This is a genomic window from Paenibacillus sp. EZ-K15 (assembly GCF_002573715.1).
In the GTDB taxonomy this organism is placed as follows: Bacteria; Bacillota; Bacilli; order Paenibacillales; family Paenibacillaceae; genus Paenibacillus_AQ.
This window is the reverse complement of the sequence record NZ_PDHM01000026.1, coordinates 1-55,061: the sequence shown is the minus strand read 5'-3', so window position 1 is coordinate 55,061 and position 55,061 is coordinate 1. Positions and strand designations below refer to the sequence as shown.

Sequence of the window (55,061 nt, the reverse complement as noted above, 5' to 3'; positions counted from 1 at the left end):
GGACTGTTGAGCGGCCTGCTGCTGTCTGTATTGCTGTCACCAGGGTTGTCCTTGCTCGGACAAGCAGGGCAGCTGCTGCAGGTTGGCATTACGCTCCTTGGCGGTTACATCGGGTTTCGCATTGGACTAGAGAAGAAGGATGAACTGGCTTCTCTATGGATGTCGGGCAAGTGGAGTCAAGCTGCTGAGCCTGAGGGCCGGCGCATAGAGGAACATAAAATTTTGGATACGAGTGTCATCATTGACGGGAGAATTGCAGATATTTGCAAGACCGGATTTATCGAAGGAACGATTGTCATTCCTGAGTTTGTTCTGGAGGAGCTTCAGCATATTGCGGATTCCTCAGACCTTCTTAAGCGAAATCGCGGCCGGCGGGGTCTTGATATTTTGAACAAAATCCAGAAAGAGCTGGACGTCAAGGTACTCATTTATGAAGGGGACTTTGAGGAAATATCCGAAGTCGACAGCAAGCTGGTGAAACTGGCCAAAGTGCTTCAAGGCAAAGTGGTCACGAATGATTTCAACTTGAATAAGGTATGTGAGCTGCAGGGTGTGTCGGTACTGAACATTAATGATCTCGCCAACGCGGTGAAGCCGGTAGTTCTGCCAGGGGAGGAAATTCTGGTACAGATTATCAAGGACGGCAAGGAGCATGGTCAAGGCGTCGCTTATTTGGATGACGGCACGATGATCGTCGTGGAAGGCGGTCGCGAGTACATCGGCACGATGATGGAGGTTCTCGTTACCAGCGTACTGCAAACCTCGGCGGGCCGGATGATCTTCGCGAAACCAAAACTGTTGGAAAAAGCCCAGTAAAGGGGTATGATGGGGATATACATATCCGCTATTCGTCCGTTTGGGACGTGTTGGGTGAGACAGGAGTTTGGTGCTTGATGAGTAACTTCGGCGCTGTCATTGTAGCGGCGGGAAAAGGAACGAGGATGGGCACCCGGGAGAGCAAGCAGTACTTGGCTCTGAACGGAAAGCCCATTATCGTTCATACGCTTGAAGTATTCAGCCGGATACCATGGCTGCAGGAAATTGTGCTTGTGACTGGGATGGAGGATGTCCCTCGCTGCGAATCCTGGATTCAGGAATACAGTTTGAACAAGGTGTCCGCTGTAATCCCCGGGGGAAGCGAGAGGCAGCAGTCCGTATACCAAGGCATCAAGCAAATTTCTTCAGAGTGGGTAATGATACATGACGGCGTAAGGCCGTTTGTAACGCAAGAGGAAATTGAAGTCTGCCGCGATGCGGCAATCCGTGAGGGCGCCTCGGTACTTGGGGTTCCCGTGAAGGATACGATTAAACAGGTGAACGGTAAGGGGCTGATTACAGGTACCCCGGACCGTCAAAGTCTGTGGGCCGTCCAGACCCCACAGGCTTTTCGTCTTTCCGACCTGCTGTCTGCACATGAGGCTGCAGCGAAGGATGGGTTTACAGGCACTGACGATGCCATGCTGATGGAGCGAGCAGGGCATCCGGTAACCGTGGTGGAGGGGAAATACAGCAATATTAAGATCACCACACCGGAGGATCTGGAATATGCAGCTTTTTTACAGAAACGTAAGGGAGAGGACATGGGATGATTCGAGTAGGACAGGGGTTTGACGTACATCAGCTCGTAGAAGGAAGGCCGTGCATCATCGGAGGCGTCACGATTCCTTATGACAAGGGGCTTCTCGGGCACTCCGACGCCGACGTGCTGCTGCATGCCGTAACGGACGCGATTTTGGGAGCGCTTGGGCTTGGCGACATTGGTCGTCATTTTCCCGATAACGATCCTGCCTTTAAAGACGCCGACAGCCTGAAGCTTTTGGAGCAGGTATGGGTCATGGCGAAGGAACGCGGGTATAGACTTGGTAATATCGATTCTACAATTATTGCGCAGAAGCCGAAGATGGCGCCATATATTCCGCAAATGGCGGAAGTGATCGCCAAAGCGCTGGATGCCGAGGTGGATCAGGTTAACGTGAAGGCGACCACCACCGAGCAGCTCGGGTTTACTGGCAGGGGCGAAGGTATCGCCGCGCAATCGGTTGTCTGCCTCGTAAAAGGTATGCTATCATCTTGAAGTATGTGTTCAATAAGGGAGTTTTTTGAGCTAGGAATCTTGAAAGAATAGGGAAGCGGAGGGGTTACAATGACCGGAGAAGTCCGCGTGCGCTATGCACCGAGTCCAACGGGACATTTACATATCGGCAATGCCAGAACGGCATTATTCAATTATTTATTTGCCCGCAAGAACAACGGGAAATTCATTATCCGCATCGAGGATACGGATGTGAAACGCAACGTAGAAGGCGGAGAGCAAAGCCAGCTGAAATACTTGAAGTGGTTGGGCATGGACTGGGATGAGAGCGTGGATGTCGGAGGCGAGTACGGACCTTATCGCCAGACCGAGCGTCTTGATATTTATAAAGAATATTGGCAGGACCTTCTGGATCGCGGGCTTGCTTACCGCTGCTATTGCACGGAGGAAGAGCTGGAGCAGGAGCGGGAAGAGCAGATGGCTCGCGGCGAAACGCCGCGCTATTCCGGGAAGCATCGGGATTTGACGGAAGAGCAGCGTCAGGCACTTGAGGCTGAAGGCCGTGTGGCCAGCATCCGCTTCCGCGTTCCGGAAGATCGTATCTACACGTTCGATGACATGGTGAAGGGCACGATTTCGTTTAACAGCAAAGAGACCGGCGACTTCGTCATTGTTAAAAAAGACGGCATTCCTACCTACAATTTCGCTGTAGCTTTGGACGATCATTTGATGAAGATCAGCCATGTGCTCCGCGGGGAGGATCATATCTCCAATACGCCGCGTCAGCTGATGATCTATGAAGCCTTTGGCTGGGAGCCGCCTCAGTTCGGACATATGACCCTGATCGTGGGCGAGGATCACAAGAAGCTGAGCAAGCGTAATGAATCGATCATTCAGTTCATTGAGCAGTATGACCAGCTTGGCTATTTGCCTGAAGCGCTGTTCAACTTCATCTCGCTGCTTGGCTGGTCTCCGGAAGGGGAAGAGGAAGTGTTCTCCCAAGAGCAGCTGATCTCGATCTTTGATGAGCATCGACTATCCAAGAGCCCTGCGGTATTCGATACGAACAAGCTGGCTCATCTGAACAACACGTATATCAAGAATGCGGATCCGGATCGGATTGCCGATCTAGCCATTCCGCATTTGCAGAAAGCCAGCCGCTTGCCGTCCGAGCTTACGGCCGAGCAAGAGGAATGGGCACGCGCGCTCGTGGCGCTCTACCAGGAGCAGATGACTGCTGCTGCGGATATCGTGGATCTGTCGGAAGTGTTCTTCCGCACACATCTGGAGCTGGATGCCGAAGGGATTGAAGTGATGGGCGGCGAGCAGGTGCCTGCCGTATTGTCGGCATTCCTTGCGAAGATCGAGCAGTCGGATGAGTTTAACGCTCCGAAGATTGCGACACTGATCAAGGAAGTCCAGAAGGAGACCGGATTTAAGGGCAAACAGCTCTTTATGCCGATCCGCGTAGCCTTGACGGGACAAACCCATGGCCGGGACCTGAACCAGACGATTTGGCTGCTTGGCAGGGATCGCGTGCTTGACCGTTTGCGTTCTCAGATCAAAGGCGCATAATTCGGGCGGCTTCTTCGAATAAACGTTCCTTGTCAGCCCGTATATCATCAGTTATAATTACACCAAACTATAAGTGAAATATTCTTTGATCTAGCCGAGCATTATATTGGGACATTTACTCATACAGGGAAGTAGCGGAGAGGACGGAATCGTGCTGAAGAAGCAAAGCGTTCGCCTTTGTTTTCGGATTTCAACCTTAATTTGGGTAGTTCAGGAAATCCGAAAACAACAGCGATCGGAAGCATGATCCGTTAGCGCAGCGTCTCTAGTGAACAATGTGGACATTTATGGCCTAGATCAACAAATATAAACGTATAAAAGCTACGATCAGGAGAAGTACGCGTAAAACAGGCACGTTCCAGAGAGGACAATCGGCAGAAGACAAGGACCACTTGAATTTGCCGGCTGAGAGTTGTCCCGTCGCCTGCAGCGGAAATGCACCTGTGAGCTGCATGGTTGAAGCGAACACAATCGTTAGATCATGCCGGTCGTCTGCCGTTAATGACATGAAGAGAATCGGTAGAATCCGTCCCTGACGAAGGGAGGAGGCTTGTGCCGGTTCTAAGCAGAGTGGAACCGCGGTCTAGCGCCTCTGCAGCGATAAGCTGCAGGGGCGTTTTTTATTTACAGGAATAACGATGGATGGCAAGTTGCATGCGCGATTGGAAGAGGGGAAAGAGGGAGCGTTCATGTTTAAACAGATGAAATCGGATATTCGGACAGTGTTCGAGAATGACCCGGCTGCCCGGGGACTTTTTGAAGTGGTATTCACCTACTCGGGGCTTCACGCACTGTGGGCGCACCGGGTAGCTCATGCATTATTTAAGCGGCGATGGTATACGCTGGCACGGTTGATCTCCCAGTTCAGCCGGTTTATGACAGGGATTGAGATTCATCCGGGAGCCCGTATCGGGCATCGGCTGTTCATAGACCATGGGATGGGGGTTGTCATTGGAGAGACCTGTGAGATTGGGGATGACGTGGTGATCTACCAAGGGGTTACGCTTGGTGGAACCGGTAAGGAGAAAGGCAAGCGGCACCCGACCATCGGCAACAACGTGGTCATCGGATCGGGGGCGAAAGTGCTAGGTTCCTTTACGATTGGGGATAACTGTAACATTGGTTCCAATGCAGTCGTACTAAGACCAGTCCCCCAAAACAGCACCGTTGTCGGCAATCCGGGAAAAATCGTCAAACAGAACGGGGAGCGGGTGCGCGACCGGCTGGATCACACGAATCTGCCCGATCCGATTGTGGATATGCTGCGTTCAATGCAGAAGGAGATCGATCAGCTCCGGGCGGAGCTTCATGAGAGCAAACGAAACCAGCCTAAAGGCATGGTATCCGAGGTCGTTGTGTCTTCGGCCAAAGAAGAGTAAACCCGTAAGCCGTGAAGGAACAATAAGCGATGGAATGAAAGGATTGAGATGATACCCTATGGCACTTCAAATCTATAACACGTTAACCCGTATGAAAGAAACGTTTGTTGCTCAGGAACCTGGAAAGGTAAAGATCTACGTGTGCGGTCCTACCGTGTACGATTATATCCATATCGGGAATGCCCGTCCGATGATCTTTTTCGACGTGGTTCGAGCTTATTTTGAGAATCAGGGTAATGATGTGAACTATGTGGTGAACTTTACGGATGTAGATGACAAAATGATCCGGAAAGCAGAGCAAACCGGTACTACCGTTCCGGAGGTCGCGGATAAGTTTATTAACGCCTATTACGAGGATCTGGACGGTCTCGGTATACCAAGAGCGACATTAAATCCGCGGGTAACGGACAATATGGAGAGCATTATTGAATTTATCCAGGAGCTCATTGACCGCGACTTTGCTTATGAGAACGGGGGAGATGTTTTCTACCGGACCCGCAAATTTGACGATTACGGCAAGCTGTCCCAGCAAAATCTCGATGAGCTGCAATTTGGTATCCGAATTGAAGTGGATAAGCGGAAAGAAAACCCGGAGGACTTCGTGCTATGGAAAGCTGCGAAGCCCGGAGAGATCTACTGGAGCAGTCCTTGGGGCGACGGCCGGCCGGGCTGGCATATTGAGTGCTCCGCCATGGCCCGTCGTTATCTTGGGGATACGCTGGATATCCATGGCGGCGGTCAAGACCTGCAGTTTCCGCACCATGAATGCGAAGTGGCGCAGTCCGAGGCGCTGACAGGCAAACCGCTGGCGAACTATTGGATGCACAATGGTTATATCCGCATCAATAACGAGAAAATGTCGAAATCGCTAGGTAATGGTGTATTGGTTAAGGAACTTCGTGAACAATATACAAAAGAAGCTGTCCGCTATTTCATGTTGTCCACCCACTACCGCAACCCGCTGAATTATAGCGATGAGGTGATGGAGCAGGCACAGAACAGCGTGGAACGTCTGGCGAATGCGGCGGCTAATGTCGAGCATCGATTGAGTACCGCGATCGGCTCGAAGGACGATAACGTAAGCCAGGAAGTTGCGGATAAAATATCGGCCGTCCTTGTCGAATTTCACCAGAAAATGCAGGACGATTTCAACACGCCGGACGCCATCACCGCTATGTTCCAATGGGCCAGCGAGGCGAATCAGCTGCTGAAGGAAGCCTCGATTCCTGCGGCGGACCTGCATGAAGTGCTGCGTGCTTTCAACGAAATGAACGGCGTGCTGCGCATCGTAAATACAGGCACGGATGAATTGCTGGATGAGGAGATTGAAGCTCTGATTGCCGAACGTATCGAAGCCCGGAAGAATAAAAACTGGGCGCGAGCGGATGAAATCCGCGACAAGCTGGCGGACGAAGGCATCGTGCTTGAGGATACGGCGCAAGGTATGCGCTGGCGGCGTAAATGAGCGGGCCTGAGCATCATGATCCCGCAGTAGGCTGGTTCGATTTTCCGCCGTCGAAGCCGGCCCGGTTAATCCCGCCCATCGTGCTTGCCTATATCGGAGATGCTATTTATGAGGTGGCAGTGCGGCAGTTTTTGATATCAAGAGCTAATCTCCGACCCCATCACTTGCACCGGACAGCAACAGGATTTGTGTCGGCGAAGGCACAGAGCCGAATATTGGCTTATCTGGATCCGGAGCTGACGGAAGAAGAACGCGATGTTGTGCGTCAAGGACGCAATGCCAAATCAGGCAGCATCCCCAAAAATGCCGACGTGCTCGAATATCGGCATGCAACGGCATTTGAGACGCTCGTTGGGTATTTATATTATACGGGGGAGCAGGATCGTCTCCGTGAGCTCATTGGGAAGAGCATCGAGTATATTGAGGGGTCTGTTAAATAGACCGTCAGGCAATAGAGCATCAACATTGAAACGATACAGCCGGTGTTTCTCAAGGGGGACGCCGGCTGATATGCAGGAGGAGACCTACATGTTGCAAGAAGAGGAAGTAGTAGCTGGTAAGCACTCCGTAACGGAAGCGCTCAAATCAGGACGTACGATCAATAAAATATGGATTGCCGAAAATGCGCAAAAACATCTGACCCTGCCGATCATCGCGGAAGCGAAGAAACTGGGCATTGTCATTCAGCATGTGGACAAACGCAAGCTGGATCAGATGGTTCCAGGGGTACAGCATCAAGGCGTGGTTGCCCAAGCGGCACCGTATGCCTACGTGGAAGTGGAAGATTTGCTGAAGGTTGCGGAGGAAAAAGGCGAACCGCCTTTCTTGCTGCTGCTTGACGAGATCGAGGATCCGCACAATCTGGGCTCGATTCTCCGTACGGCAGACTGCACGGGTGCTCATGGCGTCATACTGCCTAAGCGCAGATCCGCACAAGTAACGGCAACGGTATCCAAAACATCTGCTGGCGCCGTAGAGTATGTGCCCGTAGCCAGAGTGACCAATCTGGGCCAAACCATCGATCAGCTGAAGGAAATGGGCGTGTGGGTTGTCGGAACCGTTGTTGATGCCGTTCAGGAATTGTATGACACTGAGGTTTTTGACGGGCCGGTTGCTATCGTTATCGGTAATGAGAGTAAAGGAATGGGGCGTCTGATCCGTGAAAAATGCGATGTGCTTGTGAAACTGCCGATGGCCGGAAAAATTAACTCGCTTAACGCCTCGGTTGCCGCAGGTGTCGTTATGTACGAAGTGATTCGCCGTCGCCGCCTTCAAGGTTAGCAATGATGGCCGATTGGCGGGATGTGCTGCTGGTCGACGGTTATAATATGATCGGCGGCTGGCCATATCTTGCGAAGCTCGCCAATAGCAGCATGCATGATGCGCGAGACCTGCTGCTGGAGAAATTAGCGGATTACCAGGCGTATTCCGGCCTCAGAGTCGTGGTGATTTTTGACGCATACCGGGTCCCTGGACTGGGGAAATCCTACACGCAAGGCAAGGTTCAGGTGTTTTTTACGAAGGAGAAAGAAACCGCCGATGAGTGCATTGAACGGCTAGTCGGAGAGTTCAGCCACCGCCGGCGAAAAATTTATGTGGCGACCAGCGATTTAATTGAGCAGCATGTGATTTTTGCTCGGGGAGCACTCAGGTTGTCCGCCCGGGAATTGCTAAACGAAGTGGAACAGAGCGAGCGCGAAGTGAAGCAGAAAATAACGAAAGAGCAGACCAAGAGCCGGAATACACTTGACGGGAAGCTGCCGCCAGATGTGAGACAGATGTTCGAGCGCTGGCGAAGGGAATAGAACTGTTTTACACAATAGGGACGAAAGGTCGGCTCATTTGGAGAATGAAAACGGTATATGAATCTACGAAAAAGTTTACATTAAATGTTATTATCGGTCTATTTTAGGTAGAACGTGGTTGACGGTCTAGTAGACATCATATATACTTGTCATATATTTCAAGCGAGTGACGGGCTACCGTGCGTTCCGGGCCGGAGGGATTCTATTGAGTGTGGACCTCAAGGAAGTCATGTTGTCAGGGTATGATGTGATAAGCGATGAAGACATTGTCGAGGCGGTCCGCGAGGGTGACAGCGGGGCGCTGGAGTATTTGATCAATAAATACCGGAATTTTGTACGTGCTAAAGCCCGTTCCTATTTTCTGATTGGCGCTGACCGGGAAGATATTGTCCAGGAAGGCATGATCGGGCTGTACAAGGCAATTCGTGATTTTAAAGGGGATAAGCTGTCTTCGTTCAAGGCCTTTGCCGAGCTCTGCATTACTAGACAGATCATTACGGCAATTAAGACCGCTACGAGACAGAAGCATATTCCGCTCAATTCGTATGTCTCATTGGACAAGCCGATTTATGATGAGGATTCGGACCGCACGCTGTTGGATGTCATTTGTGGCACTGCGGTAAGCGATCCGGAGGAACTGATTATTAATCAAGAGGAATTTGTCGGCCTGGAAGACAAGATGTCAGAAATTTTAAGCGATCTGGAACGGAAAGTCCTGATGCTCTATTTGGACGGTCGATCCTATCAAGAGATTGCGGTAGATTTAAGGCGTCATGTAAAATCGATTGACAATGCACTCCAGCGGGTAAAGCGAAAGCTTGAACGTTATCTGGAAGTCAGGGATAATTAATAGCAAGTGTCGGATAAGAAGCAGAAGGCTCAATCAGAGCCTTTTTTTAATTGCCTGATCGTTTTTTTAAATCAGGATGGCCGGCGAATGATCTCCGTATACTTTGTGGCCATTATTTTTAGTTGGCAGACAGGATAGGACGATAATCAAGGATGTCCATTTTCGCAAAACGCAAAATGTGTAATATTTGGTGTTTCATCTGTTGGAAGATTGAACATACTGGATATAGACTAAATGCTATGCAGGATGGACAAAGACTGTGAAACGCCACAGTTTTTTACAGCGAGGTGTTTACAATATTCCGGGGACGAATTCCCTGGTTTAGCTGGCAATGGCATTTATTGCAGCCCACAATCAGAGAGAAAAAGGCTTGAAATGGCGCTACCCTTGTGATAAAGTGTTTTAGGTAGGCCTAAATTCGCGTGTTTTATGAATGGATCGTTGTTACAGTTTTTGGAACAACGGTTTTATTCATCTCGCAGAAATAACCGGGTTTCGATGAGAACAAGGTTGTTTCTACTAGGATCAATATCGATTCTTCTGACAAAGAAGGACGTCTTCGGGAGGTGCACATCATGCGGGTAATTATCACTTTGGCTTGTACAAGCTGCAAACAAAGAAACTACACAACCACCAAAAACAAGCGAAATCACCCCGACCGCATGGAGATGAAGAAATTTTGCAAGTTCTGTAACGAGCAAACTCCTCATCGCGAAACCAGATAGTTTTCTTTTGGAGGTGTAGTCGGCGTGAAACGTGGTTTCAAGTCTCTGTTTTCCTTTTTCTCTGAAAGCTGGGCGGAACTTAAAAAAGTTCGCTGGCCCAATCGTAAAGAACTGACGAACTATACTTTAATTGTTCTCGGCACCATAGTGTTTGTCACGATTTATTTTTGGGTTGTAGACATCGGTATTTCCGCTGTGATCGAAGCGATAATTTAGAAGGGTCCCAGGTGGCTTGATATGGAAAAAAGATGGTACGTAGTTCATACCTACTCTGGGTATGAGAATAAAGTCAAAGCCAATTTGGAAAAACGTGTCGAGTCCATGGGCATGGAGGACAAAATATTCCGCGTTCTTGTTCCAATGGAAGAAGAAATCGTAAACAAAGACGGTAAGAAAAAAACCGTCATGCGTAAAGTTTACCCGGGATATGTCTTGGTCGAAATGATTCAGACCGATGATTCTTGGTATGTTGTCCGCAATACACCAGGAGTGACCGGTTTTGTTGGTTCGACAGGGTCCGGTTCTAAACCGACGCCTTTGCTTCCAGAAGAAGTAGAACAGATTCTGAAGCATATGGGCATGGAAGAGCCGAAACCGAAGATCGAATTCGACATCAAGGAATCCGTTCGTATCAAGGTTGGTCCTTTTGCGAATTTTGTGGGCTCCGTGGAAGAGATTTTGGCTGAAAAGAGCAAGTTGAAAGTTCACGTCAACATGTTTGGACGGGAAACCCCGCTGGAGTTGGATTATACTCAAGTGGAGAAGATTTAATTCTTCAGGTTTCTTGTGGGAGGGCGTGTCAAAGCGTCCGCTACCACTATTGATGCAAGGAGGTGTCAACCATGGCTAAGAAAGTTATCAAGATTGTGAAACTGCAGATTCCTGCAGGTAAAGCGAATCCGGCTCCTCCAGTAGGTCCTGCATTGGGTCAAGCAGGTGTCAACATCATGGCATTCTGTAAAGAATTCAACGCACGTACTGCTGATCAAGCTGGTCTGATCATTCCGGTTGAAATTTCGGTGTTTGAAGATCGTTCCTTTACATTCATCACTAAAACTCCACCGGCTGCTGTTCTGCTTCGTGTGGCTGCTAAGATCGAAAAAGGATCCGGCGAGCCTAACAAGAAGAAAGTGGCTACTGTTAAGCGTGACGCTGTTCGTCAAATCGCTGAAACAAAAATGCCTGACCTGAACGCTGCATCTGTTGAAGCTGCAATGAAGATGGTAGAAGGTACTGCCCGTAGTATGGGTATCACAATCGAAGACTAATTGTCTCTCGATTGAAACCGGACGAGGTTCGGATTATGTGGGAGGAAATTCCGCTAACACCACAAAGGAGGAAAACAAACATGGCTAAACACGGTAAGAAATACGTTGAAGCTGCGAAGCTGATTGACAGCGAAGCAACTTATGAGCCTTTGGAAGCTGTAGAGCTTGTGAAGAAGGCTGCAACTGCCAAATTCGACGAAACTGTTGAAGCGGCTGTACGTTTGGGTGTAGACCCACGTAAACAAGACCAGGCTGTTCGTGGTGTTGTTGTCTTGCCTCACGGCACAGGTAAAACACAACGCGTTCTGGTATTTGCAAAAGGTGAAAAAGCGAAAGAGGCAGAAGCAGCTGGCGCTGATTTTGTTGGCGATCAAGACATGATCAACAAAATTCAACAAGGCTGGTTCGAGTTTGATGTCTGCGTAGCTACACCTGATATGATGAGTGAAGTCGGTAAACTTGGCCGTCTGCTCGGTGGTAAAGGCCTGATGCCTAACCCTAAAGCTGGTACGGTTACATTCGATGTTGCTAAGGCTGTTCAAGAAATCAAAGCCGGTAAAATCGAGTACCGTCTGGACAAAGCAGGTCAAATTCACGCGCCGATCGGTAAAGTGTCTTTCGATGCAGCTCAATTGAATGAGAACCTCAAAGCTCTCATCGATGCATTGAATCGTGCGAAACCAGCTGCTGCTAAAGGTGTTTACCTGAAAGGTATCGCTGTTTCCTCGACTATGGGACCAAGCGCTCGCGTGAACACAACCGTTTACAGATAATATTACCATTGACTTTGGTCAATGAAGTTTGATATTATGTAACAGTTGTGAGTCTTCGAGACTGACCCTTAAAGTTGAATATGCTTACCGTAGACAGTAGGTGCCCTAAGCAGGCTTAATTTCCTACCGAGGTGTTATGATAGAACGTCAACAATTTGTCCGGTTACACCGGCCAAATGATGATTCATCAGGCCTTCGTGATTCTACGGAGGCTTTTTTAGTGCCCGTAGGAAGAGCGGAGAGCTTGATGCTCTTACGCTACTAATACAACCAGGAGGTGTAATCATTGGCAAACGCAAAAGTGATTCAAGCGAAACAAGAAGCGGTTGATGTCGTTGCTGCTAAGCTGCGCGAAAGCGTATCGACAGTAGTTGCTGACTATCGCGGACTGAACGTTGCGCAAGTAACTGAACTTCGTAAACAGCTTCGTGAAGCTGGCGTCGAGTTCCAAGTACTGAAAAACACACTGCTTCGCCGTGCAACTGCGGCAGCAGAGCTGACTGATCTGGACGAAGTCCTGACTGGTCCAACAGCTGTTGCATTTGGTACCAATGACGCTGTCGCTCCAGCAAAAATCCTTAACGATTTTGCTAAGAAAAACGACGCGTTGAAATTGAAAGGCGGCGTAGTAGAAGGCCGTGTAATCGGAGAGAGCGAAATCAAAGCTCTGGCAGAACTTCCGTCCCGCGAAGGTCTCCTCTCCATGCTCCTCAGCGTGCTTCAAGCTCCAGTGCGCAACTTCGCGCTTGCAGTTAAGGCTGTTGCTGAGAAGGAAGAACAAGGCGCGTAAGCTTTGTCTTGCTGAAGCTGTGTAACAACAACTATAAAATCTTAATAATAAATGGAGGTTCAACCCAATGAGCAAAGAGCAAATCTTGGAAGCAATTAAAGGTATGTCCGTTCTGGAACTGAACGATCTTGTAAAAGCAATCGAAGAAGAATTTGGTGTAACTGCTGCAGCTCCAGTAGCTGTTGTAGGTGGCGCTGGTGCAGCTGAAGCTGCTGAGCAATCCGAATTTGACGTAATCCTGACTAGCGCAGGCGCGTCCAAAATCAACGTAATCAAAGTGGTTCGCGAAATCACAGGTCTTGGCTTGAAAGAAGCAAAAGAACTGGTTGACAACGCTCCAAAACCATTGAAAGAAAAAGTAGCTAAAGAAGAAGCAGAAGCTGTTAAAGCTAAATTGGAAGAAGCAGGCGCATCCGTAGAAGTTAAGTAATTAGCTTCTTGAGATTCATGTCAGCAAGAATCAAACCCCTTGAATATTTGTTCAAGGGGTTTGTTATTGTGGCGGGGAGATCACAAGGTACTGATTCTCCGCAACTAAGGTTATACTGGAATAAGAGCGCTTAAGAGTGAAATATCATAGGCGGGTAGACTTTGATTCAAGACGGAGGAAATGATGCCGAATCAACATTATTACTCGAATCAGCCGGAAATTGCTCATGACCGTAAGGAGTTAAAGACGGAGCTTCGGGGGCAGACTTTCAACTTTATCAGTGACGCGGGCGTATTCTCTAAGAGTGGCGTGGATTATGGCAGCAAGGTATTAATAGAGGCTATGGACTTTAACCAGCATGCCCAAGTGTTGGATGTAGGCTGTGGATATGGTCCGATCGGTCTGTCGGCGGCAAGAATGGCTGCGCAAGGACATGTGACGATGATCGACATCAATAGCCGCGCTGTCGAATTAGCCAAGGAGAATGCGAAACGTAATGGTATATCCAATGTGACCATCTTGGAGAGCGATTTGTTTGCCGCGGTGCAGGATCAGCAATTTGACGTGGTTCTAACCAATCCGCCGATTCGTGCCGGGAAAGAGACGGTACATGCTATATTTGAAGAATCGTGGAAGCATTTGCGTGAGAATGGGCAACTGTGGGTTGTGATTCAGAAGAAGCAAGGCGCACCTTCAGCGAAAGCGAAACTGGAGAGTTTATTTCATCAGGTTGAGGAAGTAACGAAGGATAAAGGATACCGGATATTCAGAGCGACTAAATCTTCTTAAAATAGTTCGACTAGGCTGTTGACTTGGGTATGCTGGTATGGTATTATTATAAAATGTCAGTATTAGGATGGTCTCTTTGTCTTTAGTTGGCTGAAATGTCAAGACTTAATGTGTGGAAAGATGCATAAAGTCGATCATATTGACGTATAATATGTACATTTTGGGCAAATCTACAGGATATGAGATGATTATCATAACCATGGATAAGCTGCTCTTTTTTCGAAAAGGTATTCGATAAGGGCTTTTCTCTATTTATGGGAGTGTCCTCTGTATGTTCCATTATAGTGTTACAAACAGAGGTTCGCAATGAAATTTTTAAAGTGAGTAGACATGAGGGGTGAGTTTAAGTTGGCAGGACATCTTGTTCAATATGGTCGACGCACTCGGCGGAGTTATGCTCGTATTAACGAGGTACTCGAAGTTCCGAACCTGATTGAAATCCAACAAAAATCTTATGAATGGTTTTTGGAGGAAGGACTCCGCGAAATGTTCCAGGACATCTCGCCGATTCAGGATTTCACAGGTAATTTGGTACTAGAGTTCATTGACTACAGCCTTGGAGAACCGAAATACACCGTCGATGACGCGAAAGAACGCGACGTTACTTATGCGGCGCCGCTCCGCGTGAAAGTCCGGCTCATTAACAAGGAGACCGGAGAGGTCAAGGAGCAGGAAGTGTTCATGGGAGACTTCCCGTTAATGACGGAAACCGGAACATTCATTATCAATGGTGCCGAACGGGTTATTGTCAGCCAGTTGGTTCGCTCTCCCAGCGTCTATTTCAGCACAAAAGTGGATAAAAACGGTAAAACGACGTACACTGCAACAGTTATCCCTAACCGCGGCGCTTGGCTTGAACTGGAGATGGACGCGAAGGACATTATCTATGTCCGGATCGACCGTACCCGTAAAATCCCTGTAACGGTACTTTTACGTGCACTTGGTTTTGGGACAGATGCCGAGATTTTGGATCTTCTGGGCAATGATGAATATATTCAGAATACGCTGGATAAAGACAACACCGACTCCACGGAAAAAGCGCTCATTGAAATCTATGAACGTCTTCGTCCGGGCGAGCCGCCAACACTAGAGAATGCGAAGAGCCTTCTCGTTGCCCGTTTCTTCGATCCGAAGCGTTATGATTTGGCTAACGTTGGTCGTTACAAGATCAACAAGAAGCTTCATATCAAGAACCGTCTCTTTAATCAACGTTTGGCAGAGAGTTTGATAGACATCGATACGGGTGAGATCATTGCAGAAGCTGGTCAAACCGTAGACCGCCGTCTTTTGGACGAGATCATGCCTTACCTTGAGAAGAGCGTAGGCTTTAAGAATTATCATGTCACCGGCGGTGTGATGGACAGCGAGGATATCCCGCTGCAAACGATCGATGTATTCTCTCCAACTGAGGATGCAAAAGTCGTGAAGGTCATCGCGAACGCAAACATTGATAAATCCGTGAAGCACATTACGCAGGCGGATATCATTTCTTCCATCAGCTACTTCATCAACTTGCTGCATGGAATCGGCAATACGGATGATATCGACCACCTGGGTAACCGTCGTCTGCGTTCTGTAGGCGAATTGCTTCAAAATCAGTTCCGTATCGGTTTGTCCCGGATGGAACGTGTCGTTCGTGAAAGAATGTCGATTCAGGATGCGAACGTGATTACGCCGCAGGCGCTCATCAACATACGTCCGGTTATCGCATCGATTAAAGAGTTCTTCGGCAGCTCCCAGCTGTCCCAGTTCATGGATCAGACCAACCCGCTTGCGGAACTGACGCATAAACGTCGTCTGTCTGCTCTTGGACCCGGTGGTTTGACTCGTGAGCGTGCGGGCTTTGAAGTGCGGGACGTTCACCACAGTCACTATGGCCGTATGTGTCCGATCGAGACGCCGGAGGGACCGAACATCGGTCTGATCAACTCCTTGTCGACGTTTGCGCGCATCAACGAATATGGCTTCATTGAAGCTCCGTATCGTTGGGTGGATCCGAAGACCGGTAAAGTAACGGACCAAATCGATTACCTGACTGCAGACGAAGAGGATAACTATATCGTTGCCCAGGCGAACGCCGAGCTTAATGAAGATGGTACCTTCACTGACGAAATGGTTATCGTCCGTTATAACAAGCAATCCGATAACATCCTTCCTATGCCAAGCGACCGTGTAGACTACATGGACGTTTCGCCGAAGCAGGTAGTGTCGGTAGCGACGGCGCTCATTCCGTTCCTTGAGAACGATGACTCCAACCGCGCGCTGATGGGATCCAACATGCAGCGGCAGGCTGTTCCACTTCTTATTCCTAAAGCTCCGCTGGTCGGAACCGGAATGGAACACAAGTCTGCGAAAGACTCCGGTGTATGTATTGTGTCCAAACATGACGGGATTATTGAACGTTCATCCGCTAATGAAATCTGGGTCCGCCGTGTGGAAAATGTCGACGGACAAGAAGTCAAAGGCGATCTTATTAAACATAAATTACACAAATTTATGCGTTCGAACCAAGGGACATGCATCAATCAGCGTCCAATCGTTAAACGCGGCGATGTCATCAAAAAAGGTGATATTCTCGCAGACGGTCCATCCACGGAGATGGGCGAATTGGCACTGGGCCGCAACGTTGTTGTGGCGTTCATGACTTGGGAAGGTTACAACTACGAGGATGCGATTCTTCTCTCCGAGAAACTGGTCAAAGAGGACGTGTACACTTCGATTCATATCGAGGAGTACGAATCCGAAGCTCGTGACACGAAGCTCGGACCGGAAGAAATTACGCGTGATATTCCTAACGTAGGGGAAGAAGCGCTGAAGAACCTTGACGAGCGCGGAATTATCCGCATCGGTGCCGAAATCAGCGCTGGAGACATCCTCGTGGGTAAGGTAACACCTAAGGGTGTAACCGAACTGACGGCGGAAGAGCGTCTCCTGCATGCGATCTTTGGTGAGAAGGCTCGCGAAGTGCGCGATACCTCGCTGCGCGTTCCTCACGGTAGTGACGGGATCATCGTGGACGTGAAGGTATTTACACGTGAGAACGGTGACGAATTGCCGCCGGGCGTTAACCAACTGGTTCGTGTTTACATCGCACAGAAACGTAAAATCTCCGAAGGTGACAAAATGGCCGGACGTCACGGTAACAAAGGTGTCGTTGCCCGTATTTTGCCTGAAGAAGATATGCCGTTCCTGCCAGATGGCACGCCGGTTCAAGTTGTGTTGAACCCTCTAGGGGTTCCATCACGGATGAACATCGGTCAGGTGCTCGAGGTTCACTTGGGTATGGCTGCCCTCCAGCTCGGCATTCACGTGGCTTCACCGGTATTTGACGGAGCCAGCGAGTATGATGTGTTTGATACGATGGAAGAAGCAGGCATGCAGCGCAATGGTAAGACCGTATTGTACGACGGACGGACGGGTGAACGTTTTGAACGTGAAGTTACCGTCGGCGTCATGCATATGATCAAACTCGCGCACATGGTTGATGATAAAATTCACGCCCGTTCTACGGGACCATATTCACTCGTTACGCAGCAGCCGCTGGGTGGTAAAGCTCAGTTCGGTGGACAGCGCTTCGGTGAGATGGAAGTGTGGGCACTTGAAGCTTACGGTGCTGCCTATACGCTGCAAGAAATTCTTACCGTCAAGTCGGATGACGTGGTCGGCCGGGTGAAAACCTACGAATCCATCGTCAAGGGCGAGAACGTTCCGGAACCGGGTGTTCCTGAATCGTTCAAGGTATTGATTAAAGAGCTTCAGTCTCTCGGTATGGACGTCAAAATCCTGAGCGAGAATGAAGAGGAAATCGAGATGAAAGAACTCGATGACGAAGACGATGCTCAAGGTGATAAACTGAGCCTTAACTTGGAAGGCACTGAAGTCGGAGTGGAATAACGGTCAATCATTCACCCCCGTCGGCTTATAGGTCGGCGGTGGTGTTATGGTCGTATAGCACATAAATAGGACTAGGTTGAGGAGGGTTGCTCCTTGTTGGACGTTAACAATTTTGAGTACATGAAAATCGGTCTTGCTTCACCGGAAAAAATTCGCTCTTGGTCTCGCGGAGAGGTGAAGAAGCCGGAAACGATTAACTACCGTACATTGAAGCCGGAGAAAGAAGGCCTGTTCTGTGAGCGGATTTTCGGTCCGCAGAAGGACTGGGAATGTCATTGCGGTAAGTATAAGCGTGTCCGTTATAAAGGAGTAGTCTGCGATCGCTGTGGCGTTGAAGTAACACGCGCTAAAGTCCGTCGTGAACGGATGGGCCATATCGAGCTTGCGGCTCCTGTATCGCATATTTGGTATTTCAAAGGGATTCCAAGCCGTATGGGTCTGGCTCTGGATATGTCCCCAAGATCTCTTGAGGAGATCATTTACTTCGCATCTTATGTTGTAACCGATCCAGGAGATACACCGCTGGAGAAGAAGCAGCTGTTGTCCGAGAAGGAATACCGCAGCTACCGTGAAAAGTACGGCTACGGATTCCAAGCAGGCATGGGTGCTGAAGCGGTTAAGAAGCTTCTTCAAGACATCGATGTTGACAAAGAGCTTGAGTTCCTTAAAGAAGAACTGCGCACTGCACAGGGTCAACGCCGCAACCGGGCCATCAAACGCTTGGAAGTGATTGAGGCGTTCCGTAACTCCGGCAACAATCCGGAGTGGATGATCATGGATGTGCTGCCAGTCATTCCACCGGAGCTTCGTCCGATGGTTCAACTTGATGGTGGACGCTTTGCGACCTCCGACTTGAACGATCTGTACCGTCGCGTTATTAACCGGAACAACCGTCTGAAAAGACTGCTGGATCTCGGTGCGCCGGATATTATCGTACAGAACGAGAAGCGCATGCTGCAGGAAGCTGTCGATGCACTGATCGATAACGGCCGTCGCGGTCGTCCGGTCACAGGTCCTGGTAACCGTCCGCTTAAATCCCTCAGCCACATGCTGAAAGGTAAGCAAGGACGTTTCCGTCAGAACTTGCTCGGTAAACGGGTTGACTATTCCGGTCGTTCCGTTATCGTTGTAGGTCCTTACCTGAAAATGTACCAATGCGGTCTGCCTAAGAAAATGGCGCTTGAGCTCTTCAAGCCGTTCGTTATGAAAGAATTGGTCAACAAAGGCCTTGCACATAATATCAAGAGTGCGAAGCGCAAAGTAGAACGTGTAAGTCCAGAAGTATGGGATGTGCTCGAAGAGGTTATTAAAGAGCATCCGGTTCTTCTGAACCGTGCACCGACGCTCCACAGACTCGGTATCCAAGCATTTGAACCGATTCTGGTTGAGGGCCACGCGATCCGTCTTCATCCGCTCGTATGTACAGCATATAACGCTGACTTTGACGGTGACCAAATGGCGGTTCACGTTCCTTTGTCTGCTGAAGCTCAAGCTGAAGCTCGTCTTTTGATGCTGGCATCGGGTAACATTCTGAACCCGAAAGACGGTAAGCCGGTTGTTACGCCTTCTCAGGATATGGTACTGGGTTCCTTCTATCTCACGATGGATAACAAGGAAGAGAAAGGTACCGGCATGATTCTGGGCAGCGTGAACGAAGCGGTTTCCGCTTATCAGCGTGAAGCAGCTGGTCTGCATGCACGCGTAGCGATTCCGGTTAAAGCCCTGGGCAAAACATGCTTTACGGAAAAACAGCAGAATGCGATGTTGGTTACGACGATCGGCCGGATTATCTTTAACGAGATTTTCCCTGCCAGCTTCCCTTATATCAATGAAGCGACTCGTACGAACCTGCTGCAAGGTACGCCTGAGAAGTATTTCGTATATGAGAAGGGTGCAGATATTCAAAAAGTGATTCAAGAACTGCCAATCAGCGGTGCTGTTGGTAAGGAATATCTGGGTTCCATTATTGCACGATGCTTCGAAACGTATCATACAACCGAAACCTCTGTGATTTTGGATAAAATCAAGCAGATCGGTTTCACATACTCTACTCGTGCAGGCGTAACCGTTGCGGTATCCGACGTTATCGTACCTGACGAGAAGAATGAAATTCTGAAAGAGTCCGACGAGAAGGTTAAAGTGGTAACGAACCAATATCGCCGCGGCTTGATTACGAATGAAGAACGTTATGACCGTGTTATCGATATCTGGTCCAAGACCAAAGACGATATTACGGAAGTACTCATGAAATCGATGGACCGCTTTAACTCCATCATGCTCATGGTGGATTCCAAAGCGCGGGGTAACAAATCGCAGATCACTCAGCTCGGTGGTATGCGGGGTCTGATGGCGAACCCGTCGGGTCGTATCATCGAACTCCCAATCAAATCGAACTTCCGTGAAGGACTGACGGTACTCGAGTACTTCCTGTCCACGCACGGTGCGCGTAAAGGTCTTGCCGATACAGCGCTTCGTACCGCTGACTCCGGTTACTTGACTCGTCGACTTGTTGACGTGGCCCAGGATGTTATCGTTCGCGAAGATGAGTGCAGCACGGATAAAGGCTTTACCGTTAGCCGTATTCAGGACGGTAAAGAAGTTATCGAGGATCTCTATGACCGTATCGAAGGACGTTATGCATTTGAAACCGTTCGTCATCCGGAAACGAAAGAGATCATCGTGAATCGTAACGAATTGATTGACTCCGACAAAGCTGAGGAAATTGTAGCAGCTGGTGTTGAGAAGCTTCAAATTCGTTCCATCTTGAGCTGCCGTGCACGTTATGGCGTCTGCAAAAAATGTTACGGCCGTAACCTGGCTACTGGTAAGCATGTTGAGATTGGTGAAGCGGTTGGTATTATCGCAGCTCAATCCATCGGCGAACCGGGAACACAGCTCACGATGCGTACGTTCCACACAGGCGGCGTTGCCGGTGATGATATTACACAAGGTCTTCCGCGTATCCAGGAGCTCTTTGAAGCCCGTAATCCTAAAGGTCAAGCGACCATTAGTGAGATTGATGGTGTGGTTAAAGAAATCCGCGAAACGAAGGACCGTCGTGAAATCGAAATTCAAGGTGAAGCTGAAACAAAAGTTTACGCAGTTACCTACGGCTCCCGTCTGCGCGTAAGCGAAGGCAAGCACATTGAAGCCGGGGATGAACTGACCGATGGTTCCATTGATCCGAAGGAAATGCTTCGCATCAAAGGTATCCGTGGTGTGCAGAACTACATCCTTCAGGAAGTACAACGCGTATACCGTAACCAGGGCGTAGAAATTAACGATAAGCACGTTGAAGTTATGATCAGACAGATGCTGCGTAAATTCCGTATCGTTGATGCGGGAGATACAAATCTGCTGCCAGGCTCCTTCGTGGATATGCATGAATACGAGACAGCCAATAAAGACGCTATTCTTTCCGGGAAAGAACCAGCGGTTGCCAAACCGGTTCTCCTCGGGATTACAAAAGCATCTCTCGAAACCGATTCGTTCTTGTCAGCAGCCTCCTTCCAGGAGACAACTCGCGTGTTGACTGACGCTGCCATTAAAGGTAAAGTCGATCAGCTGCTTGGTCTGAAAGAGAATGTTATCATTGGTAAACTGATCCCTGCTGGAACGGGTATGAACCGTTATCGCAGCGTGAAGTTCGCGGGACAAAACGATGTGAATGACGAAAGTCAGGAACTCGAAACAGCATCTATAGATTAAGAGACAGTCAGGTGACGGGGAGATTTTCGCGTCGTAAGACGCTGAATTTCTCCGTCCCAATGTTTCTTTTTCCTGATTTAATAGCTTGACATCGCTTAGGGCAGATGCTAATATAGCAAAGGTGCGTGAATAGTTTCTTTGTTCCCTGTTCTTTTGGAGGAATGACTTGTGTCTAATGATAAAGGATTACAGGATGCACACATCAAGATTGGCACCAAACAAACGATGAAGGCCGTTGAATCCGGTTTGGCTGCAGAGGTTTATGTGGCTGAAGATTGCGACCAACGTTTGATTTCAAAAGTCGTATCCGAGTGTGATAAGAATGGCGTGCATATCAACTATGTACCCACGATGATAGAGCTTGGAGAAGCATGCGGTATTGAAGTTGGTGCAGCTATGGTAGCTGTCTTGAAATCATGATTTGAGAAATCGTTTTTGTTGGAGAAGGCGTTACTTCTCTCGGCAAAAACTTTTCATTTGTCCTTTTATGAACCGCCTGGGTCTGTGGACTTAAACGGGGTTGTAATTAGGATGATAAATACGGGAAGGGGGTGGCTAGCATGCCAACAATTAACCAACTGGTTCGCAAGGGCCGTCAAGCTAAAGTTTACAAATCGAAATCTCCAGCTCTTCAAAAAGGTTTTAACGCTTTGAAACGTGAGGAGACCGACTTGAGCGCTCCGCAAAAACGCGGTGTATGCACTCGTGTAGGCACAATGACGCCGAAAAAACCGAACTCCGCACTTCGTAAATATGCTCGTGTTCGCTTGACGAACCGCATTGAGGTGACGGCTTACATTCCGGGTATCGGACATAACTTGCAAGAGCACAGTGTTGTATTGGTTCGCGGTGGACGGGTAAAAGACCTTCCGGGTGTACGTTACCATATCGTTCGCGGCGCACTTGATACCGCTGGTGTAAACAACCGGATGCAAGCTCGTTCCAAATACGGCACGAAGCGTCCTAAAGCAAAAAGCTAATTGATGCTCATGTTTTCGTAACATGACTCATGACTGAAGAAAGGGGGATATCCATGCCACGCAAAGGTCCAGTAACTAAAAGAGACGTGCTGCCAGATCCAGTGTATAACAGCAAGCTGGTAACTCGTCTGATCAACCGCATCATGTTGGATGGTAAAAGAGGTGTTGCTCAAAGCATCCTTTACAATTCGTTCAACATCATCAAGGAACGTACTGGTAATGATCCGATGGAAGTGTTTGAAGCAGCTATCAAGAACATCATGCCAGTATTGGAAGTTAAAGCTCGTCGTGTCGGCGGTGCTAACTACCAGGTTCCAATCGAAGTTAAACCAGAGAGACGTACATCCCTTGGATTACGTTGGCTCGTAAACTACTCCCGCAACCGCGGCGAGAAAACCATGGAAGAGCGTTTGGCGGCTGAGATCATCGATGCTTCCAACAACACAGGCGCTTCCGTTAAGAAACGCGAAGATACACACAAAATGGCTGAAGCGAACAAAGCGTTTGCTCACTACCGTTGGTAGGATTCGGCAACTAATTTTACACTTTAATTTTGAAGGGAGACTATTCGCATGGCGACAAGAGAGTTCTCCTTGAAAAATACACGTAATATCGGGATCATGGCGCATATTGATGCTGGTAAAACGACCACAACAGAGCGGATTTTGTTCTACACAGGCCGTACTCATAAAATCGGTGAAACCCATGAGGGTTCCGCTACTATGGACTGGATGGAGCAAGAGCAGGAGCGCGGAATTACCATTACTTCCGCCGCGACTACCGCTTCTTGGAAGGGTCACCGCGTTAATATTATCGACACCCCGGGGCACGTTGACTTCACAGTAGAAGTTGAACGTTCCCTTCGTGTATTGGATGGGGCAGTAGGTGTATTCAGTGCGAAAGAGGGCGTAGAACCTCAGTCGGAGACGGTTTGGAGACAAGCAGACCGTTACGGTGTACCGCGGATCGCATACGTAAACAAAATGGATATTATCGGTGCCGACTACTTGAACGTAGTTAAAGATATGAGAGAGCGTCTGCAAGCGAACGCGGTAGCGATTCAGCTTCCGATCGGTGCAGAGAATGATTTCATTGGCATCATCGATGTTATCGAGGAAAAAGCCTTTATGTATAAGGATGACCTTGGTCAAAACATCGAAGAAACCGAAATTCCAGCAGAATTCAAGGATCAAGTGGAAGAGCTTCGCAACGAGCTTGTTGAGAAGGTAGCAGAACTTGACGAAGACTTGACAATGAAATATCTTGAAGGTGAAGAAATCACCATAGCTGAGTTGAAAGCTGCTCTGCGTAAAGGTGTTGTCGAAGTTAAGATCTTCCCAGTTATCTGTGGATCTTCTTACCGTAACAAAGGCGTTCAGTTGATGCTTGATGCCGTAATCGATTATTTGCCGGCTCCAACTGATGTTCCAGACATCAAGGGTACCCATGAAGATGGAACTGAAGCTATCCGGCATTCTTCCGATGAAGAGCCGTTCTCGGCTTTGGCATTCAAAATCGCTACGGACCCTTATGTTGGTAAGCTGACTTTCTTCCGCGTATATTCGGGTGTACTGCAATCCGGCTCTTACGTACTGAATGCAACTAAAGGCAAACGTGAGCGCATTGGTCGTATCCTTCAAATGCATGCGAACAGCCGTCAAGAAATTTCCGAAGTATTCGCCGGAGATATCGCAGCTGCCGTAGGTTTGAAAGATACGGGTACAGGTGATACACTATGTGATGAGAAAGACCCGGTTATCTTGGAGTCCATGAACTTCCCTGATCCGGTTATCGAAATCGCAGTTGAGCCTAAAACAAAAGCTGACCAAGATAAATTGGGTGTAGCTCTCGGTAAGTTGACTGAAGAGGATCCAACTCTTCGTGCACATACTGATGAAGAAACCGGCCAAACGATCTTGGCAGGTATGGGTGAGCTTCACTTGGACATCATCATCGACCGTATGCGTCGTGAGTTCAAAGTAGAAACCAACGTGGGTAAACCACAGGTAGCTTACCGCGAAACATTCCGTCAACCAGCTCGCGTTGAAGGTAAATTCGTTCGTCAGTCCGGTGGTCGTGGTCAATACGGTCACGTATGGGTTGAGTTCGAACCTCTGGAAGCAGGTAGCGGTAATCAATTCGAGAGCAAGGTTGTCGGTGGTTCCGTACCAAGAGAATACATTGGTCCAGCACAACAAGGTATTGAAGAGCAAATGAAGAACGGTGTACTCGCCGGCTTCCCGCTTGTTGACGTTAAAGCAACAATCGTCGACGGTTCATACCATGATGTTGACTCCAATGAAATGGCGTTTAAAATCGCCGGTTCCATGGCTTTGAAAGCAGCTAAAGACAAGTGTAAGCCTGTCCTGCTCGAGCCTATTATGAAAGTTGAAGTTACCGTGCCTGAGGAATACATGGGCGACGTAATGGGTATGCTGAACTCCCGCCGTGGACGTATCGAAGGTATGGACTCCCGTGGTGGTACTCAAATTATCCGTGCGAAAGTACCTCTTTCCGAAATGTTCGGTTACTCCACTACCCTTCGCTCCGGTACACAAGGACGCGGTGTGTTCTCCATGGAACTCTCCCACTACGAAGAAGTTCCTAAGAATATCTCCGATGAAATTGTGTCCAAGATCAAAGGCGGAGAGTAATAACGTTTTACCTGCTGGATAGGAGGCGGGACCAACATCCCGTTCACTCCGCTTCCGGCCCAACATATATATCCCCTTAAGGAGGAATTGTTCAAATGGCAAAGGCTAAATACGAACGTACGAAACCCCATGTTAACATCGGCACTATCGGTCACGTTGACCATGGTAAAACAACTTTGACAGCTGCAATCACATCTGTATTGTCCAAAACTTACGGTGGTGCTGCAATGTCTTTCGATCAAATCGACAAAGCTCCAGAAGAGCGCGAACGCGGTATCACAATCTCTACTTCCCACGTAGAGTATGAAACTGACGCTCGTCACTATGCGCACGTTGACTGCCCAGGTCACGCTGACTATGTTAAAAACATGATCACTGGTGCAGCTCAAATGGACGGAGCAATCCTGGTTGTATCCGCAGCTGACGGCCCAATGCCGCAAACTCGCGAGCACATCCTGTTGTCCCGCCAAGTAGGCGTTCCTTACATCGTTGTATTCTTGAACAAATGCGACATGGTTGAAGACGAAGAGCTCTTGGAATTGGTCGAGATGGAAGTTCGCGATCTGCTGAACGAGTATGACTTCCCAGGCGACGACACTCCGATCACTCGTGGTTCCGCTCGTGAAGCTCTGCAAAACCCAGATGGCGAATGGGCACAAAAAATCGTTGAAATGTTCAAAACAATCGACGAGTACATCCCATTGCCTGAGCGCGACACTGACAAGCCTTTCTTGATGCCTGTCGAGGACGTATTCTCCATCACTGGTCGTGGTACCGTTGCTACAGGTCGTGTAGAGCGTGGTACGATCAAAGTTGGTGACGAGATCGAAATCGTTGGTATCGCTGAAGAAACTAAGAAATCCGTTGTTACGGGCGTTGAGATGTTCCGTAAATTGCTGGATTCCGCACAAGCTGGTGACAACATCGGTGCATTGCTTCGTGGTGTTGAGCGTACTCAAATTGAGCGCGGTCAAGTACTTGCTAAGCCTGCTTCCGTTAAACCACACACAGAGTTCACAGCTCAAGTATACGTACTGAGCAAAGAAGAAGGCGGACGTCATAAGCCTTTCTTCACTGGCTACCGTCCACAGTTCTACTTCCGTACTACGGACGTAACTGGTGTGATCAACTTGCCAGAGGGTTCTGAAATGGTTATGCCTGGTGATAACATCACTGTAACGGTTAACCTGATCAACCCAATCGCGATTGAAGAAGGAACTAAATTCTCCATTCGTGAAGGCGGCCGTACCGTAGGTGCTGGTTCCGTTGCTTCCATCATTAAATAATTAAGGCTTACGAATAGCCTTGAATATAGAAACAGTGTATTGTAACGAGCAACAATGTGATGTCCTGATAAAAGAGTCTGATCCTTTTGGATCAGGCTCTTTTACTTTAGGGATCAGCCCCAATAATCTAATTACATTCTCTGATGGATATCAGTTATTTAATTCGAAACTTTCTATTATATATAATAGAAAGATCGTTACATTATGATATGCAAAAACCGATGAAATCTATTAGCCAAGTTCTGCAACTTTCGGTTAAAGATGCAAATACATATTAATTATGAATTAGTGCTTGCAATACGCCTATCTTTTATATATAATAGTGAATGTTGTTCTGCGACGTTGCGATGATGTGAGAGGTTACCGACACACCCGGCCCCTTTGCCATGAGGTGGGTGGTTGGAAAATTTTCGCGGAGTATGTCCGATACCAAATTGGGCGATAGAAGGAGGGAATAAAATGGCAAAGCAAAAAATTCGTATTCGCTTGAAAGCATACGACCACAGAGTTCTTGATCAATCCGCTGAGAAAATTGTTGAGACAGCAAAACGTTCGGGTGCTGGTGTATCCGGTCCGATCCCGCTTCCAACTGAGAAACAAATAATTACCATTCTCCGTGCGGTGCACAAGTATAAGGATTCTCGGGAACAGTTCGAAATGCGTACACATAAACGCTTGATCGACATCGTGAACCCGACTCCACAAACTGTGGATGCCTTGATGCGCTTGGACCTGCCGTCCGGTGTAGATATCGAAATCAAACTGTAAGCATTGCATAATGAATTAGAGAAGAGAAAAGAGGTGTCAACATGAAAGGTATCTTAGGTAGAAAGCTCGGAATGACTCAAGTGTTTACCCCTGAGGGTGTTGTAATTCCTGTAACGGTTATCGAAGCAGGTCCTTGTGTTGTTCTTCAAAAGAAAGATCTGGAAAACGACGGATACGAAGCGATTCAAGTCGGTTTCTCTGATAAGAAAGAGAACAGATCTAACAAACCAGAAGCAGGCCATGCGAAAAAAGCAAACACTGCGCCTAAGCGCTACGTTCGCGAAATTCGCGGTGTTGACCTCGCGAGTGTCGAGGTTGGACAAGAGCTGAAGGCTGATGTCTTCGCAGAAGGCGAATTTGTTGACGTAACGGGTATCTCCAAAGGTAAAGGTTTCCAAGGTGTAATCAAACGTTGGGGCCAAAGCCGCGGACCAATGTCTCACGGTTCCCGTTATCACCGTAGACCAGGTTCCATGGGTTCGATCCAGGCAAACCGTGTTCCTAAAGGAAAACGCCTGCCAGGTCACATGGGCAATGAGACAGTTACGATTCAAAAGCTCGAGGTTGTCAAAGTCGACACAGAGCGTAACGTAATCCTTGTTAAAGGCTCCATTCCTGGACCTAAAAAAGGTTTCGTTCAAATCAAAGAAACGGTGAAGAAATAATCGCCTAAAGAAAGGAGGAACAAAGAATGCCTAAAGTAGCACTTTATAATGTCAGCGGTAGCCAAGTTGGCGAAGTAGAATTGAATGAAGCTGTGTTTGGCATCGAGCCGAACGTACACGTATTGCACAGTGCAGTATTGTTGCAGCGCGCTTCCCTTCGTCGTGGTACCCACAAAGTAAAAGGACGTTCTGAAGTACGCGGCGGCGGACGTAAGCCTTGGAAACAAAAAGGTACTGGCCGTGCTCGTCAAGGTTCGATCCGTTCTCCACAATGGAAAGGCGGCGGTGTGGTATTTGGACCAACTCCGCGCAGCTACACGTTTAAACTTCCTAAGAAAGTTCGTCGTTTGGCTATCAAATCCGCATTGTCTTCCAAAGTGATTGACAACGCAATTATCGTATTGGATCAATTGACGCTGAATACGCCGAAAACGAAAGAGTTTGCTAACATCCTTAGCAACCTGAAAGTAGGCCGTAAAGCTCTGATCGTTGCTCCAAGCTATGATGATAATGTAGCCCTTTCCGCACGTAATATTCCTGGTGTGAAATTCGTAGCGGCTGACGGCATTAATGTTCTTGACGTAATGTCGTACGATCAACTGATCATAACGAAGGAAGCAGTTCAGAAGGTAGAGGAGGTGCTCGCGTAATGAAAGACCCACGCGATATAATCAAGCGCCCGGTGATCACGGAACGTACGGCTGACTACATGGCAGAGCTGAAATATGCTTTTGAAGTGGATATCCGCGCTAACAAGACCGAGATCAAGCAAGCTGTCGAATCTATTTTTAAAGTTAAAGTGTCGAATGTGAATACGATGCGTGTCCCTGCTAAACCAAAGCGTTATGGCCGTTATTCCGGTTACACAACCGAATGGAAAAAGGCGATCGTGACTTTGGCTCCAGACAGCAAACCGCTCGAGTTCTTTGAATCGGTTGAATAAGAATTTCTTAAGTAAGGAGGGAAAATTCAGTGCCTATTAAAAAGTATAAACCGACATCCCCGGCTCGACGCAACATGTCCGTGTCGACTTTCGAAGAAATCACCACGAATCAGCCGGAGAAATCGTTGCTGGCTCCGCTGAGCAAAACAGCTGGCCGTAACAACCAAGGTAAAATTACGGTTCGTCACCATGGCGGCGGACACAAGCGTAAATACCGTATCATCGACTTCAAACGGAATAAAGACGGCATTCCAGGTCGCGTTGCTACAATCGAATACGACCCGAACCGTACTTCCAACATCGCTCTGATTCACTATGTAGATGGTGAAAAGCGTTATATCATCGCTCCTAAAGGTCTGAAAGTTGGAGACCAAGTAGTATCTGGAGTAGGTGCTGACATCAAGATTGGTAACTCACTTCCACTGGAGAACATTCCGGTAGGTACCGTTATCCACAACATCGAATTGAAACCAGGTAAAGGCGGACAATTGGTTCGTGCTGCTGGTACAGAAGCTCAACTTCTCGGTAAAGAAGATAAGTACGTAACTGTTCGTCTTTCTTCCGGTGAAGTTCGCCGCATCCTAAAAGTTTGCCGTGCAACCATCGGTTCTGTGGGTAACCAAGACCATGAGTTGATCAAAATCGGTAAAGCTGGTCGTAGCCGCTGGCTTGGACAACGTCCTGAAGTACGTGGTGTGGTAATGAACCCTAACGATCACCCTCACGGTGGTGGTGAAGGCCGCGCTCCAATCGGACGTAAATCGCCTATGTCTCCATGGGGTAAACCAACCCTTGGTTACAAAACACGTAAAAAAGGTAAAGCTTCTGACAAATATATCGTTCGCCGCCGCACGAAGTAATGCGCGATTGTGCATAGCTTCGTGACAGGCTCGAAGGTAACGAGACAATTTGGTGAAGGGAGGATTTCAATATGAGCCGTAGTTTGAAAAAAGGACCTTTTATTGACGGATATCTGCTCAAAAAAGTGGAGGACATGAACAGCGCAAGCAAAAAGGCTGTGATCAAAACCTGGTCCCGCCGCTCCACTATTTTCCCGCAATTTATCGGTCACACGTTCGGAGTATACGATGGTCGTAAACATGTACCTGTATATGTAACAGAGGACATGGTAGGACACAAGTTGGGTGAGTTCGCTCCAACTCGTACTTACAAAGGTCATGAAGATGATAAGAAAACAAGAAGATAATTAATGAAGCTCTTTGTTTGAGAGGAGGTTAAACATATGGAAGCAAAAGCACATGCTAGATCGATTCGTATTGCTCCTCGTAAAGCTCAACTCGTTGTTGACTTGATCCGTGGTAAGCAAGTGGGCGAAGCGATCGCAATTCTTCGTCACACTCCGAAAGCTGCATCTCCGGTTGTTGAGAAGCTTTTGAACTCGGCTATCGCAAACGCTGAGCATAACTACTCTTTGGATGTAACTAAATTGGTTGTGACGCAAGCTTATGTCAACCAGGGACCGACTATGAAACGTTTCCGCCCGCGTGCGATGGGACGTGCAAGCCGGATCAATAAACGCACCAGCCACATTACTTTGGTGGTAGCTGAAAAATAAGGAGGGAAAACGTGTGGGCCAAAAGGTAAATCCAGTAGGACTCCGTATCGGTATTATCCGTGATTGGGAATCCAAATGGTATGCAGGCAAAGACTTCGGTGATCTTTTGCTGGAAGACGTGAAAATCCGTGAATACCTGAAAAATAAATTGAAAGACTCCGCTGTATCTCGTATCGAAATCGAGAGAGCGGCTAATCGTGTGAACGTGACGATCCACACTGCGAAGCCTGGTATGGTTATCGGTAAAGGTGGGTCCGAAGTAGAAGTACTGCGCGGACAAGTGACTAAAATTGCCGGCGGTAAAAAAGTTCACATCAACATTTCTGAAATTAAAAACCCTGAACTGGACGCTATTCTTGTTGCTGAAAGCATTGCACAACAGTTGGAACGTCGTGTGTCTTTCCGTCGTGCACTGAAACAAGCAATTCAAAGAACTATGCGCTCTGGAGCAAAAGGGATTAAAACATCGGTCAGCGGACGTCTTGGCGGAGCCGAGATTGCTCGTACGGAAGGCTACAGTGAAGGAACTGTTCCACTTCATACGCTTCGTGCAGACATCGACTATGGTACAGCAGAAGCGCATACGACTTACGGCCGTATCGGCGTGAAAGTATGGATCTATCGTGGAGAGGTTCTTCCTACGGCTAAGAAACAAGCTGCTCAGGAAGGAGGCAACTAATCATGTTGGTACCAAAACGTGTAAAACACCGCAAACAACAGCGCGGCCATATGAGAGGTCAAGCTAAAGGCGGTACTGAACTGAACTTCGGCGAATTCGGTCTGCAAGCTACAGAACCAGGCTGGATCACGAACCGTCAGATCGAAGCTGCTCGTATCGCAATGACTCGTTACATTCGTCGTGGCGGTAAAGTATGGATCAAGATTTTCCCGGATAAGCCGATTACTCAAAAGCCTCTCGAAGTGCGGATGGGTAGCGGTAAAGGTAACGTAGAGAAATGGGTTGCCGTTGTAAAACCAGGCAAGATCATGTTTGAACTTGGAGGCGTGTCCGAGGAAATCGCCCGCGAAGCGATGCGTCTCGCCGCTCACAAGCTGCCTGTTAAAACGAAGTTTGTGAAACGAGAAGAAGTGGGTGGTGAAGCAAATGAAAGCTAATGAACTGCGCAACTTAACCACTGCAGAAATCGAGCAAAAAATCGCCGGATTTAAAGAGGAACTCTTTAACCTCCGTTTTCAATTGGCCACAGGCCAGCTTGACAACCCTACTCGGATCCGTGACGTTCGCAAAGAAATAGCTCGTGCTAAAACCGTTATCCGTCAAAGAGAACTTGGGATTAGTTAATGATACGGAACTCACTGTTCTGAATTCAGGAAGGAGGCTAACAAATGAGCGAAGAACGCAATGCTCGTAAAGTGCAAGTAGGTAAAGTTGTCAGCGATAAAATGGATAAAACCATTGTTGTAGCTGTTGAAACTTATAAGAAGCATGACTTGTATCACAAACGCATTAAATACACGAAAAAATTTAAAGCGCATGATGAGAACAATCAAGCTCAAATCGGAGATACCGTTAAAATCATGGAAACTCGTCCTCTCTCCAAAGACAAGCGCTGGAGATTGGTAGAAGTGGTTGAAAAAGCGGTTATCATCTAAGATATGATCAGTTTTTGATGGAAGGAGGAAATTTAAATGATTCAACCATTTACACGTTTAGCTGTTGCTGACAACTCCGGTGCGAAGGAACTGATGTGTATCCGCGTATTGGGTGGTACTGGTCGTCGTACAGCTCAAATCGGTGATTTGATCGTATGTTCCGTCAAACAAGCAACACCAGGCGGCGTTGTCAAAAAGGGTGATGTAGTAAGAGCGGTAGTCGTTCGTACGAAACGTTCTGTACGTCGTAAAGACGGATCCTACATCTCATTTGACGAGAATGCAGCTGTTGTTGTTAAAGACGACAGAAGCCCACGCGGAACTCGTATTTTCGGACCAGTTGCTCGCGAACTTCGCGAAAGAGACTACATGAAAATCGTTTCCTTGGCTCCGGAAGTAATCTAAATAACACCCCAAAAAGTGACGTAACTTTTCGGGAACCCGATAAATAGTTGAACTGGCTAGTCATAGGAGGTGTAACGAATGCCTAAAGTGAAAAAAGTTCTGGAATCCCATAGCAACAAACTGCACGTGAAAAAGGATGATACTGTTATCGTCATCAGCGGCAAAGACAAAGGCAAAAAAGGCCGTGTCATCGCAGCGTACCCTCGTGAAAATCGTGTTTTGGTTGAAGGTGTGAACATGATCAAGAAGCACCAGAAGCCAAACCAAATGAACCCACAAGGCGGTATCATCGAGAAGGAAGCTCCGATCCATGTATCGAACGTTATGCACGTTGATCCGAAGAGCGGAAAAGTAACCCGTATCGGTTACAAAGTACTGGACAACGGTAAAAAAGTTCGCGTAGCAAAAAGATCCGGAGAAGTTATCGATAAATAAGACGGTTTAGAAAGGAGGTCCTTGAATCATGGCAGCAAGAATGAAAGAACGTTTTTTGAACGAAGTAACTCCTGCTCTGATGCAGAAGTTTAGCTATAAGACAGTAATGCAAGTACCAAAAATCGAGAAGGTTGTCGTCAACATGGGTGTAGGTGACGCTGTAGCTAACTCGAAGGTGCTTGATTCCGCTGTGAACGACATGCAGCTGATTGCTGGTCAAAAACCGGTTATCACCCGTGCGAAGAAATCCATCGCGGGATTCAAACTGCGTGAGAACATGCCTATCGGTGTGAAGGTAACACTGCGCGGTGAGCGTATGTACTACTTCCTCGACAAGCTGTTCAACGTTACGCTTCCACGTGTACGTGACTTTCAAGGCGTGTCCACCAAAGCATTTGACGGACGCGGTAACTATACGCTCGGTCTGAAAGAGCAACTCATTTTCCCTGAAATTGAGTATGACAAAGTGGATAAAGTTCGCGGTATGGACATCGTTATCGTAACGACTGCTAAAACCGACGAAGAATCCCGTGAACTGCTTGCTCAACTGGGCATGCCTTTCGCGAAATAAGACGGTTGTCCTTTTCTCCGAAACTATTTAGGAGGTGTCAGGCTAAGTGGCAAAAACTTCGATGAAAGTTAAACAACAACGTACACCGAAATATAAAGTACGGGCATATACCCGTTGTGAACGTTGTGGTCGCCCACATTCGGTACTGCAGAAGTTTAAAATTTGCAGAATTTGTTTCCGTGAATTAGCTTATAAAGGCCAGATTCCTGGCGTGAAAAAAGCAAGCTGGTAAGAAGTTTATAAACGGGAAGGAGGTTTATCCTACATGACTATGTCCGATCCAATTGCAGATATGCTAACTCGTATTCGTAACGCGAACACGGTTCGCCACGAAACAGTAGAAATGCCTGCTTCGACGATTAAAAAACAAATCGCTGACATTTTGAAGCGTGAAGGCTTCATCCGTGATGCAGAGTTTGTGGAAGACAATAAACAAGGGATCATTCGTGTATTCCTGAAATATGGTTCCAACAACGAACGTGTAATCACAGGTCTGAAAAGAATCAGCAAACCAGGTCTTCGCGTTTACACGAAGAGCAACGAAGTACCTCGCGTACTTGGTGGTTTGGGTATTGCGATCATCTCCACGTCTAAGGGAGTTATGACCGACAAAGAAGCTCGTCAATCCAAAGCTGGCGGAGAAGTTCTCTGCTACGTATGGTAATCAACGTCACAAGATAGGAGGTGTAATGAATGTCCCGTATTGGTCGTAAACCAATTGCTATTCCTAACGGTGTGGAAGTCACACTGGATAACACTGTAATCACTGTAAAAGGACCTAAAGGTACCTTGACTCGTGAACTGCATAAAGACATGCAAATTACAGTAGAAAACAACGAGATCAATGTTGTTCGTCCTTCCGACAACAAAACACATCGCTCTCTTCACGGCACGACCCGCAGCGTTGTCTCAAATATGGTCAACGGTGTAACTGAAGGATTCTCGAAAAACCTTGAGTTGGTAGGTGTCGGGTACCGTGCAAGCAAAACCGGAGATAAAATCGTTCTGAACGTGGGTTACTCCCACCCAGTTGAAATTACACCGGAAGCTGGTATCGAATTTGAAGTACCAACAAACACAAAAATCACCGTTCGCGGTATCGATAAAGAGCGCGTAGGTGCATACGCAGCTAAGATCCGTTCCGTACGTGAGCCTGAGCCATACAAAGGTAAAGGTATTAAATACGAAGGTGAACGCATTATCCGTAAGGAAGGTAAAGCTGGTAAGAAGAAATAAGTTAGCTAACCGGGGTCTCACCTGGTGGATAACTTACTTCTTCTCCCATACTTACCCGATGCGTCTAAAAGCGAAGCTCTTAAGGCAAAACTGAAGGGAGGAAATGGAAACATGATCACGAAACAAGACAAGAACAAAGCTCGTCTGAAAAGACACCTGCGTGTCCGTAAGAAAATCCAAGGCACAGCAGAACGTCCACGTCTGAACGTGTTCCGTTCTTCGAAACACATCTATGCTCAATTGATCGACGATGTGGCTGGCGTGACTTTGGCATCAGCTTCTACGTTGGATAAAGAATTGGCTACTGATATCAAGAACGGCGGAAGCGTTGAATCCGCTCGTAAAGTCGGCGAACTCGTTGCAAAACGTGCTGCAGACAAAGGTTACAAAGTGATCGTATTCGATCGCGGTGGATACTTGTATCATGGACGTATTCAAGCACTTGCAGAGGCAGCTCGCGAGGCAGGCCTTGAATTCTAAGATATTTTCAAAAGGAGGTAAACGACTTGCGTGTAGATCCTAACACTTTAGAACTGACTGAAAGAGTAGTAAACATTAACCGCGTTGCTAAAGTTGTAAAAGGCGGACGTCGCTTTAGCTTTAGCGCACTGGTAGTTGTCGGTGATGGCAAAGGTTGGGTAGGAGCAGGTATCGGTAAAGCAGGCGAAGTACCGGATGCAATCCGCAAAGGTATTGAAGATGCTAAGAAAAACCTGATTCACATTCCACTTGTTGGAACAACTATTCCTCACCTCGTAACAGGTCACTTCGGAGCAGGCCGAGTATTGTTGAAGCCGGCATCTGAAGGTACTGGAGTTATCGCTGGCGGACCGGTTCGTGCAGTACTTGAACTGGCTGGCGTAGGCGACATTTTGACAAAATCTCTAGGTTCTTCGAACTCCATGAACATGGTCAATGCGACTTTGGAGGGATTGTCCCGCCTGAAGCGTGTTGAAGATGTTGCCAAGCTTCGCGGCAAATCCGTCGAAGAGCTGTTGGGTTAAGGAGGGAATCTCATGGCTAAACTTGAAATCACCCTCGTACGCAGCGTGATTGGTCGTCCAGAGGATCAGCGTGCAACCGTGAAAACACTCGGACTTCGTAAACTCAACCATTCCGTGGTTCAAAGCGACAATGCTGCAATTCGCGGAATGATCAAGAAAGTAAATCACCTGGTTTCTGTTAAAGAAATCGAAGGTTAATCCCGGGCAACGTATTCCCGGACATATTAAGGAGGTGCAACGAACGATGAAGTTACATGAGCTGAGCCCAGCACCTGGATCCCGCAAAGAACGCAAGCGCGTTGGACGCGGTACTAGTAGTGGTACGGGTAAAACATCGGGTCGCGGTCACAAAGGACAAAACTCTCGTTCCGGCGGTGGTGTACGTCCAGGCTTCGAAGGTGGACAGAACCCATTGTACCGTCGTCTTCCGAAGCGCGGTTTCGTAAACCCAACTCGGAAAGAGTACGCGATTGTGAACATCGAAGAACTTAACAGCTTTGCAGCAGGTACTGAAGTGACTCCAGAAGTTTTGGTTGAGAGCGGTATTGTTAACAATACAAAGAGCGGAATCAAAATTCTTGGCAACGGTGAAGTTACCGTTTCTTTGACTGTAAAAGCTAATAAGTTTTCTCAATCTGCGGTAGAGAAGATCGAGGCTGCCGGCGGTAAAACCGAGGTGATCTAATGTTTAAGACCCTGAAAAATATATGGCGTGTGGATGACCTTCGCAAGCGTATTTTGTTCACCTTATTCGTTCTGATCATCTTCCGTATTGGATCATTTGTTCCGGTTCCCGGCGTTAACAAAGATGTTTTTACCCAGACGAATCAGGCAGGCAATGAGTTGTTCGGTCTTCTTAACACGTTCTCGGGGGGCGCACTATCGCAGTTTTCGATCTTCGCCCTTTCGATATTTCCATATATTACTTCGTCCATTATCGTGCAGTTGTTGTCGATGGACGTCATTCCAAAGTTTGCGGAATGGAACAAACAAGGGGAACACGGGAAGAAGCAGTTGGCTCAAATTACTCGTTATGGTACGGTAATATTGGGATTGATTCAGGCGTTCGGTATGTCTGTCGGGTTTAACCGCCTGTATGGCATGGATATGGTGCCTGGAGCAACCACTATCGACTTTGTCGTGATCGCAATTGTGCTTACCGCAGGTACATCATTCTTGATGTGGCTCGGCGAACAGATTACGGAACGCGGAATCGGTAACGGTATTTCGATCATTATCTTTGGTGGTATCGCTGCTGGTATCCCAATGCACATTCGGACAACGATTGAATCGAATTTCATTCAGGATGGTCAAGTGTTTATGAACATTCTGAAGGGTGTTATCATCCTTTTGATTTTGATTCTGATCATTACCGGTGTTGTATTCATTCAGCAAGGTATCCGTAAAATTCCGGTTCAATACGCGAAGCGTGTTGTAGGAAACAAAATGTACGGCGGACAGAATACACACATTCCACTCAAGATTAACGGTGCAGGCGTTATCCCGGTAATCTTTGCGATGTCATTGCTGCAATTCCCGGTTATCCTGGCCAGCTTCTGGGCACACATGAATTGGGCGAAGTGGATTACGGCGAACCTGGCTTATGACAGCCCGCTTGGAATGGTACTGTATGTACTCATGATCATTGGTTTCACGTTCTTCTACACCTTCGTGCAGATGAATCCGAACCAAATGGCTGATAATATGAAGAAGAACGGCGGCTATGTTCCAGGCATTCGTCCTGGTAAAGCTACCGAGAAGTATCTGACTCGGGTTATGACCCGTCTGACCATGACAGGAGCGTTGTTCCTGGCCGTGATCTCTGTGCTTCCGGTGTTCTTTGGATCACTTGCAGGTCTTCCGCGTACGGTTCAGATCGGTGGTACTTCACTCTTGATCGTCGTCGGTGTTGCACTGGATACGATGAAGCAGATCGAAAGCCAATTGATCAAACGTCACTACAAAGGTTTTATCAATAAATAGGCGATAGGTTCCGGCGAGTGGTCTGTATCGCTTCCCGGCGCCTATTGTGTTGTTCTTGCTAGTCAATCAAGGGGAGGGAGTGACGTAAGGTGAACATCTTATTCATGGGTCCTCCTGGGGCAGGAAAAGGGACGCAAGCAGAAAACATCGTGAATGAATTCGGTATTCCTCACATTTCAACGGGCGATGCATTTCGTCTCGCGATCAAACAAGGAACTCCCATCGGGATTAAAGCGAAGGAATTCATGGATCAAGGTCTGCTGGTACCGGATGACGTAACGATTGGTATTGTGGAAGAGCGTCTGCAGCAGTCCGATTGCGAAAAAGGTTTTTTATTGGACGGTTTTCCAAGAACCCTTTCGCAAGCGGAAGCGCTGGATGACATTCTCGCCCGCTTGAATACTGGTCTCGATCACGTCATCAACCTGAAAGTTGATCGGGAAAAGCTTCTGGCTCGCCTTACTGGTCGCCGGATTTGCAAAAACTGTGGTTCGACTTATCATGTGATCTTTAATCCTCCTAAACAGGAAGGCATTTGTGATAAATGCGGCGGCGAATTGTACCAGCGCTCTGATGATAACGAAGAGAGCGTCGGCATTCGTTTAGACGAATATATCAACAAAACAGCACCACTCCTCACGTTTTATGAGAACAAAGGTCTTTTGCGTCAAATCGATGGTGATCAGGAAATCGACGCGGTTTCATCACAAATTGCGTCTATACTGAGAGGTTAAGTATAATGATCATTTGTAAATCCGAAACGGAACTGAGCTTGATGAGAGAAGCAGGAAGGATCGTGGCAGAATGCCACAAACTCCTTGCCGCTCATGTAGAACCGGGCATTACGACCGGGGAACTTGACCTTATGGCCGACAAGTTCATTCGAAGCCAAGGCGCTGTGCCATCTTTTAAAGGCTACAACGGATTTCCTTCCAGCATTTGCGCATCAGTCAACGAAGAATTGGTGCATGGATTTCCAGGCAAACGCAAATTAATCGAGGGTGATATCGTTACGTTTGATATCGGTGCACAGTACCAGGGTTACCATGGTGACTCGGCATGGACCTACGCTGTAGGAGAGATTTCCGAAGAGGCCCAGCGTCTGCTGGACGTAACGGAAGGATCGCTCTATGCTGGACTTGCGCTAATCAAACCCGATGTCCGCTTGTTTACAATCTCTCATGCCATACAGCGTCATATCGAGGATGCAGGTTTCTCTGTCGTCCGGGAGTACGTTGGTCATGGTGTGGGTACCGAACTGCATGAGGATCCGCAAATTCCGAACTATGGCATCCCTGACCGTGGACCAAGACTCAAACCGGGCATGGTGCTCGCGATCGAGCCGATGGTCAACTCGGGTAAGCGGAATGTCAAGACGCTGGAAGACAACTGGACGGTTGTAACGGTAGACGGCTCACTATGTGCTCACTTCGAGCATACGGTAGCAGTCACGCCGGATGGCATGGAAATTTTGACGAAGCTGCCGGAATAGGGTGATGAAATTGAATAATGAATTCACGATTCAACCCGGTCAGATTGTTAAGATACTGAAAGGCAGAGATGCCGGACAGTATGCCGTTATCGTTTCGATTGAGGACAGCAGGTTCGTGTGGATTGCGGATGGGGACAAACGCAAGTTTGACGGGGCCAAGAAGAAGAATGTTCTTCATCTTGAACCTCAATCCTACATTAGCAGTGAAGTGGTAAACAGTTTGCAAGAAAGCGGTCGGGTTACAAACGGTAAACTGCGTTTTGCACTGGACCGGTTTGTATCCGATAAATCCAAGGCAGATCAGAAAGGAGACTAACTGTGGCTAAAGAAGATGTCATTGAAGTCGAAGGAACGGTCATTGAGCCGTTGCCGAATGCTACCTTTAAAGTCGAGCTGGAGAATGGTCATCAGATTCTCGCTCATGTTTCCGGAAAGTTGCGGATGCACTTTATCCGTATCCTTACAGGAGACAAAGTGGTTGTACAACTCTCGCCGTATGATTTAACCAAAGGTCGTATCACGTACCGTAAATAGATTTAAGGTTCCCCTGGGGAATCAAGGAAAGCTGCGAAGCGGTTTTACTGACGTAAAACTCAGCAGCGGTAACAAACTACTTTAGTTTCGAAGCTGGTTTTACAACGTAAAACTTGGAGGAGGTAATTAGCATGAAGGTAAGACCTTCTGTAAAGCCTATTTGCGAAAAATGCAAAGTCATTCGCCGCAAAGGGAACGTAATGGTTATCTGTGAAAATCCGAAACACAAACAAAAACAAGGTTAAAGAAGGGGGTGTAGCGTAAAATGGCTCGTATAGCTGGTGTGGATTTACCACGTGACAAACGCGTTGAGATCGCCTTGACTTACATTTTCGGAATCGGTAAAACGACTTCCCAGAAAGTGTTGAAAGAAACTGGAATCAATGCAGACACTCGTGTCCGTGATTTGACAGAAGATGAAGTCAGCAAATTGCGCGAAACGATCGACGGTATGGTTAAGGTAGAAGGTGACCTGCGTCGTGAAATTTCCTTAAATATTAAACGTCTCACGGAGATCGGCTGCTACCGCGGTATTCGTCACCGTCGTGGATTGCCTGTTCGTGGTCAACGTACTAAAACGAATGCTCGTACACGTAAAGGTCCTCGTCGTACCGTAGCGAACAAGAAGAAATAAGAAAGGGGGATAATAGACAATGGCTAAACCAAAAAAAGTCGTACGTACTAAACGTCGTGACCGCAAAAATATTGAAAGTGGCGTGGCTCATATCCGCTCCACATTCAACAATACAATCGTAACGATTACGGATCCTCACGGAAACGCGATTTCTTGGGCAAGCTCCGGCGGCCTTGGATTTAAAGGTTCCCGTAAGTCGACCCCGTTCGCTGCGCAAATGGCTGCTGAATCAGCTGCCAAAGCGGCTATGGAACACGGTATGAAAGCGGTGGAAGTAATGGTTAAAGGTCCTGGTGCTGGTCGTGAAGCAGCAATTCGTTCTCTGCAAGCAGCAGGTCTCGAAGTAAACCTGATCAAAGACGTTACACCAATTCCACATAACGGATGCCGCCCACCAAAACGTCGTCGCGTATAATGAAGTCATCCTGTTAATGTGGTATAAATCCGTTGCAATCTGCTAATAATGGTTGTTTAGGCATACTACTACATGGATTACTGGATAAGATGACAGTTTCATATAGGAGCGACGTTTGAAGGAGGGGTACTTGCGTGATTGAAATCGAAAAGCCGAAAATTGAGACCGTTGATGTCAATGAAGATGGAACCTATGGGAAATTCGTAGTTGAGCCTCTGGAGAGAGGGTATGGCACGACGCTGGGGAACTCGCTTCGCCGCATCTTGTTATCCTCACTACCGGGCGCAGCAGTCACATCGATTCAAATCGATGGCGTACTGCATGAATTTTCCACGATTCCGGGTGTCATGGAAGACGTGACCGAGGTCATCCTGAACCTGAAAGCTTTGTCTCTGAAAATTCATTCCGATGAAGAGAAAGTGTTCGAGATTGATGCGGAGGGTGAAGGGGTTGTTACTGCTGGTGACATCCGTGCGGATAGTGATGTGGAGATTCTGAATCCAGATCTTCATATTGCAACGCTCGGCCCTGGTGCAAGACTTCATATGCGTATTTTTGCCAGTCGCGGTCGTGGCTATGTCCAGGCGGATCGGAACAAACGCGATGACCAGCCTATCGGCGTCATTCCCGTCGATTCGATCTATACTCCGATTAGCCGTGTTAACTACGGCGTGGAAAATACGCGTGTTGGTCAAGTAACCAACTACGATAAACTGACGCTTGAAATTTGGACGGATGGCAGCATCCGCCCGGAAGAAGCTGTTAGTCTCGGCGCGAAAATCTTGACTGAGCATCTGTTCCTCTTCGTAGGTCTGACCGACGAAGCGAAGGATGCAGAGATCATGGTTGAGAAAGAAGAAGACAAGAAAGAAAAAGTACTTGAAATGACGATCGAAGAGCTGGATCTTTCCGTTCGTTCCTACAACTGCTTGAAACGTGCCGGCATTAATACGGTACAAGAGCTGACCACGAAAACCGAAGAGGATATGATGAAAGTTCGGAACCTCGGACGCAAATCCTTGGAGGAAGTTCAAGAGAAGCTTGAAGAGTTGGGCCTGGGACTTCGTACGGAAGAATAGCATAGATTCGGCTTAGCTTAGCAAAGGAGGGAAAAACACATGGCATACCAAAAGTTGGGCCGCGATTCCAGTGCGCGTAAAGCGTTGTTCCGTGACCTGGTAACCGACCTTTTCTTATATGAGCGCATTCAAACGACTGAAGCCAAAGCGAAAGAAGTTCGTTCGATCGCTGAGAAGTTGATCACAAAAGCAAAAAAAGGTGATCTTCACGCTCGTCGTCAAGTAGCTGCATTCGTGCGTCGTGAAACAGTAGACGGTGAACAAGATGCAATCCAAAAATTGTTCTCCGAAATCGCTCCTCGTTACTCCGAGCGTCCAGGCGGATACACTCGTATCCTGAAACTGGGTCCTCGTCGTGGTGACGCAGCTCCAATGGTTTACTTGGAACTGGTAGATCGCGCGTAAATTAGCTTTGTTCCATTGAAGTGACTGTAGTTATGTATGCCCGGCTCTGTAGATGTTTATTCTTGGAGCCATGAACGGGAAGTGGTGCGAGATAAAGTCGATCATCTGGTTCGACTCGTCTCGACTACTCCATGGGCAATAATAACGGGGACCTTCTAGTCATGTGGCTGACTCGAAGGGTTCGGCTTAACATGATGAAAAGGAGCTCCTATGGGGCTCTTTTTTGATAGATATAGAATTATAAGTTATCAGTAAAATCCCCGATAGAGGTTTTCTTAAGATATCAGAAAGTATAAACTTCGAAGCTTGTGACTTCCTGATATCGCAAGAAAAACTGCCGCTAAATGCGGTCTGTCATCTGTGAAAGTACGTCGATAGAAGTTTTTTTATAATGTGTACAGGCTTTCGTTGGCGCAGTGTTTTTCGATGAAAGCACTCAGGAGGTCAGCAATGCGTAATCTTCTGATGAAGGTCAGTTACGACGGTACCGATTATAACGGCTTTCAGACCCAGCCCGGTGGCCACACGATTCAGGATTATTTGGAGGAAGCGATCCGCCGTTTGTCTGGTGAACAGCTCAAGATTACGGCTTCTGGCCGGACAGATGCTGGGGTGCATGCTCGTGCCCAAGTATTCAATTTCTACACAGCTTCTCCAATTCCCGTAGAGCGTTGGTGTATGGCATTAAACACCTGGCTGCCGGAAGATATCGTGGTTTCGGATGCGATGGAGGTACCCATGGAATTCCATTCCCGCCACGCAGCGAAACGCAAAACCTATCGTTTTACCATCAATGCAAACCAATATCCGGATCTATTCAACCGGCGGTACCAGATCCACCATCATGGGAAACTGGATATCGCAGCGATGGAGCAGGGACTTTCTCATCTGATCGGAACGCATGACTATACAACGTTTGCGTCACGGAAGTCGACGAAGCCGTCTCACGTTCGTACTATTTTTGATGCTTGGATCGAAAAGGATACGTCCATGTGCCGTCCGGGTACGAGAGATCAAGGAGTCATTCATACGTACGTATCCGGGAACGGGTTTCTGCAGCATATGGTTCGGATCATTATGGGGACGTTGATTGAGGTAGGGGAAGGCAAGCGCCATCCGGATGACATGTTGGTCATACTGGAAGCCAAAAACCGAGCAGCAGCTGGCCCAACAGCCATGGGCAAGGGCCTGATGTTATGGGAAGTGGAGTATGATATCACCGGAAAGGATTAACCTCAATGACCGTTGATATCAGATCACGGAAAGGGCTATCACAACAAGAAGAAGAAGTTCCTTGTGGCCGTGATAGGCGACTTGTTTGAATAACACGCATGGTGTAAGGTGGAAAACCAAAAAACACTTGCGGATGTGGGCGTAATCCTGTATTATATAAGTTGTGTTTTCTTAACGGCTCTCCCACAGCCCCGGTTAAGAAAATGCCGAATGAAAGACTGCAATAACATGACAATGCTTTGAACATGAACGAAGATAAATAATGAAAATTAATGATGATTTTCGGACGAATACAAGGAGGAACTATACATGCGTACCACCTATATGGCGAAGCCAAATGAAGTTGAGCGCAAATGGTACATCGTTGATGCCGAAGGCAAGACGCTTGGCCGTTTGGCAAGTGAAGTTGCGGCTCTGATCCGCGGCAAACATAAGCCTCAATTCACTCCACATGTTGACACAGGGGATTTCGTGGTTGTTATCAACTCCGAGAAAATCCACCTCACTGGCAAAAAGATGGAGAACAAAAAATACTATCGTCACTCCATGCATCCAGGTGGATTGAAAGTAACTACAGCTCAAGACCTGATTGCGAAATTCCCAGAGCGTGTAATCGAAAGCGCGGTTCACGGCATGCTTCCTAAAACTCGCATGGGCGAGAAAATGAAGCTGAGACTGAAAGCATATGCAGGCACAGCACATCCACATGAAGCACAAAAACCAGAAGTTTACGAACTTCGCGGTTAATTAAAAAGGAGGACAGTTTCATGGCACAAGTACAATACTATGGGACAGGTCGTCGTAAACACTCGGTAGCACGTGTACGCCTCGTACCGGGTGAAGGACGCATTGTCATCAATAAACGTGATATTAATGAATATTTCGGTTTGGAAACACTCAAACTGATCGTTAAACAACCTTTGAATCTGACAGAAACACTGGGCAAATATGACGTGCTTGTCATCGCTCACGGTGGCGGTATCTCCGGTCAAGCTGGAGCAATCCGTCACGGTATCTCCCGTGCTCTTCTGAAAGCAGATCCAGAATTCCGTCCTTCTCTGAAAAGAGCTGGATTCCTGACTCGTGACCCACGTATGAAAGAACGTAAAAAATACGGTCTTAAAGCGGCTCGTCGCGCTCCTCAGTTCTCCAAACGTTAATATTTACGATTTACCAAGCCCTTGGCCATTATGGTCAAGGGCTTTTTTATGCTATCCGAACGTAGTTTGTCCACAAAGATATGCACATCATTGACAATACATGTGGAATTCGGTCGCCACAATTGACAGGTTGTGCACACGGTGTGCACAACCTGCGGATAGAAGGATGAACATATGGATGAACCTACATCGTTAACCACTTGACTTCATATGTAAATAGAGATATATTATTAATTGCGAATTAATTAAGCACTTAAATAATTAATATTTAATCATTAATTAAATAGGTATTTTTCGGAGCACAGAAGCAGAGAAGGGGGGATATGGTTGGATCGCAATGAAGAGATTTTCAAGGTGTCGTCGATGTTCCGGGCACTGCTGAAGAACATTTCTCAAGAGTGGAACAAGTCGAGTGCCGGGAAGTACAATTTAAGCTTTCCTCAATTTCAGGTGCTGTATGTATTAAAGCTGAGGGGGCCTCTGAAGGTATCGGAGCTTGCCGAGGCTTTGTCTTTGACACCGCCGGCTATAACCGGTCTAACGGACAAATTGGTTGCGGAAGGATACTTACAGAAAGAGCGTGCTGAGGATGACCGGAGAGTTGTCAACATTACACTCTTGGAGCCGGGTCTGGATGTAATTAGGAAAGTGAAGAAGGATCAGAAGGAAATGATTCAGGGATTTTTTAATATCCTCGCTGAGGAAGACATTCAGCATTTGAGAAGAATCTTCTCCTTGATGCTGTCAAACCTAGATAAAGACAATCACAACAAAGGGTAGAGGTGGAGCATAGAGCATGGAGCATTTAACGCTTAAACGTAAAGTTTCAATTATGATAGCAATCATGGCTGCGATGTTCTTCGCAGCCATTAACCAGACGATAACGAGCACCGCAATGCCGCGGATTATCGCCATTCTGGATGGCATGGATTATTACACATGGACCATCAATATTTATTTGTTAACATCAACGATCGCAACCATACTGGTAGGTAAGCTGTCCGACATGTTCGGACGTAAGCCGTTTATTTTGATAGGTATATTATTTTTCATGTTAGGGGCTTTCCTAACGGGTACATCAACAGACGTGTACCAATTCATTTTTTATCGTGGTATTCAAGGTATAGGTGCCGGTATTATTCAGTCAACGGCATTTATGTCGGTCGGTGACTTATTCCCACCGCGGGAACGTGGCAAGTGGATGGGGCTGATGACAGCGGTATTCGGTTTCTCCAGTGTCCTTGGTCCTACGCTGGGCGGATACCTGGTCGATAACATCGAATGGCGTTGGTTATTCTGGATCTTCCTGCCGCTGGGTGTAGTAGCCTTTATCATGATCTGGACGTTATTTCCCAAGGTCGAGCGCAAACCTGGTCAGTCCATTGACTATCTGGGTTCCCTGTTCCTTACAACGTCGATCGTTCCTTTACTGCTTGCCTTCTCTTGGGCAGGTACGGAATATCCTTGGGGATCACCGGAAATTATCGGCCTCATAGCGGCTTCGGTCGTATCAGCCATCATCTTTATCCTTGTTGAGATGAAAGCGAAGGAGCCGGTACTGCCGCTTAGTTTGTTCAAAAATAGTGTTGTTACGGTTTCCAATCTGATTGGATTTTTTATGAACTTCGGTCTGATGGGCGCCATGATTTATATTTCCTTCTACGTTCAAGGTGTACTTGGTATTTCACCAACCTATGCGGGATATGTAACCATACCGATGTCGGTTTTCATGATGGGTACGAGTGCCATAGCAGGTCAGCTTATTGCTAAGAGTGGTAAGTATAAACGTTACGCCCTTCTTGGAGTTCCAATTATGATGGTCGGCATGGGAATTATGGTGTTCATGGACAACATCTGGCTCACTGTGGTTAGTACTATTATTTTCGGTATTGGTCTTGGTTTGGGTATGCCGGTATTCTCGCTGGCTACGCAAAATGCGGTATCCCACAAAGATCTTGGTGTAGCAACGGCATCATCTCAATTGTTCCGTAATCTTGGCGGTACCATCGGGATCGCGGTTATGGGTACGGTTATGTCGAATAACCTGACGAAGAACCTGAAGGATGCTCTTCAGTCGGCTAATGCACCGGATTTTAGCGCTGTGGATCCGCAACTAGCCCAGCAGATGCTCTCCTTCGCCAATCCACAGACACTGATGAATAAACCGCTGATTGAGCAGACGCAGGCAAGTCTTCCTGCTGATGTACAGCCTTTATTCATGCAAATGATCGACAGTATTCGCGATGCACTTGGAGATACATTATCGATGGTGTTTCTCACAGGCACGTTAGTTCTCGTCGTTGCATTGCTGCTCGTATTCTTCTTGAAAGAAATTCCGCTGCGGACGTCGAATCAGACGCCTGCTCCCAAACCCGAGGACTCGGAAGGGAAAAGTGCCGGAGCTGCTACTAAAGCTAAAGAGGTATCGGTGGCAACAACAGACTAGGATTGGTATTTGTCAAAATGTTTGGACATCGAAGAGAAAGAAGACCCTTTCTGCTTATGCAGGAAGGGTTTTTTCGTTTTTCATGGTATCGATTTGATGGTTGACATTTATTAGGAATGTTTTATACTGTATTTAATTCATATTATTTCAGTAGGATTATCGGGATTAATATCGGGGGAGGCATCCAATCATGAATTTGCTGGAGAAAGAGGATTTGATCCGAGTGCAAGCAGAAGAGCTTGAGCATGCATCAGCTGAGGAAGTCATCGCATTTGCGATCAAGACATTTCCCAATATAACGTTTGCTTGCAGCTTTGGAGCAGAAGATGTGGTATTGGTGGATATGATTCAAAAGATTAGCCCGTCGACGGATATTTTTTATCTGGATACCGATTTTCATTTCAAAGAAACATACGAAACGCGGGATCGTATGGCCGAACGTTATGGCCTGGAATTCGTGCGGGTCTCTCCGCTCCTTACGCCGGAAGAGCAAGCGGCTCAGCATGGTGAAGCATTATGGAGCGTCAATCCGACTGAGTGCTGCAACATCCGAAAGGTAGAACCATTGACTCGGATTCTGTCTCAATATGAGGCTTGGATTACAGGGATACGAAGAGATCAAGCGCCTACCCGAGCTAATTCGAAGAAGATTGAGTACGATACCAAGTTCGGGTTGGTGAAGTTCAATCCGATCGCAGGCTGGACTAGCGAGGATGTGTGGAACTACATTCGAGCTAACGATATCATCTACAACCCGCTGCATGATCAGAATTATCCGAGTATTGGCTGCGAATATTGCACGCGACAGGTGATGCCAGGAGAAGATCCACGTGCTGGACGCTGGTCAGGCCATGAGAAGACGGAATGCGGACTTCATAAATAAACCAATCATGATTGACTTAGGATCGTACAGTTACAGCATAAGAAGGAGGAATTATTCATGACAGCCATACTCCCTCATGGCGGTACGCTGGTACAGCGGGTAGCCCAAGGAGCAGAGCGTGAAGATCTATTGAAACAGGTCGACACTCTTCATAAGATCCCTGTAAACGCTTGGAGCATCTCGGACCTGGATTTGATCGGGGTCGGGGCATTTTCGCCATTGCAAGGATTTCTGAACGAGCAGGATTACAAGTCTGTGGTTTCCTCTATGCGTTTATCGGACGGTACGGTCTGGAGCATACCGGTCACACTGGCTGTTGATGAGTTTACAGCGGCTAAACTTGTCGTCGGCGAGAAGGCGGCACTTGTAGGCGAAGAAGATGGTGTCGTCTATGGCGTTATCGATGTAGAGAGCGTCTACCAGGTGGATCAGCAAGTCGAGGCTGTTCAAGTATTTAAGACGGATGATCCGGAGCATCCAGGCGTGAAGAAGCTTTTTGAACGTCCTTCGACCTATGTAGGCGGGCCGATCCAAGTACTGAATCGTCCACAGCCGGAACGGTTTGGCGAGTTTTATTTTGATCCGGCAGAGACTCGTGAACAGTTCAAAGCCAAGGACTGGAATACGGTTGTCGGCTTTCAGACACGTAATCCGGTTCACCGTGCACATGAATATATTCAGAAGAGTGCAATGGAAATCGTAGATGCACTATTCCTCAATCCGCTTGTAGGAGAGACCAAATCGGATGACGTTCCTGCCAATGTGCGAATGAAGAGCTATCTGACCTTGCTGGAGAACTACTATCCCGCCGATCGCGCCTTCTTGGGCGTATTTCCGGCTGCCATGCGTTATGCGGGTCCTAGGGAAGCCATATTCCATGCCATGGTTCGTAAAAACTATGGATGCACCCATTTTATCGTGGGCCGGGATCACGCAGGAGTCGGTGACTACTACGGCACCTATGAGGCACAGGAAATTTTCAAAAATTTCACTGCAGAAGAGTTGGGTATTACCCCGCTGTTCTTCGAGCACAGCTTCTTCTGCACCACTTGCGGAAACATGGCCTCAAGCAAAACATGCCCGCATCCTAAGGAAGATCATCTGACTTTATCCGGTACGAAGGTCCGTGGCTTGCTTCGCGAAGGGCAGTGCCCGCCACCGGAATTTACGCGCCCGGAAGTCGCGCAAGTACTGATCGAAGGGATGAAAGAGCAGATTACGGTATAACCAAGGCATAATTAGCCACCTTGTCCCATATGATGGAGTAGAACAACTCATGGGACGAGGTGGTTTTGTTATGTCCAGGCGGAGAACGGACAAGGTTACGGTGTGGATATCGTTGAAGAGAATCAAGCAGACCCTGATTGGAGTTGTGCTTCTGGCACTGCTCATTATCGTTGTGACATACGAAATCCCCTCTGCCAAAACGTCGAATACCTGGAGTTTGCCGCTTGCCGGTAAAGTCATTGCCCTTGATGCAGGACATGGCGGGCCAGATGGCGGGGCGGTAAGCCGACAAGGTGTTATAGAGAAGGATGTAAACCTGGCCATCACCTTGTATTTGCGTGATTATTTGCAGCAGGCAGGTGCGCTCGTGATTATGACAAGAGAAGGAGACTACGACCTGGCTGCAGAAAGCACAAAGGGGTATTCCAAGCGTAAAACGGAAGACCTCAAACAACGTGTGCGGATGATCGAGGATAGTAAAGCGGATCTGTTTATCAGCATGCATCTGAACAGTATTCCATCTAATCGGTGGAGAGGGGCGCAGACCTTTTTTCCTCCGAATAACGGGGAGAGTAAAAAACTCGCCGAATTGATTCAGGCTGAAATCAGACATAACCTGGAGAATACGCAGCGTCTGGCCAAAACGGATGACAAAATATTTTTGCTTCAAGCCCTACGCATGCCATCTGCACTGGTAGAGGTCGGTTTCTTGTCCCATCCCGAGGAATCCGAATTGCTGCGTGATGAGAAGTATCAAAGAAAGGTCGCAGCTTCCGTATATAATGGCATTTTGCGGTATACCTCCGGAGAGTCCGCCAGCGAGTCGTCACAAGCTGCAGAGTAATGGTATAATGGACAGGAAATATCGAAACATTGTCTATTCCATTACATAGAGCAGAGGTGCTTATATGCTGACTAGAGAAACGGTCCAGGAGATACTCCAGCCTTTACGCGATCCCGAAACCGGGAAGAGCCTGATGGAGCTCCAGCGTATTCGAGATATTGTTGTAAAGGAACGCACGGTCCGATTATCCGTGACTTACAGTAGTGAAGATGTACGCGCTTCCCTGGAAGCGCAGATCAGAGAAATTCTTGAAGCTATGGGGGCGGAGGATATCCATATCCGCATGCGTCCTCTAGACAATGCCGTTAGCGGAGCAGCCCAGGAGGAAGCTAACGATCGCGAGAAGCTGACAAAAGGGCATGCTGCCGGCATGGAGCAGAATACGCTTCTTAGCGAGCAGTCCGGCGTTCATTTCATTGCGATTGCAAGCGGCAAAGGCGGCGTCGGTAAATCCACTGTTACAGTGAATCTAGCTGCAGCTTTGGCACGCCAAGGCAAGAAGGTCGGTTTGATTGACGCGGATATTTACGGCTTCAGCGTACCGGACATGATGGGCATTGAAGAGGGGCCATCCGTAACCGAAGAGGGCGTCATCCATCCGGTTGAGCGTTTTGGTGTCAAGGTAATGTCCATGGGCTTCTTCATCCGTGAGAATAGTCCGGTGATTTGGCGCGGACCTATGCTTGGCAAAATGCTGCGTCAATTCTTCACGGATGTCGCTTGGGGGGATCTGGACTACATGCTGCTGGACCTGCCGCCAGGAACAGGGGACGTAGCTCTTGACGTGCATCAGATGATTCCCCAGAGCAAAGAGATCATTGTAACCACCCCGCATGCTACGGCGGCTTTTGTTGCTGCCAGAGCGGGTGCGATGGCCTTGCAGACCGATCATGAAATCTTGGGCGTCGTAGAGAATATGTCCTACTATGTCTGCTCCCATGGCGGGGAGAAGGATTATGTATTTGGTCGTGGAGGCGGAGGGGAGCTTGCCGAGACGCTTCATACCGAGCTCCTTGCGCAGCTTCCATTAGGAGCGCCGGATAACCACCCTTCGGAGCCGGATTTCTCCCCATCTGTGTATAAGGCAGGTACCGAGAGCGCAGGGATCTACGATGAGATAGCTGCAAGAATTGCAGCCAAGCTTGAGGAATCCGTTTAGACGAGGTCTATATATCCATATTATGAAACAAGCTCCCTGTGTAGGGAGCTTGTTTTGTTTATGAAAAATGGCCTAACTGCCACTGCCTTCTTCATTACCGCCACCGCCGTCGCCACCGCCGCCACCGTCACCACCACCGCCTTGCTCTTCTTGCCCTCCGTCTTGTTTTTTCTTCTCCACTTTAGGCTGAAGTTCGTCTTTCACAACCGTTTTGAGCAGTTCCATTACCTCCATGCGGAATAGCGGATTCTGCATAGCTTCCTGCATCACGGTCATGGACTGTTTGCGATAGTCCGGGGTATTGGTCAATTCAAGAAACGATTTCATTACATCGGGAGACTTTAACATATCCTGAATCGATTTTTGATACGTCGGGTCCTTGATGAGCTGCATATGCAGCTGCTTGCTCTCGGAATTGATGGCTTTGGCAAAATCACCAGCGAATTTCGGATCGGTCATAATCTTTTCAATTTCTTTTTTATACTCCTCCGACACCAGTGTATCCTTTACAGCCATCCGAATTTGATCCCCCGATTGGGCGGACATCATCCGCATCCCCATCGAGCCGCCCCCGCCGGAGGAACCGGATCCGCTGCTAAGCGCTTCCTCTACCGCTTTTTTACCTTCGTCGGTTTTCAGAATGTCGACCACCATGGATTTGATTTCTTTATATCCGAGCTGCGGGGACGAACTTTGTTCTGTACCACAAGCGGTAAGCACCACGGCAGCAACGAAGACGATAATACATAAACGAAATAACGGCCATTTCATTACCGTTGTCCTCCTTTTTTCAAAATCATTGAATTTATAAGTTTTCAGCGAAGCCGAACAAATTCGATAATCGTAAGAAAAACATCCTCTGCATGCGGGTTTGTCTTCTGTGAAAGTACGCCGATAGATGTTTTTCTTACGGTTCTTCGCATAGTATGTGATGGATTTGCAGAAATATGTCGGATTCAGAATGGTTTTTTATTGTGAACGTTGGTAAAATAATGATCTGTGGGGGTGGAAGTTAGTTGAGCTTACGAAAGTGGTCTAAATTGTTTTTGAAAACGCTGCTCGTTGGGGCAGTGGCGGCATTAATCGTAGGTCTGATCCTACAGTTGTTTAATGGCGCGATCGAATTCACGGGATTGGCCGATTTATTAATATACCCGCTGATTTTGTTGGGCTCTGGGGCACTGGTGAGCGTATATTCCCAGATGGGCTTTTTTGCATACCTGACTTTGAATTATATGGGGATAGGCATATTCCGCAGGAAGACTTGGCAATACATTCAGATTGTGTTGGCTGTTCTTGCCTTGCTGGAGCTGATGTTCTTCCGTACCTTTGTGGGCGGATCCACTAGCTTGCAGCAAGATTTGATTTTGGGTATTTCCATTTTGGTGATTGCCGTTGTTGTTGCTTATCTCAAAGTGAAGAGTACAAATGCTAATGCATGGATTCCGACCCTCTTCTTTATGATGGCTATTTCCATTGTGGAGATTATCGGTGTACTGCAAATTGGAGTCAGCAATGCCACGATCTTTATGGTGGTACCATTGCTGATCTGTAATGCATACCAAATTCTGACGCTTCATAAAGTTACACAAGACGAAAAAAAGAGCTAACACCTTAGCTCTTTTTTTGTTAAGCATTATTCAATTACAGGGCCTTTCTCCCGGGAGTCTATAGTCCGCCTGCATCCTCGATGCTCTTCTGCAATGATGCGTGATCACGAACCTCGGTGCCTTGGGTGCTGCCCTGTTGAAGCAGGTCGGTTACCGTAACGAACTCATATCCTTTATTACGAAGTTCCTTGATGATGAGAGGGAGTGCTTCATGGGTTTGTTTCACAGAGTCACTGGCGTGCATCAGCACGATGTCTCCCGGATGCGCTTTGGAGACGACGCGGTCCACAATTTTGTCGACGCCGATATTCTTCCAATCCCTGGAGTCGGTATCCCACTGGATCACCGTGTAGTTAAGGCTTTGGGCTATACCGAGCACTCTTTTGTCAAAATCCCCGTTAGGCATTCGTATTAATTTGGGTTCTTGTCCGGTCATTGCGGTTAAAATAGTATGTGCCGAAGAAATCTGCTTGCGTATTTCCTCATCGGTGAGTGTGCTGTAATTATCGTGCTTGAAGCCATGGCTCCCGATTTCATACCCGTTTTCTTTAATGGCATTCACAATATCGGGATGCGTTTTGCTCCATGGGGCAGATAGAAAGAAGGTTGCTTTTTGAACTCCATTGTCTTTTAAGGCCTGTAAAATAGGCTCTGCGCGTTTTTCGCCCCAGCTGATGTCAAACGTTAACGCGATTTGTTTCTTGTCCGTAGACACGCTGTAAATCGCTGACGGGTTGTTCTCGGAGAAGACCGAGATGTTGTCACTCTCCACATAAATAACGCCGATTGCAAAGATCGCCGCGGCAAGGACAAAGAAAAACCGCTTAATCTTTCTGCCGTTGAATACATAAAAAGAATTCATAATACGTGCGCCCCTCTCCCTTCATTGTGCAATAGCTTGTTTACTTTCAACATATGCTCGTACTTGTGAGTTATACCAATTTAGGAGGTTACGAATGTTACGTTTTAGCATTTTTCTCAGAGATTTAAGATCCATCCGGAAGGCATTGCTCTTGGCAACGGTTTTATTTATAGCCGGAATTGTGGCGGGAGCAAGCTCAGAGGGGTTCGAGCAATTCCTTCTAGGCCAGCTTCAAGGATTAGGGGAGATTAGCCAGCAGCTCGGTTCCTCCGATCATCCGGAATGGAGCTTCTTTGTCTTTATCTTTCTTAACAACAGCATTAAGAGTGTGTTGGTCATGTTCTCAGGTTTGCTGCTTGGTGTGATACCGTTCTTCTTCTTGATCATCAATGGTATGGTGATTGGTTTCTTAGTGAAAGTCGTGGGGGAGAGCGGAGAAAGTCTGTTTGATCTGATTGTGAAAGGGCTGCTGCCTCATGGGATCATCGAGATCCCGGTCATAGTGATTGCTTGCGGATATGGTCTTGCTTTTGGCGGGCTGGTATTAAGAAGTGTCACGGCGTCGGGCGAGCGCAGAAGCGGGATAGGCGCGGAGTGGCGCGGATTTTGGCGCAAGCTGGGTACTGCTTCCGTATGGGTTGTCGTGCTGCTGCTCGTCGCCGCAATGATCGAAAGTACAATTACGTTGTGGCTGATGTCATAATTTTCCCTGAAAATGTGCATACCTAATAAAGCAGCTTAGCAGAGTAAAGAGAGAGCTGCGTGGACAGGGCGTTCATCATAATGTGCAGACAGCATACATTCGGTTTAGAGATCCCGCCAATACGGTTAATCACCTTTACATAGGCAAGAGCAGCTTTAATCCGATTGAAGTGACGTTACATGTTCGCTTAACTATATAAGGAGGTCCTATCATGCTGGGAATGCTATTCAATGAAAAAGAGTGCAAAGAGCTTGATTATGTACTGCGAAAAGAACTGGATGAGATGCTGCTGGATTTGAGCGACCAACGATTGGACCAAAACATCAGGCAGGCTATAGCTAACCGATATAAAACGGTGTTTCGCATGTATGCCCGGTTTGCCCCGCAGAAAGAACTCTCCAAATATGCGCGTAACGGGAAGTTTCCGCAAATCAAACATTAATTTCGCGAAAAAGTGTTGACTAACTGGCTGAGTATATGGTAAATTAATTTTCGCTTCCTTTTCGAAGGTGATGCCGCCAACCGGCGGCCATCAAACTTCAAAACAAACTTCAAAAAACTTTTTTAAAAAAAGTACTTGCAAAGTTGATAGGGAGTATGATATATTATAAAAGTCGCCGCTGAGATGCGGACGACGAACAAGAAACACAGATTGATCTTTGAAAACTGAACAACGAGTGAGTAAAACGGACCACTTCGGTGGGACGTTGAAATAGAGAATTGAACAATTCTCGTCAGTTAAGAAATGAGCAAGTCAAACACTTTATTGGAG

71 protein-coding genes and 1 other annotated feature (1 of these 72 running past the window's edge) are annotated in these 55,061 nt (G+C 47.6%); of the genes, 68 read left to right on the top strand and 3 right to left on the bottom strand.

What is annotated here, in order from left to right:
* The 4 genes from CRG97_RS29680 to gltX form a co-directional block, all read left to right on the top strand.
* Window positions 1-816: the 3' portion of a PIN/TRAM domain-containing protein gene (locus CRG97_RS29680; protein ID WP_076326240.1), read on the top strand. 273 nt of this gene lie to the left of the window's left edge; only the last 816 of its 1,089 coding nucleotides appear in the window; the start codon falls outside the window, past its left edge; its stop codon occupies window positions 814-816.
* Window positions 817-893: 77 nt separating this feature from the next.
* Complete coding sequence (gene ispD / locus CRG97_RS29675) at window positions 894-1,589, top strand: 2-C-methyl-D-erythritol 4-phosphate cytidylyltransferase (RefSeq protein WP_098749110.1); 696 nt, start codon at window positions 894-896, stop codon at window positions 1,587-1,589.
* Window positions 1,586-2,074, top strand: a complete 489-nt coding sequence (gene ispF / locus CRG97_RS29670) for a 2-C-methyl-D-erythritol 2,4-cyclodiphosphate synthase (protein ID WP_098749109.1) — start codon at window positions 1,586-1,588, stop codon at window positions 2,072-2,074. Before ispD ends, ispF begins: the two co-directional genes overlap by 4 nt.
* A gap of 69 nt (window positions 2,075-2,143) precedes the next feature.
* Window positions 2,144-3,607, top strand: coding sequence for a glutamate--tRNA ligase (gene gltX / locus CRG97_RS29665; RefSeq protein WP_098749108.1), 1,464 nt, complete (start codon window positions 2,144-2,146; stop codon window positions 3,605-3,607).
* Between the two features lie 292 nt (window positions 3,608-3,899).
* Here the strand turns inward: gltX and CRG97_RS33040 are convergent, their stop codons facing one another.
* Window positions 3,900-4,115: a hypothetical protein gene (locus CRG97_RS33040; protein WP_153047519.1), complete on the bottom strand. Its 216-nt coding sequence runs from the start codon at window positions 4,113-4,115 to the stop codon at window positions 3,900-3,902.
* Between the two features lie 181 nt (window positions 4,116-4,296).
* On the opposite strand from CRG97_RS33040, the gene cysE reads away from it, so the two are divergent.
* From cysE to CRG97_RS29360, 61 genes are all read left to right on the top strand, one after another.
* On the top strand, window positions 4,297-4,986 hold the full coding sequence (gene cysE / locus CRG97_RS29660) for a serine O-acetyltransferase (RefSeq protein WP_076326261.1): 690 nt from the start codon (window positions 4,297-4,299) through the stop codon (window positions 4,984-4,986).
* Between the two features lie 58 nt (window positions 4,987-5,044).
* Entirely contained in the window at window positions 5,045-6,451 is a 1,407-nt protein-coding gene (cysS, locus tag CRG97_RS29655; protein WP_098749107.1) for a cysteine--tRNA ligase, read from the top strand.
* Window positions 6,448-6,891, top strand: coding sequence for a Mini-ribonuclease 3 (locus CRG97_RS29650; RefSeq protein ID WP_098749106.1), 444 nt, complete (start codon window positions 6,448-6,450; stop codon window positions 6,889-6,891). The genes cysS and CRG97_RS29650 overlap by 4 nt, the downstream gene beginning before the upstream one ends.
* An 88-nt stretch (window positions 6,892-6,979) precedes the next feature.
* Window positions 6,980-7,732: a 23S rRNA (guanosine(2251)-2'-O)-methyltransferase RlmB gene (gene rlmB / locus CRG97_RS29645; RefSeq protein ID WP_098749105.1), complete on the top strand. Its 753-nt coding sequence runs from the start codon at window positions 6,980-6,982 to the stop codon at window positions 7,730-7,732.
* Between the two features lie 5 nt (window positions 7,733-7,737).
* Window positions 7,738-8,256: an NYN domain-containing protein gene (locus CRG97_RS29640; protein WP_076326260.1), complete on the top strand. Its 519-nt coding sequence runs from the start codon at window positions 7,738-7,740 to the stop codon at window positions 8,254-8,256.
* A 205-nt stretch (window positions 8,257-8,461) separates the two neighbouring features.
* A complete protein-coding gene (gene sigH, locus CRG97_RS29635) occupies window positions 8,462-9,106 on the top strand; it encodes an RNA polymerase sporulation sigma factor SigH (protein WP_006212942.1) in 645 nt (214 codons plus the stop codon).
* A 575-nt stretch (window positions 9,107-9,681) separates the two neighbouring features.
* On the top strand, window positions 9,682-9,831 hold the full coding sequence (gene rpmG / locus CRG97_RS29630) for a 50S ribosomal protein L33 (protein ID WP_006212941.1): 150 nt from the start codon (window positions 9,682-9,684) through the stop codon (window positions 9,829-9,831).
* 24 nt (window positions 9,832-9,855) lie between these two features.
* A complete protein-coding gene (gene secE, locus CRG97_RS29625) occupies window positions 9,856-10,047 on the top strand; it encodes a preprotein translocase subunit SecE (RefSeq protein ID WP_006212940.1) in 192 nt (63 codons plus the stop codon).
* Between the two features lie 21 nt (window positions 10,048-10,068).
* Complete coding sequence (gene nusG, locus CRG97_RS29620) at window positions 10,069-10,602, top strand: transcription termination/antitermination protein NusG (protein ID WP_006212939.1); 534 nt, start codon at window positions 10,069-10,071, stop codon at window positions 10,600-10,602.
* Between the two features lie 71 nt (window positions 10,603-10,673).
* The gene (gene rplK, locus CRG97_RS29615; RefSeq protein ID WP_076326233.1) at window positions 10,674-11,099 is read left to right on the top strand and encodes a 50S ribosomal protein L11; all 426 of its coding nucleotides are present in this window, start codon (window positions 10,674-10,676) and stop codon (window positions 11,097-11,099) included.
* A gap of 80 nt (window positions 11,100-11,179) precedes the next feature.
* The gene (gene rplA, locus CRG97_RS29610; protein ID WP_009591966.1) at window positions 11,180-11,872 is read left to right on the top strand and encodes a 50S ribosomal protein L1; all 693 of its coding nucleotides are present in this window, start codon (window positions 11,180-11,182) and stop codon (window positions 11,870-11,872) included.
* A 69-nt stretch (window positions 11,873-11,941) separates the two neighbouring features.
* Window positions 11,942-12,100 (top strand) — a sequence feature (ribosomal protein L10 leader region).
* A 58-nt stretch (window positions 12,101-12,158) separates the two neighbouring features.
* Window positions 12,159-12,662, top strand: a complete 504-nt coding sequence (gene rplJ / locus CRG97_RS29605) for a 50S ribosomal protein L10 (RefSeq protein ID WP_009591975.1) — start codon at window positions 12,159-12,161, stop codon at window positions 12,660-12,662.
* Between the two features lie 67 nt (window positions 12,663-12,729).
* The gene (gene rplL, locus CRG97_RS29600; protein ID WP_076326231.1) at window positions 12,730-13,092 is read left to right on the top strand and encodes a 50S ribosomal protein L7/L12; all 363 of its coding nucleotides are present in this window, start codon (window positions 12,730-12,732) and stop codon (window positions 13,090-13,092) included.
* 183 nt (window positions 13,093-13,275) lie between these two features.
* Window positions 13,276-13,881, top strand: a complete 606-nt coding sequence (locus tag CRG97_RS29595; protein ID WP_098749104.1) for a class I SAM-dependent methyltransferase — start codon at window positions 13,276-13,278, stop codon at window positions 13,879-13,881.
* 348 nt (window positions 13,882-14,229) lie between these two features.
* A complete protein-coding gene (gene rpoB / locus CRG97_RS29590; protein ID WP_098749103.1) occupies window positions 14,230-17,775 on the top strand; it encodes a DNA-directed RNA polymerase subunit beta in 3,546 nt (1,181 codons plus the stop codon).
* Window positions 17,776-17,868: 93 nt separating this feature from the next.
* The gene (gene rpoC / locus CRG97_RS29585) at window positions 17,869-21,483 is read left to right on the top strand and encodes a DNA-directed RNA polymerase subunit beta' (RefSeq protein ID WP_098749102.1); all 3,615 of its coding nucleotides are present in this window, start codon (window positions 17,869-17,871) and stop codon (window positions 21,481-21,483) included.
* 168 nt (window positions 21,484-21,651) lie between these two features.
* Entirely contained in the window at window positions 21,652-21,903 is a 252-nt protein-coding gene (locus CRG97_RS29580) for a ribosomal L7Ae/L30e/S12e/Gadd45 family protein (protein WP_006212931.1), read from the top strand.
* A 140-nt stretch (window positions 21,904-22,043) separates the two neighbouring features.
* The gene (gene rpsL / locus CRG97_RS29575; protein WP_006212930.1) at window positions 22,044-22,463 is read left to right on the top strand and encodes a 30S ribosomal protein S12; all 420 of its coding nucleotides are present in this window, start codon (window positions 22,044-22,046) and stop codon (window positions 22,461-22,463) included.
* Window positions 22,464-22,516: 53 nt separating this feature from the next.
* Window positions 22,517-22,987 carry a 30S ribosomal protein S7 gene (rpsG, locus tag CRG97_RS29570; RefSeq protein ID WP_006212929.1) on the top strand — a complete coding sequence of 157 codons (471 nt, stop codon included), beginning with the start codon at window positions 22,517-22,519 and terminating at the stop codon, window positions 22,985-22,987.
* A gap of 48 nt (window positions 22,988-23,035) precedes the next feature.
* Window positions 23,036-25,117 (top strand): elongation factor G, encoded by a 2,082-nt coding sequence (fusA, locus tag CRG97_RS29565; protein WP_098749101.1) that lies wholly within the window; start codon window positions 23,036-23,038, stop codon window positions 25,115-25,117.
* Window positions 25,118-25,212: 95 nt separating this feature from the next.
* A complete protein-coding gene (tuf, locus tag CRG97_RS29560) occupies window positions 25,213-26,403 on the top strand; it encodes an elongation factor Tu (RefSeq protein WP_076326226.1) in 1,191 nt (396 codons plus the stop codon).
* A gap of 459 nt (window positions 26,404-26,862) precedes the next feature.
* Window positions 26,863-27,171, top strand: coding sequence for a 30S ribosomal protein S10 (gene rpsJ / locus CRG97_RS29555; protein WP_006212922.1), 309 nt, complete (start codon window positions 26,863-26,865; stop codon window positions 27,169-27,171).
* A 41-nt stretch (window positions 27,172-27,212) separates the two neighbouring features.
* A complete protein-coding gene (gene rplC / locus CRG97_RS29550) occupies window positions 27,213-27,836 on the top strand; it encodes a 50S ribosomal protein L3 (RefSeq protein ID WP_076326225.1) in 624 nt (207 codons plus the stop codon).
* Window positions 27,837-27,862: 26 nt separating this feature from the next.
* On the top strand, window positions 27,863-28,486 hold the full coding sequence (gene rplD, locus CRG97_RS29545; protein WP_098749100.1) for a 50S ribosomal protein L4: 624 nt from the start codon (window positions 27,863-27,865) through the stop codon (window positions 28,484-28,486).
* Window positions 28,486-28,779, top strand: a complete 294-nt coding sequence (rplW, locus tag CRG97_RS29540) for a 50S ribosomal protein L23 (protein ID WP_006212919.1) — start codon at window positions 28,486-28,488, stop codon at window positions 28,777-28,779. The genes rplD and rplW overlap by 1 nt, the downstream gene beginning before the upstream one ends.
* A gap of 29 nt (window positions 28,780-28,808) precedes the next feature.
* Window positions 28,809-29,639 (top strand): 50S ribosomal protein L2, encoded by an 831-nt coding sequence (gene rplB / locus CRG97_RS29535; RefSeq protein WP_076326223.1) that lies wholly within the window; start codon window positions 28,809-28,811, stop codon window positions 29,637-29,639.
* 71 nt (window positions 29,640-29,710) lie between these two features.
* Window positions 29,711-29,986, top strand: coding sequence for a 30S ribosomal protein S19 (rpsS, locus tag CRG97_RS29530; RefSeq protein WP_023964919.1), 276 nt, complete (start codon window positions 29,711-29,713; stop codon window positions 29,984-29,986).
* Between the two features lie 36 nt (window positions 29,987-30,022).
* Window positions 30,023-30,355 carry a 50S ribosomal protein L22 gene (gene rplV / locus CRG97_RS29525; RefSeq protein WP_015737624.1) on the top strand — a complete coding sequence of 111 codons (333 nt, stop codon included), beginning with the start codon at window positions 30,023-30,025 and terminating at the stop codon, window positions 30,353-30,355.
* A 13-nt stretch (window positions 30,356-30,368) separates the two neighbouring features.
* Window positions 30,369-31,034, top strand: a complete 666-nt coding sequence (rpsC, locus tag CRG97_RS29520) for a 30S ribosomal protein S3 (RefSeq protein ID WP_006212915.1) — start codon at window positions 30,369-30,371, stop codon at window positions 31,032-31,034.
* A gap of 2 nt (window positions 31,035-31,036) precedes the next feature.
* Window positions 31,037-31,471: a 50S ribosomal protein L16 gene (gene rplP, locus CRG97_RS29515; protein ID WP_009589221.1), complete on the top strand. Its 435-nt coding sequence runs from the start codon at window positions 31,037-31,039 to the stop codon at window positions 31,469-31,471.
* Window positions 31,461-31,658, top strand: a complete 198-nt coding sequence (gene rpmC / locus CRG97_RS29510; protein ID WP_098749099.1) for a 50S ribosomal protein L29 — start codon at window positions 31,461-31,463, stop codon at window positions 31,656-31,658. The genes rplP and rpmC overlap by 11 nt, the downstream gene beginning before the upstream one ends.
* Before the next feature lie 44 nt (window positions 31,659-31,702).
* On the top strand, window positions 31,703-31,969 hold the full coding sequence (gene rpsQ, locus CRG97_RS29505; RefSeq protein ID WP_098749098.1) for a 30S ribosomal protein S17: 267 nt from the start codon (window positions 31,703-31,705) through the stop codon (window positions 31,967-31,969).
* 36 nt (window positions 31,970-32,005) lie between these two features.
* Window positions 32,006-32,374, top strand: a complete 369-nt coding sequence (gene rplN, locus CRG97_RS29500; RefSeq protein WP_006212911.1) for a 50S ribosomal protein L14 — start codon at window positions 32,006-32,008, stop codon at window positions 32,372-32,374.
* Between the two features lie 78 nt (window positions 32,375-32,452).
* Window positions 32,453-32,809 carry a 50S ribosomal protein L24 gene (gene rplX, locus CRG97_RS29495; RefSeq protein ID WP_006212910.1) on the top strand — a complete coding sequence of 119 codons (357 nt, stop codon included), beginning with the start codon at window positions 32,453-32,455 and terminating at the stop codon, window positions 32,807-32,809.
* A gap of 28 nt (window positions 32,810-32,837) precedes the next feature.
* A complete protein-coding gene (gene rplE, locus CRG97_RS29490) occupies window positions 32,838-33,380 on the top strand; it encodes a 50S ribosomal protein L5 (RefSeq protein WP_076326221.1) in 543 nt (180 codons plus the stop codon).
* A gap of 46 nt (window positions 33,381-33,426) precedes the next feature.
* Window positions 33,427-33,612, top strand: a complete 186-nt coding sequence (locus CRG97_RS29485) for a type Z 30S ribosomal protein S14 (protein ID WP_074961883.1) — start codon at window positions 33,427-33,429, stop codon at window positions 33,610-33,612.
* A 33-nt stretch (window positions 33,613-33,645) separates the two neighbouring features.
* Complete coding sequence (gene rpsH, locus CRG97_RS29480) at window positions 33,646-34,044, top strand: 30S ribosomal protein S8 (RefSeq protein ID WP_006212908.1); 399 nt, start codon at window positions 33,646-33,648, stop codon at window positions 34,042-34,044.
* A gap of 29 nt (window positions 34,045-34,073) precedes the next feature.
* A complete protein-coding gene (gene rplF / locus CRG97_RS29475) occupies window positions 34,074-34,616 on the top strand; it encodes a 50S ribosomal protein L6 (protein WP_076326220.1) in 543 nt (180 codons plus the stop codon).
* A gap of 111 nt (window positions 34,617-34,727) precedes the next feature.
* The gene (gene rplR / locus CRG97_RS29470) at window positions 34,728-35,096 is read left to right on the top strand and encodes a 50S ribosomal protein L18 (protein ID WP_076326219.1); all 369 of its coding nucleotides are present in this window, start codon (window positions 34,728-34,730) and stop codon (window positions 35,094-35,096) included.
* Between the two features lie 26 nt (window positions 35,097-35,122).
* On the top strand, window positions 35,123-35,620 hold the full coding sequence (gene rpsE / locus CRG97_RS29465; protein ID WP_009589212.1) for a 30S ribosomal protein S5: 498 nt from the start codon (window positions 35,123-35,125) through the stop codon (window positions 35,618-35,620).
* 12 nt (window positions 35,621-35,632) lie between these two features.
* On the top strand, window positions 35,633-35,818 hold the full coding sequence (rpmD, locus tag CRG97_RS29460) for a 50S ribosomal protein L30 (protein ID WP_076326218.1): 186 nt from the start codon (window positions 35,633-35,635) through the stop codon (window positions 35,816-35,818).
* A gap of 46 nt (window positions 35,819-35,864) precedes the next feature.
* Complete coding sequence (rplO, locus tag CRG97_RS29455; RefSeq protein WP_006212903.1) at window positions 35,865-36,305, top strand: 50S ribosomal protein L15; 441 nt, start codon at window positions 35,865-35,867, stop codon at window positions 36,303-36,305.
* Window positions 36,305-37,603 carry a preprotein translocase subunit SecY gene (gene secY, locus CRG97_RS29450; protein ID WP_076326217.1) on the top strand — a complete coding sequence of 433 codons (1,299 nt, stop codon included), beginning with the start codon at window positions 36,305-36,307 and terminating at the stop codon, window positions 37,601-37,603. The genes rplO and secY overlap by 1 nt, the downstream gene beginning before the upstream one ends.
* An 89-nt stretch (window positions 37,604-37,692) precedes the next feature.
* Window positions 37,693-38,337, top strand: a complete 645-nt coding sequence (locus CRG97_RS29445) for an adenylate kinase (protein ID WP_009589204.1) — start codon at window positions 37,693-37,695, stop codon at window positions 38,335-38,337.
* A gap of 5 nt (window positions 38,338-38,342) precedes the next feature.
* Window positions 38,343-39,095 carry a type I methionyl aminopeptidase gene (map, locus tag CRG97_RS29440; protein WP_098749097.1) on the top strand — a complete coding sequence of 251 codons (753 nt, stop codon included), beginning with the start codon at window positions 38,343-38,345 and terminating at the stop codon, window positions 39,093-39,095.
* 4 nt (window positions 39,096-39,099) lie between these two features.
* Window positions 39,100-39,411, top strand: a complete 312-nt coding sequence (locus tag CRG97_RS29435; RefSeq protein ID WP_098749096.1) for a KOW domain-containing RNA-binding protein — start codon at window positions 39,100-39,102, stop codon at window positions 39,409-39,411.
* 2 nt (window positions 39,412-39,413) lie between these two features.
* Window positions 39,414-39,629, top strand: a complete 216-nt coding sequence (gene infA / locus CRG97_RS29430) for a translation initiation factor IF-1 (RefSeq protein WP_006212898.1) — start codon at window positions 39,414-39,416, stop codon at window positions 39,627-39,629.
* 131 nt (window positions 39,630-39,760) lie between these two features.
* Window positions 39,761-39,874 (top strand): 50S ribosomal protein L36, encoded by a 114-nt coding sequence (gene rpmJ / locus CRG97_RS29425; protein WP_003333770.1) that lies wholly within the window; start codon window positions 39,761-39,763, stop codon window positions 39,872-39,874.
* Between the two features lie 20 nt (window positions 39,875-39,894).
* On the top strand, window positions 39,895-40,263 hold the full coding sequence (gene rpsM / locus CRG97_RS29420) for a 30S ribosomal protein S13 (RefSeq protein ID WP_006212897.1): 369 nt from the start codon (window positions 39,895-39,897) through the stop codon (window positions 40,261-40,263).
* 19 nt (window positions 40,264-40,282) lie between these two features.
* Window positions 40,283-40,678, top strand: coding sequence for a 30S ribosomal protein S11 (rpsK, locus tag CRG97_RS29415; protein WP_006212896.1), 396 nt, complete (start codon window positions 40,283-40,285; stop codon window positions 40,676-40,678).
* Between the two features lie 134 nt (window positions 40,679-40,812).
* Window positions 40,813-41,757 carry a DNA-directed RNA polymerase subunit alpha gene (locus CRG97_RS29410; RefSeq protein WP_071221012.1) on the top strand — a complete coding sequence of 315 codons (945 nt, stop codon included), beginning with the start codon at window positions 40,813-40,815 and terminating at the stop codon, window positions 41,755-41,757.
* Window positions 41,758-41,796: 39 nt separating this feature from the next.
* The gene (rplQ, locus tag CRG97_RS29405) at window positions 41,797-42,162 is read left to right on the top strand and encodes a 50S ribosomal protein L17 (RefSeq protein ID WP_071221011.1); all 366 of its coding nucleotides are present in this window, start codon (window positions 41,797-41,799) and stop codon (window positions 42,160-42,162) included.
* 450 nt (window positions 42,163-42,612) lie between these two features.
* Window positions 42,613-43,395: a tRNA pseudouridine(38-40) synthase TruA gene (gene truA, locus CRG97_RS29400; RefSeq protein WP_098749095.1), complete on the top strand. Its 783-nt coding sequence runs from the start codon at window positions 42,613-42,615 to the stop codon at window positions 43,393-43,395.
* Between the two features lie 309 nt (window positions 43,396-43,704).
* Complete coding sequence (gene rplM, locus CRG97_RS29395) at window positions 43,705-44,142, top strand: 50S ribosomal protein L13 (RefSeq protein WP_076326214.1); 438 nt, start codon at window positions 43,705-43,707, stop codon at window positions 44,140-44,142.
* Between the two features lie 20 nt (window positions 44,143-44,162).
* On the top strand, window positions 44,163-44,555 hold the full coding sequence (rpsI, locus tag CRG97_RS29390; RefSeq protein ID WP_006212891.1) for a 30S ribosomal protein S9: 393 nt from the start codon (window positions 44,163-44,165) through the stop codon (window positions 44,553-44,555).
* A gap of 327 nt (window positions 44,556-44,882) precedes the next feature.
* Window positions 44,883-45,335, top strand: a complete 453-nt coding sequence (locus tag CRG97_RS29385; RefSeq protein WP_098749094.1) for a MarR family winged helix-turn-helix transcriptional regulator — start codon at window positions 44,883-44,885, stop codon at window positions 45,333-45,335.
* A gap of 16 nt (window positions 45,336-45,351) precedes the next feature.
* Window positions 45,352-47,001, top strand: a complete 1,650-nt coding sequence (locus tag CRG97_RS29380; protein ID WP_098749093.1) for an MDR family MFS transporter — start codon at window positions 45,352-45,354, stop codon at window positions 46,999-47,001.
* A gap of 190 nt (window positions 47,002-47,191) precedes the next feature.
* Window positions 47,192-47,884 (top strand): phosphoadenylyl-sulfate reductase, encoded by a 693-nt coding sequence (locus CRG97_RS29375; protein ID WP_098749092.1) that lies wholly within the window; start codon window positions 47,192-47,194, stop codon window positions 47,882-47,884.
* Window positions 47,885-47,941: 57 nt separating this feature from the next.
* Window positions 47,942-49,111 carry a sulfate adenylyltransferase gene (gene sat, locus CRG97_RS29370; RefSeq protein ID WP_098749091.1) on the top strand — a complete coding sequence of 390 codons (1,170 nt, stop codon included), beginning with the start codon at window positions 47,942-47,944 and terminating at the stop codon, window positions 49,109-49,111.
* Window positions 49,112-49,181: 70 nt separating this feature from the next.
* On the top strand, window positions 49,182-49,955 hold the full coding sequence (gene cwlD / locus CRG97_RS29365; protein WP_098749090.1) for an N-acetylmuramoyl-L-alanine amidase CwlD: 774 nt from the start codon (window positions 49,182-49,184) through the stop codon (window positions 49,953-49,955).
* Between the two features lie 64 nt (window positions 49,956-50,019).
* Window positions 50,020-51,114: an Mrp/NBP35 family ATP-binding protein gene (locus tag CRG97_RS29360; RefSeq protein WP_098749089.1), complete on the top strand. Its 1,095-nt coding sequence runs from the start codon at window positions 50,020-50,022 to the stop codon at window positions 51,112-51,114.
* Window positions 51,115-51,186: 72 nt separating this feature from the next.
* On the opposite strand, the gene gerD is transcribed toward CRG97_RS29360, so the two are convergent.
* Window positions 51,187-51,885 carry a spore germination lipoprotein GerD gene (gerD, locus tag CRG97_RS29355; RefSeq protein ID WP_098749088.1) on the bottom strand — a complete coding sequence of 233 codons (699 nt, stop codon included), beginning with the start codon at window positions 51,883-51,885 and terminating at the stop codon, window positions 51,187-51,189.
* Between the two features lie 245 nt (window positions 51,886-52,130).
* Here gerD and CRG97_RS29350 point away from each other — a divergent pair, with 245 nt between their 5' ends.
* Window positions 52,131-52,724, top strand: a complete 594-nt coding sequence (locus tag CRG97_RS29350; protein ID WP_098749087.1) for a KinB-signaling pathway activation protein — start codon at window positions 52,131-52,133, stop codon at window positions 52,722-52,724.
* Window positions 52,725-52,782: 58 nt separating this feature from the next.
* Here the strand turns inward: CRG97_RS29350 and pdaB are convergent, their stop codons facing one another.
* Window positions 52,783-53,586 carry a polysaccharide deacetylase family sporulation protein PdaB gene (gene pdaB / locus CRG97_RS29345; RefSeq protein ID WP_076326205.1) on the bottom strand — a complete coding sequence of 268 codons (804 nt, stop codon included), beginning with the start codon at window positions 53,584-53,586 and terminating at the stop codon, window positions 52,783-52,785.
* A 94-nt stretch (window positions 53,587-53,680) separates the two neighbouring features.
* On the opposite strand from pdaB, the gene CRG97_RS29340 reads away from it, so the two are divergent.
* Together CRG97_RS29340 and CRG97_RS29335 are read left to right on the top strand one after the other, a co-directional pair.
* The gene (locus CRG97_RS29340) at window positions 53,681-54,289 is read left to right on the top strand and encodes a stage II sporulation protein M (protein WP_098749086.1); all 609 of its coding nucleotides are present in this window, start codon (window positions 53,681-53,683) and stop codon (window positions 54,287-54,289) included.
* Window positions 54,290-54,500: 211 nt separating this feature from the next.
* Window positions 54,501-54,731, top strand: a complete 231-nt coding sequence (locus CRG97_RS29335) for a hypothetical protein (protein WP_009592811.1) — start codon at window positions 54,501-54,503, stop codon at window positions 54,729-54,731.
* Window positions 54,732-55,061: the final 330 nt, after the last annotated feature.

What these genes read in the sequence shown, in the direction of transcription:
- fusA (WP_098749101.1), top strand. Translation starts at nt 23,036, where the DNA reads ATGGCGACAAGAGAGTTCTCCTTGAAAAATACACGTAATATCGGGATC.
- rplD (WP_098749100.1), top strand. Translation starts at nt 27,863, where the DNA reads ATGCCTAAAGTAGCACTTTATAATGTCAGCGGTAGCCAAGTTGGCGAA.
- rplL (WP_076326231.1), top strand. Translation starts at nt 12,730, where the DNA reads ATGAGCAAAGAGCAAATCTTGGAAGCAATTAAAGGTATGTCCGTTCTG.
- rpmD (WP_076326218.1), top strand. Translation starts at nt 35,633, where the DNA reads ATGGCTAAACTTGAAATCACCCTCGTACGCAGCGTGATTGGTCGTCCA.
- rplP (WP_009589221.1), top strand. Translation starts at nt 31,037, where the DNA reads ATGTTGGTACCAAAACGTGTAAAACACCGCAAACAACAGCGCGGCCAT.
- rpsL (WP_006212930.1), top strand. Translation starts at nt 22,044, where the DNA reads ATGCCAACAATTAACCAACTGGTTCGCAAGGGCCGTCAAGCTAAAGTT.
- CRG97_RS29640 (WP_076326260.1), top strand. Translation starts at nt 7,738, where the DNA reads ATGGCCGATTGGCGGGATGTGCTGCTGGTCGACGGTTATAATATGATC.
- cysS (WP_098749107.1), top strand. Translation starts at nt 5,045, where the DNA reads ATGGCACTTCAAATCTATAACACGTTAACCCGTATGAAAGAAACGTTT.
- pdaB (WP_076326205.1), bottom strand. Translation starts at nt 53,586, where the DNA reads ATGAATTCTTTTTATGTATTCAACGGCAGAAAGATTAAGCGGTTTTTC.
- rplA (WP_009591966.1), top strand. Translation starts at nt 11,180, where the DNA reads ATGGCTAAACACGGTAAGAAATACGTTGAAGCTGCGAAGCTGATTGAC.
- rplV (WP_015737624.1), top strand. Translation starts at nt 30,023, where the DNA reads ATGGAAGCAAAAGCACATGCTAGATCGATTCGTATTGCTCCTCGTAAA.
- rplM (WP_076326214.1), top strand. Translation starts at nt 43,705, where the DNA reads ATGCGTACCACCTATATGGCGAAGCCAAATGAAGTTGAGCGCAAATGG.
- map (WP_098749097.1), top strand. Translation starts at nt 38,343, where the DNA reads ATGATCATTTGTAAATCCGAAACGGAACTGAGCTTGATGAGAGAAGCA.
- rpmG (WP_006212941.1), top strand. Translation starts at nt 9,682, where the DNA reads ATGCGGGTAATTATCACTTTGGCTTGTACAAGCTGCAAACAAAGAAAC.
- rpsI (WP_006212891.1), top strand. Translation starts at nt 44,163, where the DNA reads ATGGCACAAGTACAATACTATGGGACAGGTCGTCGTAAACACTCGGTA.
- cysE (WP_076326261.1), top strand. Translation starts at nt 4,297, where the DNA reads ATGTTTAAACAGATGAAATCGGATATTCGGACAGTGTTCGAGAATGAC.
- CRG97_RS33040 (WP_153047519.1), bottom strand. Translation starts at nt 4,115, where the DNA reads ATGTCATTAACGGCAGACGACCGGCATGATCTAACGATTGTGTTCGCT.
- rplQ (WP_071221011.1), top strand. Translation starts at nt 41,797, where the DNA reads ATGGCATACCAAAAGTTGGGCCGCGATTCCAGTGCGCGTAAAGCGTTG.
- gltX (WP_098749108.1), top strand. Translation starts at nt 2,144, where the DNA reads ATGACCGGAGAAGTCCGCGTGCGCTATGCACCGAGTCCAACGGGACAT.
- CRG97_RS29595 (WP_098749104.1), top strand. Translation starts at nt 13,276, where the DNA reads ATGCCGAATCAACATTATTACTCGAATCAGCCGGAAATTGCTCATGAC.
- tuf (WP_076326226.1), top strand. Translation starts at nt 25,213, where the DNA reads ATGGCAAAGGCTAAATACGAACGTACGAAACCCCATGTTAACATCGGC.
- rpsJ (WP_006212922.1), top strand. Translation starts at nt 26,863, where the DNA reads ATGGCAAAGCAAAAAATTCGTATTCGCTTGAAAGCATACGACCACAGA.
- rplF (WP_076326220.1), top strand. Translation starts at nt 34,074, where the DNA reads ATGTCCCGTATTGGTCGTAAACCAATTGCTATTCCTAACGGTGTGGAA.
- rpsM (WP_006212897.1), top strand. Translation starts at nt 39,895, where the DNA reads ATGGCTCGTATAGCTGGTGTGGATTTACCACGTGACAAACGCGTTGAG.
- CRG97_RS29435 (WP_098749096.1), top strand. Translation starts at nt 39,100, where the DNA reads ATGAAATTGAATAATGAATTCACGATTCAACCCGGTCAGATTGTTAAG.
- rpmC (WP_098749099.1), top strand. Translation starts at nt 31,461, where the DNA reads ATGAAAGCTAATGAACTGCGCAACTTAACCACTGCAGAAATCGAGCAA.
- rpsK (WP_006212896.1), top strand. Translation starts at nt 40,283, where the DNA reads ATGGCTAAACCAAAAAAAGTCGTACGTACTAAACGTCGTGACCGCAAA.
- CRG97_RS29650 (WP_098749106.1), top strand. Translation starts at nt 6,448, where the DNA reads ATGAGCGGGCCTGAGCATCATGATCCCGCAGTAGGCTGGTTCGATTTT.
- rplK (WP_076326233.1), top strand. Translation starts at nt 10,674, where the DNA reads ATGGCTAAGAAAGTTATCAAGATTGTGAAACTGCAGATTCCTGCAGGT.
- rplE (WP_076326221.1), top strand. Translation starts at nt 32,838, where the DNA reads ATGGCAGCAAGAATGAAAGAACGTTTTTTGAACGAAGTAACTCCTGCT.
- rplN (WP_006212911.1), top strand. Translation starts at nt 32,006, where the DNA reads ATGATTCAACCATTTACACGTTTAGCTGTTGCTGACAACTCCGGTGCG.
- rplC (WP_076326225.1), top strand. Translation starts at nt 27,213, where the DNA reads ATGAAAGGTATCTTAGGTAGAAAGCTCGGAATGACTCAAGTGTTTACC.
- rpmJ (WP_003333770.1), top strand. Translation starts at nt 39,761, where the DNA reads ATGAAGGTAAGACCTTCTGTAAAGCCTATTTGCGAAAAATGCAAAGTC.
- ispD (WP_098749110.1), top strand. Translation starts at nt 894, where the DNA reads ATGAGTAACTTCGGCGCTGTCATTGTAGCGGCGGGAAAAGGAACGAGG.
- cwlD (WP_098749090.1), top strand. Translation starts at nt 49,182, where the DNA reads ATGTCCAGGCGGAGAACGGACAAGGTTACGGTGTGGATATCGTTGAAG.
- CRG97_RS29375 (WP_098749092.1), top strand. Translation starts at nt 47,192, where the DNA reads ATGAATTTGCTGGAGAAAGAGGATTTGATCCGAGTGCAAGCAGAAGAG.
- sat (WP_098749091.1), top strand. Translation starts at nt 47,942, where the DNA reads ATGACAGCCATACTCCCTCATGGCGGTACGCTGGTACAGCGGGTAGCC.
- ispF (WP_098749109.1), top strand. Translation starts at nt 1,586, where the DNA reads ATGATTCGAGTAGGACAGGGGTTTGACGTACATCAGCTCGTAGAAGGA.
- secY (WP_076326217.1), top strand. Translation starts at nt 36,305, where the DNA reads ATGTTTAAGACCCTGAAAAATATATGGCGTGTGGATGACCTTCGCAAG.
- rlmB (WP_098749105.1), top strand. Translation starts at nt 6,980, where the DNA reads ATGTTGCAAGAAGAGGAAGTAGTAGCTGGTAAGCACTCCGTAACGGAA.
- gerD (WP_098749088.1), bottom strand. Translation starts at nt 51,885, where the DNA reads ATGAAATGGCCGTTATTTCGTTTATGTATTATCGTCTTCGTTGCTGCC.
- rpsS (WP_023964919.1), top strand. Translation starts at nt 29,711, where the DNA reads ATGAGCCGTAGTTTGAAAAAAGGACCTTTTATTGACGGATATCTGCTC.
- truA (WP_098749095.1), top strand. Translation starts at nt 42,613, where the DNA reads ATGCGTAATCTTCTGATGAAGGTCAGTTACGACGGTACCGATTATAAC.
- rplX (WP_006212910.1), top strand. Translation starts at nt 32,453, where the DNA reads ATGCCTAAAGTGAAAAAAGTTCTGGAATCCCATAGCAACAAACTGCAC.
- rpsQ (WP_098749098.1), top strand. Translation starts at nt 31,703, where the DNA reads ATGAGCGAAGAACGCAATGCTCGTAAAGTGCAAGTAGGTAAAGTTGTC.
- rplW (WP_006212919.1), top strand. Translation starts at nt 28,486, where the DNA reads ATGAAAGACCCACGCGATATAATCAAGCGCCCGGTGATCACGGAACGT.
- CRG97_RS29360 (WP_098749089.1), top strand. Translation starts at nt 50,020, where the DNA reads ATGCTGACTAGAGAAACGGTCCAGGAGATACTCCAGCCTTTACGCGAT.
- rpsG (WP_006212929.1), top strand. Translation starts at nt 22,517, where the DNA reads ATGCCACGCAAAGGTCCAGTAACTAAAAGAGACGTGCTGCCAGATCCA.
- rplR (WP_076326219.1), top strand. Translation starts at nt 34,728, where the DNA reads ATGATCACGAAACAAGACAAGAACAAAGCTCGTCTGAAAAGACACCTG.
- rpsH (WP_006212908.1), top strand. Translation starts at nt 33,646, where the DNA reads ATGACTATGTCCGATCCAATTGCAGATATGCTAACTCGTATTCGTAAC.
- rplO (WP_006212903.1), top strand. Translation starts at nt 35,865, where the DNA reads ATGAAGTTACATGAGCTGAGCCCAGCACCTGGATCCCGCAAAGAACGC.
- CRG97_RS29335 (WP_009592811.1), top strand. Translation starts at nt 54,501, where the DNA reads ATGCTGGGAATGCTATTCAATGAAAAAGAGTGCAAAGAGCTTGATTAT.
- nusG (WP_006212939.1), top strand. Translation starts at nt 10,069, where the DNA reads ATGGAAAAAAGATGGTACGTAGTTCATACCTACTCTGGGTATGAGAAT.
- CRG97_RS29340 (WP_098749086.1), top strand. Translation starts at nt 53,681, where the DNA reads ATGTTACGTTTTAGCATTTTTCTCAGAGATTTAAGATCCATCCGGAAG.
- CRG97_RS29380 (WP_098749093.1), top strand. Translation starts at nt 45,352, where the DNA reads ATGGAGCATTTAACGCTTAAACGTAAAGTTTCAATTATGATAGCAATC.